Source organism: Micromonospora sp. NBS 11-29, from assembly GCF_002140155.1.
Taxonomy (GTDB): Bacteria; Actinomycetota; Actinomycetes; order Mycobacteriales; family Micromonosporaceae; genus Micromonospora.
The window spans coordinates 154,729-195,703 of sequence record NZ_NAPR01000006.1; the positions used below are offsets into that span (position 1 = coordinate 154,729).

At 73.4% G+C, this 40,975-nt stretch carries 30 protein-coding genes and 3 pseudogenes; 13 read left to right on the forward strand and 20 right to left on the reverse strand.

Annotated elements, in window-relative coordinates:
- Nucleotides 1-43: 43 nt before the first annotated feature.
- Nucleotides 44-3,028, reverse strand: coding sequence for a UPF0182 family protein (locus B1205_RS08405; protein WP_176308497.1), 2,985 nt, complete (start codon nt 3,026-3,028; stop codon nt 44-46).
- A 122-nt stretch (nt 3,029-3,150) separates the two neighbouring features.
- Nucleotides 3,151-4,164 carry a YlbL family protein gene (locus B1205_RS08410; protein ID WP_176308498.1) on the reverse strand — a complete coding sequence of 338 codons (1,014 nt, stop codon included), beginning with the start codon at nt 4,162-4,164 and terminating at the stop codon, nt 3,151-3,153.
- 184 nt (nt 4,165-4,348) lie between these two features.
- On the opposite strand from B1205_RS08410, the gene B1205_RS08415 reads away from it, so the two are divergent.
- Nucleotides 4,349-5,551: a zinc-dependent metalloprotease gene (locus B1205_RS08415; protein ID WP_441338462.1), complete on the forward strand. Its 1,203-nt coding sequence runs from the start codon at nt 4,349-4,351 to the stop codon at nt 5,549-5,551.
- A gap of 101 nt (nt 5,552-5,652) precedes the next feature.
- Here the strand turns inward: B1205_RS08415 and B1205_RS08420 are convergent, their stop codons facing one another.
- Both B1205_RS08420 and B1205_RS08425 read right to left on the reverse strand, forming a co-directional pair.
- Nucleotides 5,653-6,255, reverse strand: coding sequence for a hypothetical protein (locus B1205_RS08420; RefSeq protein WP_089155095.1), 603 nt, complete (start codon nt 6,253-6,255; stop codon nt 5,653-5,655).
- A gap of 380 nt (nt 6,256-6,635) precedes the next feature.
- Complete coding sequence (locus tag B1205_RS08425) at nt 6,636-7,157, reverse strand: M48 metallopeptidase family protein (RefSeq protein ID WP_089155096.1); 522 nt, start codon at nt 7,155-7,157, stop codon at nt 6,636-6,638.
- Nucleotides 7,158-7,631: 474 nt separating this feature from the next.
- On the opposite strand from B1205_RS08425, the gene B1205_RS29600 reads away from it, so the two are divergent.
- The 3 genes and pseudogenes from B1205_RS29600 to B1205_RS08435 all read left to right on the forward strand — a co-directional run bounded on the left by B1205_RS29600 (nt 7,632) and on the right by B1205_RS08435 (nt 10,391).
- On the forward strand, nt 7,632-7,799 hold the full coding sequence (locus B1205_RS29600) for a DUF5679 domain-containing protein (RefSeq protein WP_007464795.1): 168 nt from the start codon (nt 7,632-7,634) through the stop codon (nt 7,797-7,799).
- Between the two features lie 177 nt (nt 7,800-7,976).
- On the forward strand, nt 7,977-9,089 hold the full coding sequence (locus B1205_RS08430) for a hypothetical protein (RefSeq protein ID WP_089155097.1): 1,113 nt from the start codon (nt 7,977-7,979) through the stop codon (nt 9,087-9,089).
- 10 nt (nt 9,090-9,099) lie between these two features.
- A pseudogene (locus B1205_RS08435) lies at nt 9,100-10,391 on the forward strand (ABC1 kinase family protein).
- Nucleotides 10,392-10,709: 318 nt separating this feature from the next.
- Here B1205_RS08435 and B1205_RS08440 read toward each other — a convergent pair.
- From B1205_RS08440 to B1205_RS08450, 3 genes are all read right to left on the reverse strand, one after another.
- Nucleotides 10,710-11,075 carry a WhiB family transcriptional regulator gene (locus tag B1205_RS08440; protein ID WP_073828771.1) on the reverse strand — a complete coding sequence of 122 codons (366 nt, stop codon included), beginning with the start codon at nt 11,073-11,075 and terminating at the stop codon, nt 10,710-10,712.
- A gap of 140 nt (nt 11,076-11,215) precedes the next feature.
- A complete protein-coding gene (locus tag B1205_RS08445) occupies nt 11,216-11,467 on the reverse strand; it encodes a hypothetical protein (protein WP_089155380.1) in 252 nt (83 codons plus the stop codon).
- Nucleotides 11,468-11,596: 129 nt separating this feature from the next.
- Nucleotides 11,597-13,750, reverse strand: a complete 2,154-nt coding sequence (locus tag B1205_RS08450; protein ID WP_089155098.1) for an ATP-dependent DNA helicase UvrD2 — start codon at nt 13,748-13,750, stop codon at nt 11,597-11,599.
- Between the two features lie 91 nt (nt 13,751-13,841).
- On the opposite strand from B1205_RS08450, the gene B1205_RS08455 reads away from it, so the two are divergent.
- Entirely contained in the window at nt 13,842-14,084 is a 243-nt protein-coding gene (locus B1205_RS08455; RefSeq protein WP_089155099.1) for a mycoredoxin, read from the forward strand.
- Nucleotides 14,085-14,142: 58 nt separating this feature from the next.
- Here B1205_RS08455 and B1205_RS08460 read toward each other — a convergent pair whose 3' ends face one another.
- Nucleotides 14,143-15,408 carry an MFS transporter gene (locus B1205_RS08460; RefSeq protein WP_089155100.1) on the reverse strand — a complete coding sequence of 422 codons (1,266 nt, stop codon included), beginning with the start codon at nt 15,406-15,408 and terminating at the stop codon, nt 14,143-14,145.
- A gap of 201 nt (nt 15,409-15,609) precedes the next feature.
- On the opposite strand from B1205_RS08460, the gene B1205_RS08465 reads away from it, so the two are divergent.
- Nucleotides 15,610-16,581 carry a helix-turn-helix domain-containing protein gene (locus tag B1205_RS08465; RefSeq protein WP_089155101.1) on the forward strand — a complete coding sequence of 324 codons (972 nt, stop codon included), beginning with the start codon at nt 15,610-15,612 and terminating at the stop codon, nt 16,579-16,581.
- A gap of 72 nt (nt 16,582-16,653) precedes the next feature.
- Entirely contained in the window at nt 16,654-16,866 is a 213-nt protein-coding gene (locus tag B1205_RS08470; protein WP_089155102.1) for a DUF397 domain-containing protein, read from the forward strand.
- A 74-nt stretch (nt 16,867-16,940) separates the two neighbouring features.
- Here B1205_RS08470 and nudC read toward each other — a convergent pair whose 3' ends face one another.
- The 3 genes from nudC to B1205_RS08485 are packed head-to-tail and all read right to left on the reverse strand — an operon-like array spanning nt 16,941 to nt 20,579.
- Nucleotides 16,941-17,888, reverse strand: a complete 948-nt coding sequence (nudC, locus tag B1205_RS08475; RefSeq protein WP_089155103.1) for an NAD(+) diphosphatase — start codon at nt 17,886-17,888, stop codon at nt 16,941-16,943.
- Entirely contained in the window at nt 17,885-19,216 is a 1,332-nt protein-coding gene (locus tag B1205_RS08480) for a M16 family metallopeptidase (protein WP_089155104.1), read from the reverse strand. The genes nudC and B1205_RS08480 overlap by 4 nt, the downstream gene beginning before the upstream one ends.
- Nucleotides 19,217-19,271: 55 nt before the next feature.
- Nucleotides 19,272-20,579, reverse strand: a complete 1,308-nt coding sequence (locus tag B1205_RS08485) for a M16 family metallopeptidase (protein ID WP_089155105.1) — start codon at nt 20,577-20,579, stop codon at nt 19,272-19,274.
- 148 nt (nt 20,580-20,727) lie between these two features.
- Here B1205_RS08485 and B1205_RS08490 point away from each other — a divergent pair, with 148 nt between their 5' ends.
- The 4 genes from B1205_RS08490 to B1205_RS08505 all read left to right on the forward strand — a co-directional run bounded on the left by B1205_RS08490 (nt 20,728) and on the right by B1205_RS08505 (nt 23,875).
- Nucleotides 20,728-21,798 carry an ABC transporter substrate-binding protein gene (locus B1205_RS08490; protein ID WP_089155106.1) on the forward strand — a complete coding sequence of 357 codons (1,071 nt, stop codon included), beginning with the start codon at nt 20,728-20,730 and terminating at the stop codon, nt 21,796-21,798.
- Complete coding sequence (locus B1205_RS08495) at nt 21,795-22,541, forward strand: ABC transporter ATP-binding protein (RefSeq protein ID WP_089155107.1); 747 nt, start codon at nt 21,795-21,797, stop codon at nt 22,539-22,541. Before B1205_RS08490 ends, B1205_RS08495 begins: the two co-directional genes overlap by 4 nt.
- A complete protein-coding gene (locus B1205_RS08500) occupies nt 22,531-23,415 on the forward strand; it encodes an ABC transporter permease (protein ID WP_089155108.1) in 885 nt (294 codons plus the stop codon). The genes B1205_RS08495 and B1205_RS08500 overlap by 11 nt, the downstream gene beginning before the upstream one ends.
- Nucleotides 23,416-23,419: 4 nt before the next feature.
- On the forward strand, nt 23,420-23,875 hold the full coding sequence (locus B1205_RS08505) for an RrF2 family transcriptional regulator (protein ID WP_089155109.1): 456 nt from the start codon (nt 23,420-23,422) through the stop codon (nt 23,873-23,875).
- A 266-nt stretch (nt 23,876-24,141) separates the two neighbouring features.
- On the opposite strand, the gene B1205_RS08510 is transcribed toward B1205_RS08505, so the two are convergent.
- From B1205_RS08510 to B1205_RS08540, 7 genes and pseudogenes are all read right to left on the reverse strand, one after another.
- A complete protein-coding gene (locus B1205_RS08510) occupies nt 24,142-24,327 on the reverse strand; it encodes a hypothetical protein (protein ID WP_089155381.1) in 186 nt (61 codons plus the stop codon).
- A gap of 130 nt (nt 24,328-24,457) precedes the next feature.
- The gene (locus B1205_RS08515) at nt 24,458-25,714 is read right to left on the reverse strand and encodes a DEAD/DEAH box helicase (RefSeq protein ID WP_089155110.1); all 1,257 of its coding nucleotides are present in this window, start codon (nt 25,712-25,714) and stop codon (nt 24,458-24,460) included.
- A gap of 212 nt (nt 25,715-25,926) precedes the next feature.
- Entirely contained in the window at nt 25,927-26,130 is a 204-nt protein-coding gene (gene cspE, locus B1205_RS08520) for a transcription antiterminator/RNA stability regulator CspE (protein ID WP_013288421.1), read from the reverse strand.
- 227 nt (nt 26,131-26,357) lie between these two features.
- A pseudogene (locus B1205_RS08525) lies at nt 26,358-29,742 on the reverse strand (ATP-dependent helicase).
- 28 nt (nt 29,743-29,770) lie between these two features.
- The gene (locus tag B1205_RS08530; RefSeq protein WP_254909824.1) at nt 29,771-33,616 is read right to left on the reverse strand and encodes an ATP-dependent helicase; all 3,846 of its coding nucleotides are present in this window, start codon (nt 33,614-33,616) and stop codon (nt 29,771-29,773) included.
- Between the two features lie 534 nt (nt 33,617-34,150).
- Nucleotides 34,151-34,696: a TIGR00730 family Rossman fold protein gene (locus tag B1205_RS08535; RefSeq protein ID WP_089155111.1), complete on the reverse strand. Its 546-nt coding sequence runs from the start codon at nt 34,694-34,696 to the stop codon at nt 34,151-34,153.
- Nucleotide 34,697: 1 nt separating this feature from the next.
- On the reverse strand, nt 34,698-35,564 hold the full coding sequence (locus tag B1205_RS08540; RefSeq protein ID WP_089155112.1) for a TIGR00730 family Rossman fold protein: 867 nt from the start codon (nt 35,562-35,564) through the stop codon (nt 34,698-34,700).
- Nucleotides 35,565-35,687: 123 nt separating this feature from the next.
- On the opposite strand from B1205_RS08540, the gene B1205_RS29605 reads away from it, so the two are divergent.
- On the forward strand, nt 35,688-35,849 hold the full coding sequence (locus tag B1205_RS29605; protein ID WP_176308499.1) for a hypothetical protein: 162 nt from the start codon (nt 35,688-35,690) through the stop codon (nt 35,847-35,849).
- A 44-nt stretch (nt 35,850-35,893) separates the two neighbouring features.
- On the opposite strand, the gene dapE is transcribed toward B1205_RS29605, so the two are convergent.
- The gene (gene dapE / locus B1205_RS08545) at nt 35,894-36,967 is read right to left on the reverse strand and encodes a succinyl-diaminopimelate desuccinylase (RefSeq protein WP_176308517.1); all 1,074 of its coding nucleotides are present in this window, start codon (nt 36,965-36,967) and stop codon (nt 35,894-35,896) included.
- Between the two features lie 105 nt (nt 36,968-37,072).
- Between dapE and dapD the strand changes: the two genes are divergently transcribed.
- The gene (gene dapD / locus B1205_RS08550) at nt 37,073-38,032 is read left to right on the forward strand and encodes a 2,3,4,5-tetrahydropyridine-2,6-dicarboxylate N-succinyltransferase (protein WP_089155384.1); all 960 of its coding nucleotides are present in this window, start codon (nt 37,073-37,075) and stop codon (nt 38,030-38,032) included.
- 1,926 nt (nt 38,033-39,958) lie between these two features.
- On the opposite strand, the pseudogene B1205_RS31085 reads toward dapD, so the two are convergent.
- Nucleotides 39,959-40,948: pseudogene (locus B1205_RS31085) on the reverse strand (S8 family serine peptidase); the annotation flags it as partial.
- Nucleotides 40,949-40,975 lie beyond the last annotated feature (27 nt).

Below are 40,975 nucleotides of genomic sequence, written 5' to 3' on the forward strand. Positions count from 1 at the left end.
CGTTAACCGTAGCGCACACGCCCCACGGGGCGCAAAACGGGTGTCAGTTGCTCGGTGACGGTGCCGGCGAGGCCGGCGCGGACGGTGAGGTCGTACCGGCAGGAGTGGCCGATCCGTTCGCCGCCGCCTGGGCCCGCTGGAAGGCGGCCATCGCGTCGTCGAGCGCCTTGAGCGCCCGCCCGTATCGCTCGAAGTCGCCGGACGTCTGCGCCGCCTTGACCTCCGCGATGGCGCTCTGCACCTTGCCGGCCGCGTCGGCCAGTTCGCCGGTGAGCGGCGGCGGGGTGTTGTTCCCGCCGGTCGGCGGCGGAGTGTCGCCGTCGTCGGTCGCGGGCGGCGGAGTGCCCGAACCCGCCCGCTTGCCCTGCTCGACGAGTTGCTTGATGCCGTCGTTGAGGTTGTTGGCGAGCACCACGTACGAACCGCCGTCGCCGTAGGAGAGCAGCACCTTCTGCAACAGCGGGTACGCGTCCTGGCTGCTGCTCTTCACGTAGACCGGCTCGACGTAGAGCATCCCGTCGGCGAACGGCAACGAGAGCAGGTTGCCGTACTGCACCTGGGCCTGGTTCGAGGAGAGCAGGTTGAGCTGCTGCCGGATGTCGCCGTTGTTGGTCATCTGCTGGTGCACCTGGGTCGGCCCGGAGATCCGGGTCTGGTCCGGCAGCTCCAGCACCTCCAGGCGCGGCTGCCCATCGACGTACGAGCCGGAGACCAACGCGGCGAGGTTCTGCCGCCCGTTCGGGGTGACCGCGGAGGTCAACTGGAAGCGTGGCCCGTCCTGCCCCGGGAACTGGGTGAACAGGTAGTAGGGCGGCTGCTTCTGCCCGCTGTCCGGCGCGTCCGGCACGTTCGGCACCTGCCAGAAGTCCTGACCGGAGTAGAAGTCGCCGGGGTCGGTGACGTGGAACTTGGTCAGCAGGTTGCGCTGCACTTTGAACAGATCGGCCGGGTAGCGGAAGTGCTCGGCCAGCTCCGCCGGGATGTCCCCCTTGGGCAGCACGAGGTCGCCGCCGAATGCCTTGTTCCACGCCTTCAGCACCGGATCGGTGTCGTCGTACGAGTAGAGCTTGACCGTCCCGTCGTACGCGTCGACGGTCGCCTTGACCGAGTTTCGGATGTAGTTGACGTTCTCCCGGGCGAGCTGGAACGTGCCCCGGCCGGTCAGCTCGTCGGCGGTCTCCGACTGGAGGTTGACCCGCTCGGCGTACGGGTAGGTCGCCGCCGTGGTGTAGCCGTCGATGATCCACAGGACCCGGCCGTTGACCACCGCCGGGTACGGGTCCCCGTCGAGGGTGAGGAACGGCGCGACCTTCTCCACCCGGTCGCGCGGGTTACGCACGTAGAGCAGCTTCGAGTTCTCGTTGACCGCCTCGGAGAGCAGGAAGTTCGACTCCTGCTCCTTGATCGCGTAGAGCAGCCGCCGGGCGAACGAGCCGACCTCGACGCCGCCCTCGCCGGTGTAGGTGTAGTACTGCTCACCGCCGGTCGAGGTCGGGCGGTCGAACTCGACGTTACGGTCCCCGGTCTGCCCGACGATCGCGTAGTCGTTCGGCTCCATCCGCTCGCCGTAGTAGATCCGCGGCTGCTGGGCCGGGATCTCCTCGGTCGGCGAGGAGCACGCCTCCTGCGCCTTCTCGCCGAGGAAGCCGGAGACGAAGTACGGCTGGCCGCCGCAGACCACCTGGTTCGCCGGGGCGGCGACCAGGCCGTACCCGTGGGTGTAGACGGTGTGGCGGTTGATCCAGTTGCTCTGCTGGTCGGTCAGCTCGCCGTAGTTGATCTCGCGGACGCCGACCACGTAGTCGGAGGTCTTGTCCTTCACCGAGTACCGGTCGATGTCCAGCTTCGAGCCGAAGTCGTAGAAGCCACGCACCTGCTGGAGCTGGGTGTAGGTCTCGGAGACCAGTTGCGGGTCGAGCAGCCGGGCGTTGGACACCACCGAGGTGTCGGTGGCCAGGCTCGCCGGTGGCACGAGGTTGCTCGCCGCGTACGGCGTGGTCTTGGTGGTGGTGAGACCGAACGCGGACCTGGTCGCCTTGATGCTGCGTTCGATGTACGGCGCCTCCTTGTCCCGGGCGCTCGGCTTCACCTCGAACGTCTGCACGGCCCACGGGTAGATGCCGCCGATCGCCACCGCGGAGACGCCGAGCAGGGCGAGCGAGATGCCGGGCCACACCAGGTTCCGCATCACCGCGTTGGAGAACACGATGATCGCCACGGCCACCAGGACGGAGATCCAGGCGAGGATCTCCTTCGCCGGCAGCAGCGCGTTCACGTCGGCGTAGCCGGCGCCGTAGAGCTTGGCGCCCTCGTTGTACTCCAGCAGCATGGCCCGCCGGTCGAGCACGTAGGCGACGGCCTTGAGCAGGACGAAGACGGCGACCAGCGAGCTGAGGTGGGCGCGGGCGGCGTTGGTCATCCGGTCGCCGACGCCCTGCAACCGGACGCCGCCGAAGACGTAGTGCACGGCCAGCGCGCCGAGCAGGGCCAGCACCACCGCGGTGAAGCCGATGCCGAGCAGGTAGCGCCAGAACGGGAGCTGGAAGACGTAGAAGCCGACGTCGACGCCGAACTCGGGGTCCTTGACGCCGAAGTCGCCGCCGTTGCGGAACAGCAGCCACTGGCTCCACCGGCTCTGCGCGGAGAGCCCGGCGAAGAGCCCGACCACGGCGGAGGCCAGCGCGATCCAACTGCCGAGCCGAGGGCTCAGCAGGGCCCGGTAGCGCTCAAGCGTGGCCTGCTCGGCCGAGTGCGGGCGCAGCCGGGGCCGCAGCCGGTAGGCCAGCCAGAGGTTGCCGGCGACGATCAACGCCAGGCCGACACCGACCACCAGGAACAGCAGCAGCCGGGTGGCGAGCACGCCGGTGAAGACCTGCGTGTAGCGGACCTCGTCGAACCAGAGCCAGTCGGTCCAGGCGTTGACGCCCCATCCGAGCAGGGTGAACAACACGAACACCCCGATCAGTACCCCGATGGTGACGCGCCCGCGTCGGCTCATCCTCGGCAGGGGAGTGCTACGCATGACCACTGTTTGGCTCCGCACGCTCGATGTGATCGGCTCCGACCAGGCACCCAGAGTACGGGGTGTTCCTGTACACGTCGGGTCAAGGTCGCGTCACGATCTCCTCGGCGCTCGGTGACCGGTCCTGCTCAGCAGCGGGTCGGCTGCCTTCCGGCGCGCAACGCCTCCAGCGCCGTCAACGCGTCGTCCAGCGTCGCCACCCTCAGCAACGGCAGATCCGGCTGCGGGTTGCGGACCGCCTCGGCGCAGTTGTCGGCGGGCACCAGGAAGACCTTCGCGCCGGCCTGCTTCGCGCCGACCAGCTTCTGCGCGATGCCGCCGATCGGGCCGACCTGCCCCTCGTCGTCGATGGTCCCGGTGCCGGCGATGATCTTCCCGCCGGTCAGGTCGGCCGGCTCCAACTTGTCGATGATGCCGAGGGTGAACATCAGGCCGGCGCTCGGCCCGCCGATGTCCCCGAGGTCGATCTTGAGAGTGAACGGGTGCGGCTGCTGCTGGTCGATCTCGACGCCGATACGCGGTCGACCGTCCTGCTCGCGGCTCGTCACGGTGGCGGTGCCCGGCGTACCGCCCCGCGTGTAGCCGATCGTCAGCGCGGTGCCGGCCGGCTTGGCCCGGATCAGCTCGGTGAGCTTCGCCGCGCTGGTCACCGGCGTGCCGTCGACGGAGGTGACCACGTCGTCCGGCCGGAGCACGTCCACCGACGGCCCGCCCGCGGTGACCGCCTTCACCCGTACCCGGATCGGGTAGCCCAGCTCGCGCAGGGCCGCCGTCTCGGCGCTGGTCTGCGAGTTCTGGAAGTCCTCCGCGTTGCGCTTCTCGACCTCCTCCTGCGACTCCCCCGGCGGGTAGACCAACTCCCGCGGCACCACCGCCTCGTCCGAGGAGAACCAGCCGGCCAGCGCCGACCGGAGCCGGACGGTGGGCTGCACGCCGACCGTGGTGAGCCGGAGCTGCCCGGCGGAGGTGGACGTCGCGCGACCGGTGACCTGGATGATCTCCTTGCCGTCCTCGCTGCCCAGCGTGTTGACGGTCGGGCCCGGGCCGAGCACCACGTACGGCAGCGGCACGCTCAACACGCCGACGCTGAGCAGGGCGGTGAGCAGGGCACCGAGCAGGACGGTCACGCCGCGACGTCTCATGCGCCAGAGCGTACCGATCCGTCCCGCGCCGCCCGGCGCGGTGACCGGAGGACTTCGCCCTCAGCGCAACGCCGACGGGCACGACCTGCGGCGGGGCCCGCGTACCGTAGACGTCGTGCCTGATATTCCGTTCGGCTTCGCGCTCCCGGGTGGTCAACCACCAGACCCCAACGATCCCGCGCAGATGCAGCAGTTCATGTCGCAGTTGCAGCACCTGCTGTCCGCGCCGGGCAGCGGGCCGGTCAACTGGGACCTGGCCCGGCAGGTCGCCGCCAGTCAGCTCGCCGCCGCCGGCGACCCGGCGGTCTCGCCGTTCGAACGCAACGCGGTCGAGGAGGCGCTGCGCATCGCCGACCTCTGGCTGGAGCCCGCGACCTCGTGGCCGTCCGGCATCCGCTCGTCGGTCGCCTGGAACCGCAACGAGTGGATCTTCAAGACGCTCGACGTGTGGCGCAAGCTCTGCGACCCGGTGGCCAGCCGGATGGTCGGCGCGATGGGCGACCTGGTGCCGCCGGAGGCCCGCGCCCAGCTCGGCCCGATGCAGTCGATGGTCGCCACGCTCGGCGGCGCGCTCTTCGGCGGCCAGCTCGGCCAGGCGCTCGGCTCGCTCGCCGCCGAGGTGCTCTCCGCGGGCGACATCGGCCTGCCGCTGGGCCCCGCCGGCGCCGCCGCGCTCGTCCCCGCCAACATCAAGGCGTACGGCGAGGGCCTGGAGCTGCCGGAGGACGAGGTACGCCTCTACGTGGCCCTGCGCGAGGCCGCCCACCAGCGGCTCTTCCAACACGTCCCGTGGCTGCGCGGGCATGTGCTGACCGCGGTGGAGAACTACGCCGCCGGCATCCGGGTCAACCGGGAAGCGATCGAGGAGGCGATGGGCCGGGTCGACCCGACCGACCCGGAGTCGATGCAGGCGATCGCGCTGGAGGGCATCTTCACCCCCGAGGACACCCCGGCGCAGAAGGCCTCACTGGCCCGGCTGGAGACCGTCCTCGCCCTGGTCGAGGGCTGGGTGTGCCATGTGGTGGACAGCGCCGCCGGCGACCGCCTGCCCAACGTCGTACGCCTCGGCGAGGCGTTCCGCCGCCGCCGGGCCGCCGGCGGCCCGGCCGAGCAGACGTTCGCCGCCCTGGTCGGCCTCGAACTGCGGCCACGCCGCCTGCGGGAGGCGACGGTGCTCTGGGCGGCACTGACCGAGCAGCGCGGCATCGCCGGCCGGGACGCGATCTGGGGTCACCCCGACCTGCTCCCCTCGGACGACGACTTCGCCGCTCCGGAGGCGTTCGCCGCGGCCGGCAGCGACCTGGACGACGAGCTCGCCACCTTCGACTTCTCCGCACCGGGCGCACCGGAGGAGCCGACCCCCGGCGAGGGCGACGACAAGTCCTGACCCAGCGACGCGCTCGGGGCCCGCACGGATCCGCGTGCGGGCCCCGAGCGTGGGCCCGGCGTGCGGTGGATCGAAGGCGCGCGGGGCGGCGGGGCCAGCGGTCAGCCGGGCCGGCCGGAGAGCAGGGCGCGGGTTGCGTCCCAGCCCTCGAACGCCGGGTCGAGCGCGCCGAGGTCGGCCGGGCCACGTAGCCGACGCCAGCCGGCGGTCACGGCCACGTCGCCGGGCTGGGGTGCCGCGGCGCGCACCTCGGCCGGGGCGGCCGTGTCGAGATCCAGCGTCGGCAACCACCCCGGCACGGGCAACCGCGCGGCCACCCCGAGCAGACCCGGCCCGGTCCCCTCCACCGGGGCGACCGCCACCGGCCGGCTGGACAGCGGCCGGAGCAACTTGCCCAGCGTGAGTCCGGGCACGTCCGGCGCGTCGGCGGCCACCACGGCCGCCTGGTCGTAGCCGGCGAGCGCGGCGAAGACCGCGTTCGGGGTGGTCTCCGCCACCTCGTACACGGCCGTGCCCGGCCACACCACCGCGTCGGCCAGCCGCCGGTCGGCCGGCGTGACCGCCACCGCGGTCTCCACCTCGTTCAACGTGGCGAGCAGGTCCACCACGTCCTCGGCCAGGGCCGTCCGCCACCGTCCCGGATCGATCCCCGGCGGGGCCCAGCTCACCGGACCGAGCAACGCCACCACCACACGCCGAATCATCCGCCGACCCTAACCCGCCAACCGCCCCCACCCCTCCCCCGGCATCGGCGTCGGCGCCGGCGTCGGCATCGGCGTCGGCGTCGGCGCCATCCCCCACCCACGCCGCCCCACCCGCCCTCGGCCCGCCCCACCCCGGCTCGGCCCGACGAGGACCTGCCAACCGCAGGGCCGATCAAATCCCCACACCCGACTCATCCCGCACCGGATGCCGAGATCTTGGTACGAAGCGGCCCCCATAGGGGCGCTTCTATACCAAGATCTTTCGCGTCTCAGAGATCTGAACGCGAAGCCCGCCTAATGAGACGGGCACCCCTCCACCAACTCTTTTGCACAGCCAACTTCATGATCGACGATGCGAGCGGGGGTGCGGGGGTGCGGGGTCAGGGGACGGTGGTGGCGGCGGCTACGCCCTCCAGGTAGCCGCGGGCACGCTCCGACTTCGGGTAGCGGGCGACCAGGGCCCAGAACTGGGCGTTGTGGCTGGGCACGATCAGGTGCGCCAACTCGTGCAGCAGGACGTAGTCGATCACCCAGTCGGGCATGTCCTGGACCCGGTGGGAGATCCGGATGGTGCGGTCGGCGGGGGTGCAGGAGCCCCAGCGACCGTTCTGGTTGGTGACCCAGCGGACGCTCGCCGGCGCGGCGCCCGATCCGTGCTCGGCCAGGTAGAGCGCGATCAGCCGGGTGGCGCGGGCGAGCAGTTCGGTGTCGGAGCGGGCGAACCTGCCCTCCCGGGCGGCGAGCCGGGCCAGCATCCGGTCGACCCACTCGCTCTCCTCGGCCCGGGAGAACTGGTCGGGGATGAGCACGACGACGCGCTCCCCGTCCCGGTACGCGGACACCGTGCGCCGTCGGCGCTGGCTGCGCCGCACCTCGACGACGGGCTTCCGCGTGACGGCCATTATCGGCCCGCGCAGCCTCGGTTGACTGTCACGAGGGAAAGGTAATGCGTAGTGACCAGGGCTCCGCAAGAGTCAACACAACGACACGCGCCCGGAAAGTGACGGTTGGTTGACAGGAGTCCGGAAAAAATTCTTTGCGACCGTAGTTGACCATCACTCCCGGCCCGCCACCCAGGTTAGGTGATCTACGACGGGTCGTCAGCGGCGGGGCCGCGCGAAGGGGATCTGAGCGCATTTAACCGGCGTGTCCTCGCGAAACTCACTTATCCGACGTAACTCGGCGTGCACACTCTCGACGTCGACTTGCTCACAGAGTCGGCGTGCAGCTGACATGGAACCGCCCAGACCTGGGTAGGGTCCGCCAACCAGTGATCAGGAGACTGATCGCGAGAATCCCCGGGCGCCGGCGTCACGCGTGGCCCGACGCGGGGAGACCCGCCGGGCACCTCCGGCGGACGAGACGAGGAGGCTACCGTGGCCGACCAGGCCCAGACGTACAACGGTTACTGCGTGAAGTGCAAGGAGAAGCGGGACTTCGAGGGGCACGTGGAGGTCTCGAAGACCGGCATGAACATGGCCAAGGGCAAGTGCCCGGTGTGCGGCACAACAGTGAACCGCATCCTGGGCAAGGCCAAGGTCTGATCGTCCGGCGTACGGGGGAGGGATGGCTGCGGGCCGCCCCTCCCCCGTCGCGCATCCGACATGGTTACCCGCCAGTTGTGGAAAACCGGCGGAATGCTGTGGACAAGGCTGGCCAAGGGCCGCCGCACCTGTGGACAACGAATGACGCACCGATGAGGAGCGGTCACTCTTCGTGGCGTGACTCATCCCACTCCACTCAGCCGGCCGACCCTGTTGCCGGGCCTGCCCCGGCTCTGGCGCGACCGCCGCACGCTCCAACTCGGCGTCGACCCGGGTCGGGCACTGCTGCTCGAGGTCGCCACGCCGGGCACCACCAGCCTGCTCGACCTGCTCGACGGCACGCGTAGCGAGCGGGCGGTGCTGGCCGCCGCGGCCGCCGCCCGGGTGCCGTCCGACGAGGCTCGGGCCCTGCTCGACACGCTCCGGAACGCCGGCCTGCTGGTCTCGGCGCAGAGCCTGTTCCCTCGCGACCTCACCGGCCCCCTCCGGGCCAGGCTGACCGGCGAGGCCGAGGCGTTGGCCCTGGCCATGCCCGACCTGCCCGGCACGCCGGCCCGGCTGCTACGCCGCCGCCGGGCGGCCCGGGTGCTGGTCACCGGCGCGGGCCGGCTCGGTGCGGCGGTCGCCATCGCGCTGGCGCAGGCCGGGATCGGGCACGTCGTACCCGATCTGGCCGGCCCGGTCCGCCCCGGCGACCTGGTCGGGACCGGCCTGAGCGGCGCGGAACTGGGCCGGCCGTTGGCCCCGGCGGTACGCGCGGCGCTGAGCCGGTGCGCGCCCGGCACGAGCACCCGGCCGTTCCAGTCCGGCCGACCGGATCTGGTGGTGCAACTCGGCGCCGACCGGCCGGCCGATCTGCTCGCCACCGGGTACGCCCGCCGCCGGCAGCCGCACCTCCTGCTCGACCTGCGCGGTGGCGTACCCATGGTCGGGCCGCTGGTGCGCCCGCCCGCCGGTCCCTGCCTGCGCTGCCTCGACCTGCATCGCGGCGACCGCGACCCGGGCTGGCCGGCGCTCGCCGCCCAGCTCGCGGCCGACCCGGCCGAGCCGGCCTGCGCGGCGACCACCCGGCTCGCCGCGGTGGCCTTCGCGGCGGCCGAGGCGCTGGCCCACCTCGACGGCGGCACCCCGGAGACGCTCGGCTGCGCGGTGGAGATCCGGGGCGCCGGGCGTCTGCGCCGCCGACGGTGGTCGCCGCACCCCTCCTGCGGCTGTTCCGGGCGTCGCCCGATCCGGTCGCGCCCACCCGCTCCCGGCCGCACGGCAGCAGCAGGCCCCTCGCGTCGGTAACAATGGCCGGGTGACCGACATCCCGCGCCGGGCCGTGTCCCGCACCGCCAAACTCGCCGCCCTGCCGCTCGGATTCGCCGGTCGAACCGTCCTCGGCATGGGCAAGCGGGTCACCGGGCTCGCGTCCGACGTCATCTCCGCCGAGATCCAGCAGCGCACGGCCGAGCAGCTGTTCAGCGTCCTGGGGCAGCTCAAGGGCGGGGCGATGAAGTTCGGCCAGGCGCTGTCGGTCTTCGAAGCCGCCCTGCCGGAGGAGGTCGCCGCGCCCTACCGCCAGGCGCTCACCAAGCTCCAGGAGGCCGCGCCGCCGCTGCCCGCGGCGACCGTGCACAAGGTGCTCGCCGAGCAGCTCGGGCCGGACTGGCGGGACCGGTTCGTCTCCTTCGACGACTCCCCGGCCGCCGCGGCCAGCATCGGCCAGGTGCACCGCGCGGTCTGGCGCGACCCCGGGTACGGGCCGAACGGCGGCCCGCAGCACCGGGACGTGGCCGTGAAGATCCAGTACCCGGGCGCGGGCGACGCCCTGCTCGCCGACCTCAAGCAGCTCTCCCGGCNGAGCTGCGGGAGCGGATCACCGAGGAGCTGGACTACGAGCTGGAGGCGGAGTCGCAGCGGGCCTTCGCCGCCGCGTACGCCGACGACCCGGACATCTTCATCCCGGAGGTGCTCGACGCCGCACCCCGGGTCCTGATCACCGAGTGGATCGAGGGCATCCCGCTGTCCCAGATCATCCGGGAGGGCACCGAGGCACAGCGCGACCGGGCCGGACACCTGATGGCCGAGCTGCACCTCTCCGCACCGGAGCGGGCCGGGCTGCTGCACGCCGACCCGCACCCGGGCAACTTCCGGCTGCTGCCCGACGGCCGGCTCGGCGTGATCGACTTCGGAGCGGTGGCCCGGATGCCGGAGGGCACCCCCGAACCGATCGGCCGGATCGCCGCGCTCGCGCTGCGCGGGGATGCCGACGGCGTGGTGGACGGGCTGCGGGGCGAGGGCTTCGTCGGCCGGAACGAGCAGATCGACGCCCCGGCGGTGCTCGACTTCCTCCGCCCGATGCTGGAGCCGATCGCGGCCGACGAGTTCCGTTTCACCCGGGCCTGGCTGCGCGCCGAGGCGGCCCGGCTGGCCAGCCCCCGCTCCCCCGCCTACCAGCTCAGTCGGCAGCTCAACCTGCCGCCGTCGTACCTGATGATCCACCGGGTCACGCTGGGTTCGATCGGCGTGCTCTGCCAGTTGGAGGCGAAGGCGTCCTACCGGGCGATCCTGGAGCGCTGGCTGCCCGGTTTCGCCCCGGTGGCCTGAGGGGCCAGCCAGGGCCGCAGCATGCCGAAGGGGCGGCGACCAACCGGTCACCGCCCCTTCCATCGTTTGTCGATCTAGAGTACGCCCAGGTCACGGGCCGACTGGCCGCGGCTCCGCATGGCGACGGTACGGGCGGAACGGGTTGCCTCAGTGCTCGTGGTGGTGCGACCGGCCTGAGGCCGGGGCATTCGAGCCCTCGACAACGCTTCGTGGAGTAGTTGCATCTCGGTTCCGTTCGGCAGGTGCAGCATCGGTTTCTCTTCTCGTGTCGGCCGGTGGAGGGACACCGGCGTCGATCGGTTTCGGAACGTAGGTGTGTCAGGCTGCCAGTCGGACGGCGCTGCGCGACTCGGACAGCCCGCTGGCCGCCAGTCGCGCCTCCGCCTCGACCCGGAGCTGGGCGTCGCGGGCGAGGTCCTCCTTACGCGGACGGCCACGGGGCCGCTTGCGCGGGACGACCGCGCCACGCTCGAAGATCTCGCCGCCCCAGACGCCCCAGGGCTCAGCCCGCTCCACCGCCCCGGCCAGGCACTCGACGCGCAGCGGGCAGTCCCCGCAGAGCGACTTGGCCAGCTCGAGCTCGGCGGGCGAGTCGGAGAACCACAGGTCGGGGTCGAACTTCCGGCAGGGCAGGTTCGCCTCCACCTCGACGCTCACGTCGAGTGGGGCCAACGCCAGACTCATCCTCCGGTCACCTCTCTCTCACTTCGATCTCGTGGATCGCATTTCCGACGTTCGGCACTACGGCGGTGCACAAAAAACTGAGGCCGCGGATCCCGGTGAGCGGGTTCCGCGGCCTCGAGGTGAGCCGGTGGTCTGATGGATCAGACCGGTCTACCTCGAGGTGGAACACCGCGGACATCCGTGCGCTTCTTGGCGTCGATGCCCATGCCCGTGAAGCCACTGGTCCCCTCGACTCCGTGCCACGGCGCGACGGTCAGATTCAGCTCGGCCTGAATCTGGGCCTGGTGCACCTGCGGAGCCGACGGTCGAGCGGCAAGGGCCACCCGGACGGCCGACAGCGGGAAGCGGGCAGCTGGCATCGCCGCCGGACGCTCATAGGTGTAAGTCTCCATTGGGGCCACCCCCTGCCTTTCCTCGTGCCGACCATGGACTCATCCCCCGTGAGCAGCCAGAACAGCGCGGCTCGTGAGGTGTGTCCTGAGGCTATTCCTCGCCCGCAGGCGAGGGCAAACGATTTACGGCTAGTTCTCAGAAGTTTTCTGTGGGCAGACGTCGTCCACCGGAGCGCCCGCCACCAGGGCCAGCACCGTATCGCCGTATAGACCGACTTTTCGGGGCCCGATGCCGGCGATCGCCACCAGTTCCTCGGTGCGAACCGGCTTGCGTTCGGCCAATGCGGTGAGCGTCGCGTCGGTGAAGACCACGTACGCGGGCACCCGCTGCGCGCCGGCCACCCGCGCTCGCCAGTCATGCAGCCGCTCGTACAGTTCCTCGTCCAGGTCGGACGGGCAGGTCGGGCAGCGGCCCAGCTTCCGGTCCGCGCCGGCGAGCAGCGTGGCGCCGCAGATCCGGCAGGAGACCACCTGGGGACGACGCCGCTCGGCCCGCCGGGCCGGGTTCCCGCCGGCCCGCTCGCCGCCACCCGAACGGTCGAGCTGGGGCAGGAAACGGGACGGCCGCCGGGCCCGCCCGCCGGGTGAGCGGGCCGTCGCGTACGACAGCCACAGCCACTCCCGGGCCCGGGTGATCCCCACGTAGAGCAGCCGCCGCTCCTCCTCCACCTGCTCGGGCGTCCTCGCGTACGTGGTGGGCAGCGTGCCCTCGGCCAGCCCGACCAGGAACACCGCGTCCCACTCCAGCCCCTTGGCGGAGTGCAGCGAGGCCAGCGTCACCCCCTCCACGGTGGGTACGTGCTGCTGGGCGGCCCGCCGGGCCAACTCCTCGGTGAAGTCGGTCAGCGTCACCGGCCGTTCCACGGTGGCGGCCTCCCCGATCGGCAGGACCTGCGGCGTCGCCGCGTACTCCTCGGCGAGCTGGACCAGCGCGGCGAGCGCCTCCCAGCGCTCGCGCGCGGCGCCGCCGGCCGGGGGCGCGTCGGGCGACCAACCGACCGCGCCGAGCCCCTCCACCACGGCCGTCGGCAGCGGCGTCTCCCCGGGTAGGGACCGGGTGGCGGCGCGCAGGGCGATCATCGCCTGGCGCACCTCGGGCCGCTCGAAGAAGCGCTCCGCGCCCTGGAGCACGTACGGCACCTCGGCCTCGGTCAGCGCCTTCTCGTACGCCTCGGACTGCGCGTTGGTGCGGAACAGCACCGCGATCTCGCGTGCCGGGGTCCCGCCGGCCACCAGCGCCCGGCAGCGGGCGGCGACCGCGTTGGCCTCGGCCGGCTCGTCGGTGAAGATCCGCAGCTCCGGCTCGGGGCCGGGCCGGCGCTGGCCGTGCAGCTCCAGCCGCAGCCGGGCCTCGGCGCCCCGGGCCGCCGAGATCACCGCGTTGGCCAGCCCGACCACCTGCGGGGTGGACCGGTAGTCGCGGACCAGCCGGACCACGGTCGCGCCGCGGTGGTGGCGCGGGAAGTCGACCAGGTACGACGAGGTCGCGCCGGTGAACGAGTAGATGGTCTGGCTGGCGTCGCCGACCACGGTGAGGTCGTCCCGACCACCGAGCCAGGTGTCCAGCAGCCGCTGCTGGAGCGGGTTGACGTCCTGGTACTCGTCGACCACGAAGTGCCGGTACTGGTTGCGCACCTGCTCGGCGACGTCCGGGTGCTCCTCGATCCCCCACACCGCGGCGCGCAGCATGTCCTCGAAGTCGATCACCCCGTTGCCGCGCTTGAGCCGCTCGTACGCGGTGAACACCTCCGCCACCCGGGCCGGCTCGTACGGCGTCTCACGCAGCGCCTTGGCTGCGGCCACCACGTACTCCCCGGGCTCGACGAGGGAGGACTTCGCCCATTCGATCTCGGCGGCGAGGTCGCGGGCGGCGGCCCGGTCGGCGCGCAGGCCCACCTTCGCGGCGGCCAGCGTGACCACCCGCACCTTGCTGTCCAGCAGCTCCGGCATGGCCCGGCCGGCCAGCAGCCGGGGGGCGAAGTACCGGACCTGGCGCAGCGCCGCCGCGTGGAACGTGCGCGCCTGCACACCCCGCACGCCGAGCACGGTGAGACGGCTCCGCATCTCGGCCGCGGCGCGGGCGGTGAACGTGACCGCCAGTACGTGCCGGGCGGCGATGTCCCCGGTCAACGCCCGGTACGCGATCCGCGAGGTGACCGCCCGGGTCTTGCCGGTGCCGGCGCCGGCCAGGATGCAGACCGGCCCGGCCGGGGCGGTCACCGCGGCCCGCTGCTCCGGATCGAGCCCGGCCAGCACCTGTTCCGCCCCTGAGTGAACGCCCACAGCAGGGAATCATCCCAGCCCCATGTGATGTTGCAGCGGTTAGCCTGGCCGGAACGGACCGGGCGCCAGCCACCCTTGGGAGGACCAGACCATGTTGACGATGTATTCCACCCCGTGGTGCGGCTACTGCCACCGGCTGAAGTCGCAGCTCGACCGGGAGGGCATCGCGTACGAGGTGGTCGACATCGAGCAGGACCCGAAGGCCGCGGACTTCGTGATGAGCGTCAACGGCGGCAACCAGACCGTCCCGACGCTGCGCTTCGCCGACGGCAGCGCCCTGACCAACCCCTCGATCACCCAGGTCAAGCAGCACCTGGCCGCCCTTCCCGGCTGACCAGCCGCGACGCGCACGAACGGCCGTACCCGGCTTTCGGGTGCGGCCGTTCGCCGTCTCAGCGCGTCCGGTGCCGGCGGGTGGTGGCGAGCAGTTCCTCGTCGAGCGGCCGGCGGGGCTGCGGGACGCGGGCCGGTCCGGCGGCCGGCGGGGTGAGCCCACGGCCCCGCCAGAGGTAGAGCCCGGCGGCCGTGGTGACCACCCCGACCAGGGCGAACAGCAACCGGTAGTCGACCATGCCGACGAGCAGCGCGCCGGTGCCGATGGAAATCGCCTGCGGGCCGCTGACCAGCGCCTTCGACGCGGCGGTGACCCGACCCAGCAGCGCCGGCGGGGTCCGCCGCTGCACCAGCGTGTGCAGTCCCACCATGGTCAGCGGCAACGAGACGCCGGCCAGCAGCAGCGCCGCCACCCCGAGCCAGAACCGGGGGTACGCCAGCGCCAGCGCGGCCGGGCCGAAGAAGGTCACCCCGGCGGCCAGCGCGCCCACCTCGCCGAGGCGGCGGACCACGGCGGCCGAGAGCAGGCCGCCGACCAGACCACCGATCCCCTGGATCACGACCAGCACGCCGACGAACGCGGCGTCGCGGCGCAGGCCCAGATCGACGTACGCGAAGATCAGCGACTCGGTGAAGCCCATCACCAGCGAGCCGAGCCCGTAGCCGACCAGTGCCCGGCGTATCGCCGCCTCACCGGCCAGGTGGCGCAGCCCGGCGGCCGGTCCGGACGGCCGGCCGTGCCCGGACGGTGGTGGTGCGCTCTCGTCCACCCGCAGCGGGCCGACGACCGCCGCGGCGACCACGAACCCGGCCATGGCCAGGGTGGCCAGCAGCCAGCCGCCGACCGCGGCGTAGATGCCGGCGCCGGCGAGCGGCCCGACCAGTCGCAGCCCCTGCCGGACGGTCTGGAGCGCGCCGTTCGCGTCGGCCAGCAGCTCGGCCGGCACCAGGTGCCGGATCAGCCCGTGGTGCACGGCGGTCAACGTGATGGTGCAGAGGCCGTAGAGCGCGGCGACCACGTAGATCACCCACACGTCATCCCGGTCCCGCACGGTGAGCAGCGGACCGAGCAGCACCGCGGCGACCAGGTTGGCGGCGATGAAGAAGGGCCGGCGGCGGTGGCGGTCGACCACCCAGCCGACCAGCGGGGCGAGGACCATCGGCGCGACGACGGCGAAGACGGTCGCGCCGGCCAGGCTGTCCGAACCGGTGAGGTCCTTCACCCAGACGGCGAGCGCGAGCAGCAGGATCGACTCCGCCGCCGTGCTGGCCACCAGCGCGATGAAGAGGAGACGGAAGTCGGGGCGGCGCAGGACGATGCGCATCGGTTCCCTCCGGCAGGGGTGCGCCACCAGGCGCGTCGGGGTGGGCGACGGTGAAGACGCTCTTCACAGTCCTCTTTTTGTCTCGTGACACGCCCTCGCCGGACCCTCCGACACCGGTCGCGCCGTCCATACTGACCGTGGGGGGCGAATTCCATACAGTTACCGTCGCGTCCCGCGACGGTCGACGGAAAAGAGGACGCCGTGCCTCCTGCCGCACCAGGCCCGTTTCTGCGCCGTCGTCGACTCGGCACCGAGCTGCGTCGGCTCCGCGAACAGGCCAATCTCACCGGTGACCAGGTCATCGACCGGGTGGGCTGGGCCTCCGCATCCAAGTTGTCGCGGCTGGAGAACGGTCGCAGCCGCCCCGATCCGGAGGACGTCGACGCCCTGCTGACGCTCTACGGCGCCGACGACGACTTACGCGCGGAGCTGACCGGGATCACCCACGAGGCCGGCGACATGCGCGGCTGGCTGCGCAACTTCCCGGTGATGACGCAACAGCAACGCGCGTTCGCCGAGCTGGAGGCGGGCTGCGCGGAGATCTCCGAGTACAACCCGGTGCTGGTGCCGGGGCTGTTGCAGACCCCCGGGTACGCGCGGCACCGGATCCTGTCCGCGGCGAGGGTGGCCCAGGAGGCCGGCGACCCGGAGACCGAGGACCCGGAGACCCAGGTCGCCGCCCGGCAGGCCCGGCAGTCGCTGGTGAGTCACCTGACCCGCTACACCGCCGTGCTGGAGGAGACCGCGCTCGACCGGCGGGCCGGGCCGCCGGAGGTGCTGCACGATCAGCTCCTCCACCTGCGTGAGCTGGGCCGGCTGCCGAACGTGGAGCTGCGACTGCTGCTGCGGGACGCCCGCGTCGGTGACTGGTACCTGCCGCCGACCGCCTTCTCGGTCTACCGGTTCGCCGATCCCCTCGATCCGGAGACGTTGGCCATCGAAACCGGGTCCACCGACGTCATGTCGACCGCGGTAAACACCCTAAATCGCTATAAAGTGGTGTTCGAGTGGCTACGCTCGTCGGCACTCTCCGCATCGGACACCCTCTCCTGGTTGACCGAGGCGGCGGGACGGCCGACCGGCACGGCAGTCGAGTCCACCGCGACGTACGGGCCGGCAACGGCGCCGACCCAGCGTCGCCGCGACTCGGGGCGCCTCACGTCGGAACGGTGATCCCGCGCGGACACCGTCCGGGCTCCGGCGTCACTCGTTCCCATCGGAGCACCTCACCAGGAGCAGGACACCATGAACGAGATCTCGCTCACCGGCGCCGCCTGGCGCAAGAGCACCCGCAGCCAGACCTCCAACTGCGTGGAGGTCGCGCCGCTCGGCAGCGGGCCGGCGACCGTGGCGCTGCGCGACAGCAAGGACCCGAGCGGACCGGTGCTGCTGTTCAACCGGGCCGGTTGGGCCGGGTTCCTCGCCGGAACGAAGGACGGCCAGTTCGACCTGGGCTGATCCGGCGGATGCCGGGGGCCGTCGGCGTCACGCCGGCGGCCCCGCACCCGGGGGACGGCCGGCGCCGGACGCGGTCAGCAGTGGCCGTCGAGCCAGCGGTGCACCAGGAAGAGCGCGATCGACGAGGGCGGCGGCAGGAGCAGGCGGTCCCCGCCGTGCACCGGCACCGGCTCACCGGCCAACGCGGCGTCGATCTCCCGCCGGCTGAACCACCGCGCGTGTGCGATCTCGGTCGGGTCGACCCGGATCGGGGCGTCGGCGTCGGCCCGGGCCAGGTAGCCGAGCATCAGCGAGCCGGGGAACGGCCACGCCTGGCTGGACACGTACGCGATCTCCTCGACCGCGACGCCGACCTCCTCACGGACCTCACGCAGCACCGCCGCCTCGGCCGACTCGCCCGGCTCGACGTACCCCGCCAGGCACGAGTAGCGACGCACACCCGGCTGGCCCGGCCAGGCGGCGTTGTTGCCCAGCAGGCAGCGGCCCTCCGGGCCGTCCACCCCGTCGTGCACCAGCACGATCATGGCCGGGTCGGTACGCGGCCAGATCCGATGGCCGTCCAGGTCGATTCGGGACCAGCCGGCCTCGTCGACCCGGGTCGGCTGCCCGTTGGCCGGCGAGTAGCCGTGCCGCAGGTGCCAGTTCCGCAACGCCAGTGCGGTGGTGAACAGGCCCGCATCGCGATCCGTCATCAGGTGGCCGACCTCCCGCAGGTGGACCCGGCGGGTGTCCGGCAGCGCCGGCAGCGGCCCGTCCACCGCGAAGACCGGCACCCCGTCCGGCTCGACGCCGAGGAACGTCGGCACCTCGCGGGGCACCTCGGGCAGCTCACCGGCGCCGACCAGGACCAGCTCGGGCGGATTCGTCACGCCGCGGACCAGGGCACGCCCCTCGTCGGCCGAATCCAGCACCAGCACCCGGGCCCGCTCCCACGCCTGGGCCAGCCAGTCCGGGTCGGTACGCCGGTGGGCGGCCCGGTCCAGCGTGGACCGGGCCAACGGCGGCGTCATCTCCCCGCTCATGGGGTTTCCGTGCGCACCGGGGTCAGCGCGGCCAGCGAGTCGGCCACCCGGGCGGCGTCGCCGAGCACCACGGTCACCGCCTTCGCCGGGGCCAAATAGCGGGCGGCCGCCTCGGCGACGTCGTCCACGGTCGCGGCGGCCAGCCGGGCCGCGTGCTCGGCGAGGAAGTCCAGCCGCAGCCCGTTGCCGGCGTACGCGCTGGTCAACGACGCCAGCCCGGCCTGGGTGGACATTCCGAGCTGAAGCGTGCCGAGCGCGTACTGACGGGCCTGCTCCAACTCGTCCGGCTTCGGCGGCACGGTGGCCAGCCGACCCAGCTCGTAGGTGGTCTCCAGCAACGCCGGCGCGGTCACCTCGGTGGCCACGTCGGCGCCGGCGACCAGCACCGAACCGGCCACCGAGTGCTCGACCAGCGAGTGCGGGCCGTACGTGTAGCCCTTGTCCTCGCGGATGTTCTCCACCCAGCGGGAGGAGAAGTAGCCGCCGAAGACCAGGTTCGCGAGCTGCAACGCGGCGTGGTCGGGGTGGGTGCGGGGCACCGCGGGCAGGGCGATACGCAGCGAGGACTGCACCGAGCCGGGCCGGTCGAGCAGCAGCAGCGGCCCGGGCTCCAGCGGCGGCGCGGGCGGCAGCTCGGCGACGTGGCCGTCGCCCCGCCAGCCGCCGAGCGCCGCCTCGGCGGCGTCCAACGCCCGTTCCGGCTGCACGTCGCCGACCAGCACCAGCACCGCCCCGGCCGGGTGCACCCGCTCGGCGTGCAGCCGGCGCAGCGCGGCCGGGCGGACCGCCCGGACCTGGTCGGGCTCGGGGGTCTGCGCCGCGTACGGGTGGCGGCCGTAGACGCGCTTGAGCAACGCGGTCCGGGCCAGGTGGGAGGGCTGGCTCTGGGCTACCTGGATCCGGTCGACCAGACGGTCCCGTTCGGTCTCCACCCAGTCGCCGGGGTAGGTCGCGCCGGTGAGCACCTCGGCGAGCAGCTCCAGCATCCGGTCCAGCCCGGTCACCAGGCCCGCACCGGAGAGCATCAGCCGGTCCGGGTCGACCCCGGCGGAGAGCCCACCGCCCACGGCCTGGAGTTCGGCGGCGATCTCGGTGGCGCTGTGCGCCTCGGTGCCGGCCAGCACCGTCTGCGCCAGCATCGCGCCGCGCGCCAGGTGGGCACGGCCGAACGGCATCCAGAGCCGCAACTCCACCAGGGGTACGGCGGGGCGGCGTACCGCGATCACGGTGAGCCCGTTGCCGAGCGTGCGTTCCTCCTGCTTCGGCACCTTCAGCCGCCTGTTGGGGCCAAGCGCTGGCAGCGGCCGGACGGTGGTGGTCGTACTCACTGAGTCATCTCCGTTCGCGACTGCGGGGCTCGCAAAACCGGCTCACTCCTCGCACTCACCNACCTCCGGGGACGACCTCGACGGACGCGCGGCGCTCGGGCCGCAGGGTGGCGGCGGCGGCGCGGACCTGCTCCTCGGTCACCGCGCCCACCAGCCGGGGCAGGTCGTTGAGCAGGCCCGGCTCGCCGCGCTGCTGCTCCAGCACGGCCATCCGCAGGGCCCGGCCGAGCACCGCGTCGGTGTCCCGCAGCAGGTGGGTGGCCATTCGGGCCTGGGTGCGGGCCAGTTCGCCCTCGGTCAGCCCGTCGGTGGCCAGCCGGTCCAACTCCTCGTCGACGGTGCGCAGCACCTTGCCGACGTCGCCGCCGGGCGGCAGGTGGGCCTGGAGCAGCAACGCGGTGGGGTCACGCACGTCGAACGGGTCACCCATGAAGCCGAGGTACCCGCCGAGGCTGGTGACCGAGCGGTCCCGCTGCACCAGGCGCTCGACCAGCCGGGACGCGTCGCCGTCGGTGAGCACCTCGGCCAGCACCACGTAGGGCAGGTAGCCGGCGAAGTCGGTGGTCGGGTCGGGCACCCGCCAGGCGCTCGCCACGGCCGGCAGCGGGGCCAGCGCGTCGGTGTACGTGTCGCGGCGCTCGGCGGTCAGGTCCGGCTCGGCGAAGTCGGGGCGTTCCGGTGCGGGCCGGGCCGGCACGTCGCCGAAGTGCCGCTCGATCAGCTCGGTCGCCCCGGCCACGTCGATGTCGCCGCTGACCGCGAGCACGGCGTTGCCGCTGGCGTAGTAGCGGTGGAAGAAGTCTGCGGCGTCCGGCACCGTCGCCGACTCCAGGTCGTCGAAGGAGCCGTAGCCGTCGTGCGCGTTCGGGAAGGTGTCGAACATCACCGGTGGCAGCGTGAGCCAGGGAAAGCCGCCGTACGGCCGGTTGAGCACGTTGACCCGGATCTCCTCCTTGACCACGTCGACCTGGTTGCGCAGGTTCTCCTCGGTCAGCCGGGGGCCACGCATCCGGTCGGCCTCCAGGAAGAGCGCCCGTTCCAGCGCGTTGCTCGGCAGCGTCTCGAAGTAGTCGGTGTAGTCCAGGTGGGTGGAGCCGTTGAAGGTGCCGCCGGCACCCTGCACATGCCGGAAGTGGGCCAGTTTCTCCAGGTTCTCCGAGCCCTGGAACATCAGGTGCTCGAAGAGGTGGGCGAACCCGGTGCGGCCCTGCGGCTCGGAACGGATGCCGACGTCGTAGACCACCGCCACCCCGATCACCGGGGCGCTGCGGTCCGGGGTGAGCACCACCCGCAGGCCGTTGTCGAGCGTGAACCGCTCGACCGGGTACTTCGTCGCTGGGATCTTCGCTCTCCGCGTCGGCACGAGATGGACATTAGCGCCTCCGTACCGGCCGCACCGGCGGTGTGCCCTGGCCGAACGGTGGACAGATGCGGGACGGGTCTTGACGCCGGCCGTCGGCTGCCCCAGTCTTCCTACCAACTAAATAGGAATACTGCGGATTGGACATGTGATGAGACGGCTCCCCTTGCGCCGCCTGGCCACCCTGGCCGCCCTGGCCGCGGTCGGCGCGGCCACGCTCGGCACCACCGCCGCCTGCGGCGGCGACGAAGACGGCGATGCCGCCGCCGGCGGCTCCGGTCCGGTGACGTTGCGCCTGGGCTACTTCCCCAACATCACCCACGCCCCGGCCGTGGTCGGCGTGGAGAAGGGGATCTTCAAGGAGAAGCTGGGCGGCGACGTCACGCTGGAGACGAAGACCTTCAACGCCGGCCCGGCGGCCATCGAGGCGGTCTTCTCCGGCGCACTCGACGCCACGTACATCGGTCCGAACCCGACCGTGAACGCCTTCTCCAAGTCGAAGGGCGAGGCGGTCCGGGTCGTCTCCGGCGCCGCGTCCGGCGGCGTCGCCCTGGTGGTCAAGCCGACCATCACCTCGGTGGAGCAGCTGCGCGGCAAGAAGATCGCCACCCCGCAGCTCGGCAACACCCAGGACGTCGCGCTGCGCTACTGGCTCAAGGAGAAGGGCCTGACCACCACCAAGGAGGGCGGCGGCGACGTCAAGGTCGTCCCGCAGGAGAACGCGCAGACCGTCGAGACGTTCGGCAGCGGCGCCATCGACGGCGCCTGGGTGCCCGAGCCCTTCGTCTCCCGGCTGGTCAACGCCGGCGGCAAGGTGCTGGTCGACGAGCGCGACCTCTGGCCGGACAAGAAGTTCGTCATCACCAACCTGCTGGTCAGCACCAAGTTCCTCAAGGCGCACCCGGACGCGGTGAAGAAGCTGGTCGAGGGGCAGGTGGCGGCGAACGAGTTCGTCAACACCAAGCCGGACGAGGCGCAGCAGGCCATCTCCGACCACATCGGCAAGATCACCGGCAAGCCGCTGGACCTCAAGCTGATCAAGCAGGCATGGCCGACGTTGGAGTTCACCAACGACCCGATCGCGTCCTCGCTGAAGACCGGTCTGGACCATGCCGTCGCGGTCGAGCTGACCCAGCCGGTCGACCTGAAGGGCCTCTACGACCTGAAGTACCTGAACGAGGTGCTGAAGGCCAACGGCAAGCCCGAGGTCACCCAGCCGTGACGTCGACCCCGACGACCCCGCGCAGCGCGACCGGCTCGGTCGCGCTNCAGGCGGTCCTGGCGCTGGACGGAGTGTCGCTGGACGTCGCGCCGGGCGAATTCGTCTGCCTGGTCGGCGCGTCCGGCTGCGGCAAGAGCACGCTGCTCAACCTGGTCGCCGGCCTGGACCGGGTCAGCGGCGGCACGATCGAGCTGGGCGAGGGCGTCAACCCGGGGCTGATGTTCCAGGAGCCGGCGCTGTTCCCGTGGTCGACGGTCGAGGGCAACGTCGAGGTGCCGCTGAAGCTGCGCGGGCTCCCCCGGGACCAGCGCCGGGAGCGGGTGGCCGAACTGCTGCGTACGGTCCACCTGTCCGACTTCGGCCGCAAGCGTCCGCACCAGCTCTCCGGCGGTATGCGGCAGCGCGTCGCACTGGCCCGCACGCTCGCGCTGGACACGCCGGTGCTGCTGATGGACGAGCCGTTCGGCGCGCTCGACGCGATGACCCGGGACATCCTGCACGACGAGCTGGAACGGATCTGGACCGAGCGCAAGCTCACCGTCCTGTTCGTCACGCACAACGTTCGGGAGGCCGCCCGGCTCGCGGACCGGATCGTGCTGCTCTCCAGCCGGCCCGGCCGGATCATCTACTCCACCCGGGTCGACGTGCCGCGACCCCGGCGGATCGACTCGCCGGAGGTCTCGGCCATCGCCGCCGAGGTCACCGACCGGCTGCGCAAGGAGGTGGGTCGGCATGGCCAGTGACATCCTCGCCGGGTCGGCGCGTACCGACGCCGAGATCTCCGGCCTCGACGCGCTGGAGATCGCCGGCCGGGAGAAGGGCCCGTCCCGGCTGCGCCGGCTCTGGTCCGCCACCTGGCCCAAGTTGGCCGCGCTGGCGATGGCGATCGCCATCTGGCAGGTCGTCGTCTGGAGTGGCTGGAAGGAGCCGTGGGCGCTGCCCGGCCCGACGGTGGTCTTCGACGACCTCGGCCACTACCTGGTCAGCGCGTCACTCTGGGAGGGCCTGGCCACCACCGCCCGTCGGGCGGTCGTCGGCTTCGCCGCCGCGGTGGCGGTCGGTCTGCTGCTCGGCCTCGGGGTGGCCCGGGTGAAGGTGCTCCGCGCCGCGCTCGGCTCGATGATCACCGCGTTGCAGACCATGCCGTCGATCGCCTGGTTCCCGCTGGCCATCCTGCTGTTCCAGCTCAGCGAGCAGGCGATCTTCTTCGTGGTGGTGCTGGGCGCCGCGCCGTCGGTCGCCAACGGCGTCATCCACGGCGTCGACTACGTGCCGCCGCTGCTGGTCCGGGCCGGCCGCAACCTCGGCGCCCGCGGCCTCGGCCTCTACCGGTACGTGATCGCACCGGCCGCGCTGCCCGCCATCGTGGCCGGGCTCAAGCAGGGCTGGGCGTTCGCCTGGCGCAGCCTGATGGCCGGTGAGCTGCTGGTGGTCATCGCCACCCGCACCTCGATCGGCGCGCAGCTCACCTACGCCCGGGAGCTGAGCGAGGCGCCCCGGCTGATGGCCATCATGATCGTCATCCTGGTGGTCGGCCTGCTGGTGGACACCGCGTTCGGCGCGGCCGACAAGGCGATCCGCCGCCGCTGGGGCGTGCTGGACCAGGCCGGCAACTGACGTCGTGTACATCTCCGCGCGCGCTGACTACGCGCTCCGAGCCATGCTCGCCGTCGCCGACGCCGGGACCGCCGACAGCTCCGGCGGTCCCGCTGGCAGCTCCGGCGGCGGCGAGCTGGTCAAGGCGGCGAGCCTGGCCGAGAGCCAGGACATCCCGCTCAGCTTCCTCCAGGGGATCCTGCTCGACCTGCGCCGGGCCGGGCTACTGCACAGCCACCGCGGCAACGAGGGCGGGTACGCGTTGACCCGGCCCCCGGCCGAGATCAGCGTCGGCGACGTGCTGCGCGCGGTCGGCGGCGCACTCACCAGCGTCCGGGGTGTGCCCGCCGACCGCGCCGGCTACCACGGGATCGCCACCGGGCTGCGGGACGTCTGGCTGGCGGTGGACGGCGCGATCGCCCTGGTGGTCGACCGGACCACGCTCGCCGACCTGCTGGCGGACCGCGCACCGGCACCCTGAGCCGCCGAACGAGGCGGCCCGGCGACGCGGGAGCGGCGCAGCGTAGCCGGCGACGGCAGCAGCGCAACACGGCTCGGCGGCGCAACGGCCCGGACGCCGGGCGGGGCCCGGTGCCGGGGCCCCGCCCGGCTGCTCACGCGCCCGACGGCGGCGGTAGCCGTGCCATACCCGCGCCGGTGGAACGGCCGGTGCGGGTCATTGGTCCGCAAAGGATATCGCCCCGAGGCGATACGACTGCGCGGCACCGAGTCATCTGTCAGCAGGCGTCACGTAGCGTGACGACTGTTCTCACCCGGGTGGAAGGTGCGGGCCGCACCCCGATCCTGCCGGCCGCCCGAAGCCGGATGCCAGGGACCGAACGCGGCCACCACGGCGAGCGCCAGGCCGGCACCCGCGACCGCGAGCACCAGCAGCATCTCCCGGGTTCCGCCCGGGCCGGCGTCGCCCGCCATGGTCGCCCCTCCCGTGCCCGGCCGGTCGCCGACCGGTCCCGCCGCCCAGCATCGTCGGCCGGACGGCGGCGGACAGTCGGCCACCCGACTGAACATCCGCTGATCCCCGACTCAACGAGGTGGCGGTCGGTCAGCGGCGACGCGGGCGGCGGCGGGGCCGGGTCGCGGGAGCGGGGTGCGCGGCGGCCGGCGGCGGGGCGATGGTCACCGGCACACCGGAGGGCTCCCGCGCCCCGGTCAACCGACTCAGTTCCGCGTCGCCGGGGCGTACCCGGGTGGTCTTCGGATCGATGCCCGCGGTGCTCATCAGCCGGGCGACGTCCCGGCGCTGCTCCGGCAGGACCAGCGTGACGACCGTGCCCGACTCCCCCGCCCGCGCGGTCCGACCACCCCGGTGCAGGTAGTCCTTCGCCTCGGCCGGCGGGTCGGCGTTGACCACCAGGTCCAGCCCGTCCACGTGGATGCCCCGCGCCGCCACGTCGGTGGCCACCAGCGCGGTCACCTGTCCGGTGCGGAACTGCTCCAGGATCCGGGTGCGCTGCGGCTGCGACTTGCCGCCGTGCAGCGCGGCCGCGCGTACCCCCTTGGCCAGCAACTGGCGGGCCACCCGGTCGGCACGGTGCTTCGTGGCGATGAAGACGATGGTCCGGCCCTCGCGGGCGGCGATGTGGGCCAGCGCGGCCGGCTTGTCCTCCGGCTCCAGGTGCAGCACATGGTGGGTCATCGCGGTGACCGTGGCGGTGCCCGGGTCGACGGAGTGCGTCACCGGGTCGGTGAGGAACCGGCGGACCAGCCGGTCGACGCCCCGGTCCAGGGTGGCCGAGAAGAGCATCCGCTGACCACCCGGCGCGACCTGCTCCAGCAGCTTCGTCACCTGCGGCAGGAAACCCATGTCGGCCATCTGGTCCGCCTCGTCGAGCACCGTGACGGCCACCTGGTCGAGCCGGGCGTCCCCCCGGTCGATCAGGTCGTGCAGCCGGCCCGGCGTGGCCACCAGCACCTCGGCGCCGGCACGCAGCGCGTCCGCCTGACGGACCAGGGAGAGCCCACCGACCACGGTGGCGCAGCGCAGGCCGAGCGCGCCCGCGTACGGGGTGAGCGCGGCGGTCACCTGCTGGGCCAGTTCCCGGGTGGGCACCAGCACCAGCGCGAGCGGGCGGCCGGGGCGGGCCCGGCGGCCGGACGTGCGGTGCAGCAGCGGCAGCCCGAACGCCAGCGTCTTGCCCGAGCCGGTCCGGCCGCGGCCGAGCACGTCCCGGCCGGCCAGCGAGTCGGGCAGGGTGGCCGCCTGGATGGGGAACGGCGCGGTGATGCCCTGGGCGACCAGTTCGGAGACGAGCGCCGGGGCCAGGCCGGTGGCGGCGAAGGTGGGCAGGGTCGTGGTCATGGGAAAGCCTTCCTCGACAGGCGGCACGTGTCGAGGAAGGGCGCCGGGCAGCGGCGCGTCACCGGCAGGGCCGGTGATCACAAGCACGAACCGAAGGGTACGGGCCGACCCGCCTCGGCGCGCCACGTCCCGGTTACGGGAGGGCGGCGCGGCGGGTCGGCCCGTGCACCACGCCCGGCGGGGCGTGGGGTGGTGCCGGTTGATCTGAAAGATCAGAGCGGGCGGATGTTCTCCGCCTGCGGGCCCTTCTGACCCTGGGTCACCTCGAACTCCACCCGCTGGTTCTCGTCCAGGCTCCGGTAACCGGAGGTCTGGATCGCCGAGAAGTGGGCGAAGACGTCAGCGCCGCCGTCGTCCGGGGTGATGAAGCCGAAGCCCTTGTCAGCGTTGAACCACTTCACGGTGCCAATTGCCATGTGTTTCGTCTCCTTGACGGAACGGTCGACCCGCACGTGTTGCGAGCCGGAGGGAGCACCCCACGCATTGCTGCGCGGTGTGCCTGTCGCTGCTGGTCGCCCCGCCCGGAGAACTCCGGACACAACAAAGCGCGCCTGGGGCCACAATCCGCCAGGCGCACACAGAGTCTCTGGAAACCAAAACTGCAACGGAGAGAACGTACCACGGATCTCCCCGGGAGGGGAAGTCACGCCGAAATTTCCGGCACGGCGGCCACCAGCGCGGTCAGCCCGTCGGCGTCGAGCAGGTCGGTGGGCCGGACGGTCACCGAGTCCCGGACATAGTGGAACGCCGCGCCGACCCGGTCCACCGGCACACCCGCCAGCTCCGCCCACGCCAGCCGGTAGACCGCCAGTTGCACCGCCGCCGCGTCGGCCTCCCGGCCGGTGGGCTGCCGGCCGGTCTTCCAGTCGACCACGTCGTAGCGCCCGCCAGGGCGGGCGAAGACGGCATCCATCCGGCCCCGGACCACCACGCCGGCGATCACCGTGGCGAACGGCACCTCCACCTCCACCGGCACCCGCTCGGCCCACTCGCTGGCCAGGAACCGCTCCTGCAACTCGGTGAGCGCCTCGTCCGGCGCGGCGTCGTCGTCGGCCGCCCCGGGCAACTCGTCGACGTCCAGCAGCCGGTCGGCGCCGAAACGCTGCTCCAGCCAGGCGTGGAAGGCGGTGCCCCGCCGGGCGTACGGGCTGGGCTCGCTCGGCATCGGACGGCGCAGCGTACGCGCCAGCGCCTCGGGGTCGCGGCGCAACGCCACCAACTGGGTCACCGAGAGCTGACCCGGCAACTCGACCTCGACCGCCTCGGCCCGGCGGGCCAGCTCCGCCCGCTCGGCGAGGAGCAGGTCCGCCTCCCGCCGCCAGCGGGCCACCTCCGGATCCTCACCCGCCCCGCCCGGTGAGTCGGCCCCACCCGGCACCCCGGCACCGGTCAGCGCAGCCGCCGGGTCGACCGTGGCCAGCAGGGCCGCCTCCCGGCGGGCCGCATCCGGGTCGGCCAGGTGCCGACGGACCAACACCGCCGCCTCCGTCAGCGCCGGCCGGCGGGCGCCCAGCGGGTCGGCCGGCCACTCGGCGCGCAGCACCGTCTCGGTGGTCGGGTTCACCGCGTCCCCGGCCGGCTCCGGCGCCCACGCGTCGACCACGTACCCGTCCGCGCCGGTCAGGCCGACGTCGTGCACCTCACGCAGGAACACCGACGGACCGCGGAACCGCTTCGTCCCCTCCCCCCACCAGTAGCCGGAGCAGAGCAGCAACCGCCGGGGCCGGGTCACCGCCACGTACGCCAGCCGGCGCTCCTCCCGCTCGTCGTGCGCCCGCCAGGCGTCGGCGAACTCGGTCACCGTCCGGGCCACCCCGCGCTGGTCCGCCGCCTCCGACAGGGTCAGCTCGGGCAGGCCGTCCGCGTCGCCGCGCAGCGGGAACGGCAGCACGCCGAGCCCGCCCAACCAGTGATCCGAGTTGCGTACCGGCCCCGGCCACACGCCCCGGGTCAACCCGGCCACCGCCACCACGTCCCACTCCAGGCCCTTCGCCCNCCAGCCCGCGCTCCTCGTCCTCGGCCGCCGTCAGGTACGAGAGGAAACCGGCCAGCGTCGCGCCGGGCGTCTCGCCGCTGAACCGGGCCGCGACGTCGCCGAGCGCGTCCAGGTGGGCACGGGCCAACCCGGCGTCGCCCGCGCCGTCCCGGCCGGCCCGGACCGCCACCTCCACGTCCAGCCCGATGGTCCGCTCGATGTCCGCGATCAGCTCCGGCAGGGACTGGTCCAGCCGGTAGCGCAGCAACGCCAGCTCCATCCCGTACGACCGCAGCCGCGCGAACCCCTCCGCCGAGTACGCCTGCGCCGGCCCGAGATCGGCCAGCGCCTCGACCAGCGTCGCCTCGTCCAACGCGTCCACGACGATCTCCGGCCCGTCCTCGCCGGTCAGCTCCCGACGACTGCGGGCGATCGCGCGGGCCCGACGGTGCAGGGCCACCAGGTCACGCGGCCCGATCCGCCAACGCGCGCCGGTGAGCAGCCGCAACAGCGCCGCCCCGTCCGTCGGGTCGGCGAGCACCCGCAGGGTGCACACCACGTCCCGTACCTCCGGGGTGTCCAGCAGGCCGCCGAGCCCGACCACGTCCACCGGCAGCCCCCGGGCCCGCAGCGCCGCCTCGATCGCCGGGATCTGGCTGCGCAACCGCACCAGCACCGCCGTGGTGGGCCGCCGGTCGGCCGGAATGTGCTCGGGCAACGCCCCCGGCATCCCGGCCCCGCCCCGCCAGGCCGCCAGCACGCTGTCCGCGATCCAGTCGGCCTCGTCGGCGTACGTCGGAAGGAGCGCGCAGTGCACGGTGCCGCCGGCCTGCCCGCGCGGCGTGCGGTGCGGGATCGGATCGCGGACGCTGAGCGCGGCGTGCAGCTCCGGCACCCGGGCGCCGGCGGCCCGCAGCGGCACCGAGAGCGCGTTGGCGACGCCGAGGATCTCCGGCCGGTTGCGCCAGCTCGTGGTCAGGCTGAGCACGTCGGCGGGGCTGCCGTCGGCGCGGGCGAACTCGCCGGGGAACCGGTCGAGCGTGCCGGCGCTGGCCCCACGCCAGCCGTAGATGGACTGGCAGGGGTCGCCGACGGCGGTGACCGGGTGGCCGTCGCCGAACAGCGCGTTGAGCAGCACCACCTGCGCGTGGCTGGTGTCCTGGTACTCGTCGAGCAGCACCACCCGGAACCGGTCCCGCTCGATCACGCCGACGCCCGGATGGTCGCGGGCCACCCGGGCCGCCCGGGCGAGCTGGTCGGCGAAGTCCATCGCCTCGAAGTCGTCCTTACGCCGGGCGTACGCGCGGACCAGCGGCAGCAGCTTCAGCCGGGTCCGCTGGAGCTGGAGCGCCTTGCGCACGTCGGCGTAGACCCGGCCGGGACGGGACTGCACCTCGGCGAAGAAGCGACCGGTCCAGCCGGCCAACCGGTCCGGGTCGACCAGGTGTTCGTCCAGCTCACCGGCGAGCGCGAGGACGGCGTCGGTGATCGTGGACGGCATCCGGTCCACCTCGGACATGTCCCCGTCGTAGTTGCGCACCAGCAGGTCGACCAACTGCCAGCGGGACGCCTCAGTGAGCAGCCGGGTGGTCGGCTCGTACCCGGCGCGCAGCCCATGCTCGGTGACGATCCGCCCGGCGTACGAGTGGTACGTGGACACCGTCGGCTCGCCGGCGAACGGGTCGTCGAGCGGATCCCGGTGCGCGCGGCCGAGCCGCCGGACGAGCTGGTCGAGCCGGCTGCGCACCCGGTGCGCCAACTCACCGGCCGCCTTGCGGGTGAAGGTCAGCCCGAGGATGTGCTCCGGCCGCACGTACGCGTTGGCGACCAGCCAGACCACCCGGGCGGCCATCGTCTCGGTCTTGCCCGACCCGGCGCCGGCGACCACCAGCAGCGGCTCCACCGGCGCCGCGATGATCGCGGCCTGCTCGCGGGTGGGCGCCGGCAGCCGCAGCAGCCGGGCCAGCTCGACGGGCGTGTAGCGGGGTCCGGCATCGGCGGTCCGGGGCGCGGGCGTGCCGGTGGCGCCGAACAGCGCCGGCTGGGTCGTCATCGTCCGGTCCTCGTTCGGCTCCGCGCGCTCACGGTCGGCTCTCCGGGGGCGGCTCGACCACCTGGCGGCCCTGGCCGGAGACCGGGCAGCTCGTGCGGACCGGACAGACCCGGCACTTGGCGTTGGCCACGGCGGCGAACGTCGAGGCCGCCATCGTGTCGGCGGTCCGGCGGACCAGCGCGGTGGCCCAGCCGGCCTCCGGGCCCGCGCCGGCCGCGGGCTGGGCCTGCTCCCGGGCGTCCCGGGCGCCGGTGCCGAGCTGCACCAACGCCGCCCCGCCGGACTCCCCGCCGAACTCCGCGAAGCCGCCCGCCTCCACCGCCGCCTGGTACGCGCCGAGCTGCGGATGCTCGGCGACCTCCCGCTCGGCGACCGCGGTGGACTTGCCGGTCTTCAGGTCGATCACCACGAGCCGCCCCTCGGCGTCGACCTCCAGCCGGTCCACCCGGCCGGTCAGCTCGACCGGCCGGGCCGGGTCGTCGAGGCGGACCGCGAACTCGTGCTCGATGGCGAGCAGCCGGCGCGGGTTGCCGGCCAGCCAGCGCAGCAACTTGTCGACCATCGCCTCGGCACGCTGCCGCTCCGGCCCGACCATCCACCGGGCGGCCAACTCGATCGCGTCGAACCGGGCGGCCACGTACTCCAGCAGCGCCTCCCGGTCGGCGCTCGCGTCCTCGGCCAGCATCGCGGCGGCGTGCACCAGGTTGCCGACGCCCTGCGCGGCGCTCGCCGGCCCGCTGCCGCCGTGCCGCTCCAGCAGCCAGCGCAGGCTGCACCGCAACGCGCTCTCCATCGCCGACGGGGTGACCCGCACCGGCTCACCCTCGTCGACCAGCGGCCGGTCGTCGGAAAGCCCGCGCAACCCCCACCAGTCGTCCGGGTGCGCGCCGGGCACCCCGGCGGCGGCCAGCCGGGCCAGCTCACCCGCCGCCGCGCGCCGCCGGCCGACCGACACCGCCGGGTCGGTGACCGCGGTACGCAGCTCCGCCACCAACGCGGACAGGGTGAGCCCGCGCGGCGGCAGGGTCACCGGGAGTACGCCGGGCGCCCCGTCCTGCGGATGCTCGTCCCCGTGCGGCACCGGCCCGTCCGACGGCTGTCCCGCGCCGCGCCCGCCGTCGCTGTTCGACCCGTCGGCGTTCTTCCGGCCGTCGCCGCCGTTCGGGCCATCGCCGCTGTTCGACCCGTCGCCGCCGTTCGGGCCGTCGCCGCCGTTCGGGCCGTCGCCGTTCGGGGCGTCGCCGCCGTTCGGGCCGTCGCCGTTCGGGTTCGGCGGGGTGGTGCCGCGCGCGCCGACGGCGGGCGGGTCGCCGGCGACCAGCTCGTGCAGGAAGCGGCTGGGCTGCTCCTCGTGGTCGTCCCCGCCGACCGCAGCGGAGGCGACCGCGGTGACCAGCAGCCGGCGGCGGGCTCGACTGACCGCGACGTGGAACAGCCGCCGCTCCTCGTCCAGCAGCGCCGACGTCTGCCCGACCAGGCTGGCCCGCAGCCCGGCGCCGTCGGCCCGGCCGGCGAGCACGTCCACCAGCCGTTCCGAGCCGAGCAGGCTGCCGCGTAGTCGCAGGTCCGGCCAGACGCCCTCCTGCACCCCGGCCACGGCGACCAGGTCCCACTCCAGGCCCTTGGCGGCGTGCGCGGTGAGCAGGCGTACCGCATCGCCCCGGTCGGCGGCGGCGGCGAGCGTGTCGGCCGGCAACTCCTGCCCGAGCACGTGGTCCAGGAAGACCTCGGTCCGCGCACCCGGCAACCGGTCGGTGAACCGGGCCGCCGCGTCGAAGAGCACCAGCACGGCGTCCAGGTCACGGTCGGCGGCCTCGGCACGCCAGCGCTGGGCCGTCTCGTGCTCGCCGGTGGCCGACCGCCCCCGCGTGATCACCCCGGCCCAGCGCTCGGCCAGCCCGCTCTCCCGCCACACCGCCCAGAGCACGTCCTCCACCGTGCCGCCGGGCGTGCCGGCGGCCTGCCGGGCGGTCGCCAGCAGGTGCGCCACGGCCTGCGCGGGCGCCGCCCAACGACGCTCGATCGTGGCCAGCTCGGCCGGATCCCGCAGCGCCTCGACCAGCAACTCACCGGAGGGGCGGCGGTCGCCGCCGGCCAGCGCGAGCGCCCGCAGCCCCTGACGCAGCCGCCGTTCGGCCAACGGATCCGCGCCGCCCAACGGCGAGTGCAGCAGCGCGACCGCCGACTCCTCGTCGAGCCGGTCGGCTTCGAGCGCGCAGCGGAGCAACAGCAGCAGCGGCGCCACCGCCGGCTGGAGATGCAGCGGCAGATCCTCGCCGTGCACCACCGTGGGTACGCCGGCGGTGTGCAGCGCACGCCGCAGCGACGGCAGTTGTCGACCGGTGGACCGCACCAGCACCGCCATCCGCGACCAGGGCACACCGTCGAGCAGGTGCGCCTCGCGCAGCGCGTGGGCCAGCCAGGCCGACTCGCTGGTCGCCGAGCGGAAGGTGCGCACCTCCACCGCACCGGCCGGCGCGTCGGGCAGCGGGCGCAGCCGCCGGTGCGCCGCCGGACCCCGCAGCCGGCGGGCCAGCCGGGCGGTGGCCGCCAGCAGCTCCGGCCCGGCCCGGTAGGACGTGGTCAGTGTGACCTGGGCGGCGGGCGCGCCGGAGGCGGTCCGGAAGCGGTGCGGGAACGAGGTGACCCCGGCCGGGTCGGCGCCGCGGAACGCGTACGTGGAGGAGTCCGGGTCGGCGAAGACGACCAGGGACTTGCCGCCACCGGCCACCACGGCGAGCAGGTCGAGCTGGGCCGGGTCCGTGTCGGCCAACTCGTCGACGTACACATGGGTCAGCCGGCGACGCTCGGCGGCGAGCAGCTCGGGGTCGTCGCGCAGCATGCCGGTGGCGGCCCGCACCAGCTCCGCCGGGTCGTACGCGACCGAACCCCGGTTGCTGACGTCGCGCAGCGCGAGGACGGCGACGTACTCCCGCAGGAAGCGGGCGGCGGCCGGCCAGTCGTCGCGGCCCAGCTTCTCACCCAGCCGGGCCAGCTCGACCGGGCCGACGCCCCGCTCCGCGGCCCGCATCAGCAGGTCCCGGAGCTGTTGCGCGAACGCCCGGGTGCGCAACGCGGGCCGCAGGTCCTCCGGCCAGCCGACCGGATCGTCGTCCGGCTCCTCGCCGACCACGTCCAGCAGCTCGCGGATGACGAGATCCTGCTCCGGCCCGGTGAGCAGCCGCGGCGACGGCTCACCACGCTCGGCGGCGGCCCGCCGCAGCAGCCCGAAGGCGTACGCCGGGAACGTGCGGACCAGCGGCTCGCGGATGACCCGATGCCCGGCCCCGGCGATCCGCGCCTCGATCCGGTGACGCAGCTCGGTGGCCCCGCGCCGACTGAACGTGAGCACCAGGACGCGCTCCGGGTCGACGCCCTCGGCCACCCGGGCGGCGACCGCCTCGACCAGGGTGGCCGTCTTTCCGGTGCCGGGGCCGCCCACGACCAGCATCGGCCCGCCGGTGTGCGCCACCACCTCGGCCTGCACCGCGTCGGCCCGCCACCGCCCGCCCCCGGCCGGCCCCACCTCGACCGGCGACGACGGCTCCCCCGCCTCCCCGTGCCCCGCCTCCCCGTCCTTCGGCTTCCCGGCCCCCGGGCCCCAGGTTCTTGGCTCGGTCGACCCGCCTCCGGAGCGTGCGGGACCGGCCTCGTCGCCTCGCCGGGAACCGGCTCCGTCGGGGCGCGCGGAGCCAGTGGCCGAATTGGACGGTGCCTCGCCCGGAAGGTGCGCGGCATCGCCCGCCGACCCCCCGGATCGCGGCTCCGTCACGGCCGGCCCGTCGGGCCGGCCCACCCCCTGCCCCGCCCCGGCGTCGTGGGTGACCCCCGCCCCCGCACCGCCGGGCCGGCGCACCAACCGGTACGCCTGCATCACCGACATCCCACCACGCCGGTACGACACCCGGAAACCGACACCGCTGCACGCGCCGCAGCTCACCCGGGCGCCGGGATCGGTCCGCCACCCGGAAGCCGCCCCGGCCCGCGGCAACGCCCGCCATGCCCCGGCGCCGATCGGCGTCGAGCACACTCGCGGCCTCCCGTCCCCGAGTGCTTCCACCGGAACACGCGGAGACACCCATGGCGTTCCACCCACCCGCCCTACGCCCGGCGAGTGGAACAGCATGGGTGTCAAACACACGCCGAGACACCCATGGCGTTCCACCCACCCGGCCTACGCCCGGTGACTGGAACGGTATGGGTGTCGGACGGGGCGGGGCGGAACGGCCGGGGCGAGGGCAGCGCGACAAACGGGGCCGGGAGCAGCGCGGGGCGAGGGCAGCGCGAGGCACAGGCCGGGAGCAGCGCGGGCGAGGGCAGCGCGANACAGCGCGAGGCAGAGGCTAGGGGCGGGTCAGGGGTCGGTCGACCGGGGCCCGGACCGGCGCTGCACCGGCGGACCGGGGGGTCAGGTGAGGCGGGCGTCGATGAGGTCGAGGGCGGCGGGCACGCTGTCGGCGACCATCAGCAGGTCCAGACCGGCCGGCTTGAGGAAGTTGCGCTCGGCCAGGGTGGCGAGCCAGTCGAGCAGCGGCCGGTAGAACCCGTCGGCGTCGATCAGCACCATCGGCTTGGTGTGCAGGGTCAGGGTGGCGGTGGTCCAGACCTCGAACAGTTCGTCGAGCGTGCCCAGCCCGCCCGGCAGCGTGAGGAACGCGTCCGACTTGTCGATCATCAGCGTCTTGCGGCTGGCCATTCCGTCGGTGACCAGCAGTTCGTCGGCGGCCAGGTCGGCGACCTCCAGGTCGACCAGCACCTGCGGGATGACACCGATCGTGCGACCTCCGGCCGCCCGCGCTCCGTCCGTCACCGCGCCCATCATCCCGACGCAGCCGCCGCCACTGACCAGCGTGTGCCCGCGCCGGGCCAGCTCCGCGCCGGTCTCCGTGGCCAACGCCAGCCAGCGGTCGTCGAGGGTACGCGAGGACGCGCAGAACACGCAGACGTTTGCCATGTCAGCGTTCTCCCGCCGGACCCTCGGGGGCGGCCTCGGCTGCGGCCTGCTGGTCGGCGGCCACCCGGGCGACCGCCTCCTCGCGGACCGCCTCCTGCTCGGCGGAGAGCACCGCCTCGGCCTCCACGATGTGTCGGACCGCCTCGTTGACGTCGTCGGTGACGCAGATCAGGTCTAGGTCACCCGGCCCGATCTTGCCCTCGGCGGCCATGCTGTCGCGCAGCCAGTCGAGCAGGCCACCCCAGTAGTCGATGCCCATGAGCACGACCGGGAACCGGGTCACCTTGCCGGTCTGCACCAGGGTGAGCGCCTCGAACAGTTCGTCCATGGTGCCGAAGCCGCCGGGCAGCACCACGAACGCCTGGGCGTACTTGACGAACATGGTCTTGCGGGCGAAGAAGTAGCGGAAGTCGATGGCGAGGTCGACCCAGTCGTTGAGGCCCTGCTCGAACGGCAGCTCGATGCCGAGCCCGACGGAGAGGCCGCCCGCCTCCCCGGCGCCCCGGTTGGCGGCCTCCATCACGCCGGGGCCGCCGCCGGTGATCACCGCGTAGCCGGCCCGGGCCAGGGCGCCGCCCAGTTCCTCGGCCAGTCGGCACTCCGGGCTGTCCGGCTTGCTGCGGGCCGAGCCGAACACGCTGACCGCGGGCGGCAGGTCGGCGAGGGTGTCGAAGCCCTCGACGAACTCGGACAGGATGCGCAGGGCACGCCAGGCGTCCTTGGTCTTCCAGTCGCCTCGGCCCCGGGAGTCGAGCAGCCGTTGGTCCGCGGTGCTGCTCGGGATCGCCTGGTTGCGCAGCGTGACCGCACCCCGGTGCCGCTCGGCCCGTGGCCCCTGCTCAGCCGGCCTCCCGCTGGTCTCACTCATGGGGTCACCGTAGTGGAGCGGGAAAATCTTTGCGATCAAGGCAACTAATTCCCTGGCGCGTACGTCTTACTATTCACATACCCGGTATGCCCGGGCGACGCGCCTTCGGGGGAGGAGCCAGCGTTGATCAGCAACAGCGAGATGATCCGGATCCGCCGGCAGATGCAGCGGCGGATCCGGGACGTGGTGGCCGAGCGCCGCCGCGCCCGGATGATGGAGGCCCACCGTCCCGACCTCGCCGCCGAGACCGGCGAGGCGGACGCGCCGGTGACCACGACCGTCTGACTTCCCCCGGGGCCCGCGTCGACGCGGGCCCCGGTTCGGGTACGTCAGGCCGGGGCGAGCCAGCGGTGCAGGGTGGCCGCACCGTCACGGATCTTGGTCAGCTCGACGTGCTCGTCCTTGTGATGGGCCAGGTTCGGGTCGCCGGGGCCGAAGTTCAGCGCGGGGATGCCCATGGCCGCGAACCGGGCCACGTCCGTCCAGCCGAGCTTGCCGATGGGCGCGGCGCCGACCGCCGCCAGGAACTCCCGTGCCGCCGGGTTGTCCAGCCCCGGGGCCGCGCCGGCCGCCGCGTCGGTGACCGTGAGGTCGAAGCCGGCGAAGACCTCGCGCAGGTGGGCCTCGGCCGCCGCCGGGTCACGGTCCGGGGCGTACCGGTAGTTGATCTCGATTTCGCAGTGGTCGGGGATGACGTTGCCGGCGACCCCGCCGGTGATCCGCACCGCGTTGAGGCCCTCGCGGTAGTCGCAGCCCTCGATGGTCACCCGACGGCCCTCGTACGTGCCCAACCGGCGCAGCACCTCCCCGGCGCCGTGGATGGCGTTCACCCCGTGCCAGGAGCGTGCCGCGTGGGCCCGCTCGCCGCGCGTGGTGACGACCGCCCGCATCGTGCCCTGGCAGCCCGCCTCGACGATCCCGTACGTGGGCTCCAGCAGCACCGCGAAGTCGGCCTCCAGCCACTCGGGGTGGTGCTGCGCGACCAGAGTGAGGCCGTTGTACCGGGACTCGATCTCCTCCGCCTCGTAGAAGAAGTAGGTGACGTCGTAGCGCGGGTCGGGCAGCGTCACCGCCAGATGCAGCGCGAAGGCCACCCCGGACTTCATGTCGGAGGTGCCGCAGCCGTACATCAGGTCGCCGCGCATGGTCGACGGGAAGTTGCCGTTCAACGGGACGGTGTCCAGGTGGCCGGCGAGCACCACGCGCTGCGCCCGACCCAGGTCGGTGCGGGCCATCACCGTGTTCGAGTGACGGGAGGTGCGCAGGTGTGGTACGCCGCGCAGCACCTCCTCGACGCAGTCGGTGATCGCCTTCTCGTTGAGGGAGACCGACTCGATGTCGACCAGGGCGCGGGTCAGCGCCACCGGATCGGCCAGGACCTCGGGGGTCAACGGGTTCTGCATGTCTCGCACGGTACCGTCATCCTCGGTGGGCATGCGGGACACGTTCCGCGCCCACGGCCGCGAGCGGCGGCGGACGTCGCCGCCGCTGGAACGAGAGGTGACACCGTGACGTCCGCACCATCCGCCTGGGGCATCGGCCTGGCCACCGTGACCGCCGACGACCAGGTGCTCGACACCTGGTACCCGACCGGCAAGCTGGGCCTCGGCGAGTTGCCCCTGGTGCCCGGCGAGGACCAGGCCGACGTGCTCGACCTGCCGGCGGGCGCGATCGGTGAGCGGGCGCTGCCCGGCCTGCGCACGGTCGAGGTGACCACGGTGATCGGCTCGCTGGACGACCCGATCAAGGACGCGACCGACGCGTACCTGCGGTTGCACCTGCTCTCCCACCGCCTGGTGCGGCCCAACGAGCTGAACCTCGACGGCATCTTCGGCCAGCTTGCCAACGTGGCCTGGACCTCGGCCGGGCCGTGCCCGCCGGAGCGGGTGGACGAGCTGCGCGTGATCGAGCGGGCCGCCGGCCGGCACCTGGCCGTGTACGGGGTGGACAAGTTCCCCCGGATGACCGACTACGTGGTGCCCGCCGGGGTGCGGATCGCCGACGCGGACCGGGTCCGCCTCGGCGCGCACCTGGCCGCCGGCACCACCGTGATGCACGAGGGCTTCGTCAACTTCAACGCCGGCACGCTGGGCACCTCGATGGTCGAGGGGCGGATCGTGCAGGGCGTGGTGGTCGGGGACGGCTCCGACATCGGCGGCGGCGCCTCGATCATGGGCACGCTCTCCGGTGGCGGCACCGAGCGGGTGCGGATCGGCGAGCGCAGCCTGATCGGCGCGAACGCGGGCGTCGGGATCACGCTCGGCGACGACTGCGTGGTGGAGGCCGGCTGCTACGTCACCGCCGCCTCGAAGATCACGCTGCCGGACGGCCGGGTGGTCAAGGGCCGCGAGCTGTCCGGCGTCGACGGCCTGCTCTTCTGGCGCAACTCGGTGACCGGCGCGCTGGAGGCCAGGCCGCGCACCGGGCGGGGCATCGAGCTGAACGCCGCCCTGCACGCCAACGACTGACCACCCGTCCGGGCCCGCGACGCGCGCGTCGCGGGNGCCGCCGTCGTCACGGGCCGAGGCCCGCAGCGACACGTAGCCCGGGCCGGCCGGGTGCACGACGGTCGCCGCCCAGCCCGCGCCCCGCTTCTTCAGCGCTGCCTTCCGCCACGTCTTCCCGCCGTCGTAGGAGACGTCGACGGTGAGCGCCGCGACCGTGCCGGACGGCGCGCCGGGCTGGCGCTGCACCGCCACCGGAACGGTGAACGTCCGGCCGGCCGGCGCGGTGCCGTCCACCGACAGCGACGGGGTGAACCGGACCGCCATCGCCGGCAGCCGCGCCGGCTTCTCGCCCGGCACCCGCTTGGAGCGGAATGTCCAGCTCGTCGAGACCTCGGTGCTCAGGTCGGTGAAGGAACGCTTCGCCGTGGTGTCCACCCGGTAGTTCGCCGCGCCCGGTGGCACCTCGAACTCGCCGTACCCGGCGTAGGGCACCTCGCCGACCAGCTTGCCGTTGCGGTAGAGCGCGGTGTGCTCGGTGTCGTTGATCGAGCCGCCGGGGTGTCCGTCCGCGTCGCTGTGCGTCGGCAGCCAGACCACGACGGTGTCACCGGTGCGGGTGATGCCCTGCTCGGGCAGACGCGGCTGCGGGAAGGACGGGCCGAACGGGGCGTTGTTCCAGTCCTCCCGGTAGGTCCGGCCGGCCTGGTAACGGGTCGGGCCGGACTCCAGCACCGCCTGCACCTGGAGCCAGCCGTCGGGGTCCCGCTCGCCGAAGCCCAGTTGGGAGCTCCAGCGCGTCCGGGCGGTGGTGACGTACTCGATGCGCTTCCCCGGCACCGGGACCGGCAGGCCGACCGCCGAACCGCCCATCTTGTAGTCGGGCTCCGGGAAGATGGCCCGTTCGGTCCCCCCGGTGTAGCCGCCCGCGAACCGGTTCGTGACGGTGGCCAGGTCGGCCGGCTGGTAGTGCCGGACGAAGCCGGTCGGGTAGCGGCCGGGGAACAGCTCGTTCAACCCGTAGAGGTACGGGCTGCGTTCCGGCGCCTTCGCGTCGGTCCACTGGCTGGCCAACGCGCCGACGAAGACCTTGTCGGAGACGGCGCGACCGATCTGCGCCGAGTAGAGGCCGTCGAAGGTGTCCGTCCAGAGCCCGAAGCTGGCGTAGTAGTCGCCGAAGCCCCAGGCGGCCGAGAAGTCGATCAGCAGCGGGATCGCGCCGCGCTGCGGCACGGTGGTGCGGACCGGCTTCGCCCGTCGGGCGTCCAGGGTGAGCCGCTGGTTCCCGGTCACCACCAGCTCCGGCTGGGTCAGCATGGAGATCTCCGTCCAGCGCTGGCCGTCGTCCACGAAGAGCAGGCTCTGGACGCCGTAGCGGCCCTTGGGCAGCCGGGTCTTGATCTCGCCGGCACCGAACACGTCGCGGGCGGCGCCGTCGGCGAGCCCGACCAGGGTGGTGAAGTAGTCCGCGGTGGGAGCGCCGGCCCGGTTCCGGTGGTCCAGGGTCAGGTCGTAGCTCTCCACCTCACGGTTGACCGCCAGCGGGGTCACCGCCACGGCGTCGCCGGACCGGGCCACGAGCCGGCCGGTCCAGTGCCCGTCGACGCCGAGTCGGGTGTCCACCACGACGGTGGCCTGGGCGGTACCGCCCGCCGGGACGGTGAGCCGGGAGGCGCTGAGGGTGATCATCCCGGCCGGCGCGGACCGCCCGCCCGGACCGGTGAACTCGACGCCCAGGTCGAGCACGAGCGGGGCGCTGCCGTCGTTGCGGTAGGTGACGGTCCGGCTGATCGGCTGGTCGTCGCCGTGCGGCCAGAGCGCGACGCCGAACGACACCGAGGCCGGTTCGCTGGTGATCTGCTCGGTGATCGCGTGGGCCAGGTCGACCCGGCCGGCGCCCTGCTGGAAGACGGTCTGCTCCGGGTGCGGGCGGGCCGAGGCCATCAGCGTCGCCTTGTAGCGGCTCGCGTTCCAGCCGGGGTGCTGCTGGGCGATCAGCGCCACCGCGCCGGCGACGTGGGGCGTGGCCATCGAGGTGCCGGAGAGGGCGACGTACCGGTCCCCCACCGGGTCGCCGATCTGACCGTTGGCGGCCCGGGCGGCCACGATCTCGACGCCCGGCGCGGTGATGTCCGGCTTGATCGCCCCGTCGCCGACCCTCGGCCCACGACTGGAGAACTCGGCCAGCTCGTCGTCGCGGTCGACCGCGCCGACCGCCAGCGCGGCGTCGGCGGTGGCCGGTGAGCCGACCGAACCGTCGGCGCCGTCGTTGCCGGCGGCGATCACGAAGAGCGAGCCGGTCTGCGCGGTGAGCGTCTCGACCGCCTGCTCCAGCGGGTCGACCTCCGGGGTGTCGTAGCCGCCCAGGCTCAGGTTGATCACGGTGGCGTGCTGCTCGGCCGCCGCCCACTGCATGCCCGCCAGGATCGCCGACTCGGTGCAGCCGTACGTCTCGCAGACCTTGCCGGAGAGCAGCGTGGCGTCCGGGGCCACGCCGCGGTACCTCCCGCCGGAGGCGGCGCCGCTGCCGGCGATGATCGAGGCGACGTGGGTGCCGTGCCCGACGATGTCGTCGGGGTCCGTCTCCTCGCTGAAGTTACGCGACTCGGCGACCTTGCCGGCCAGGTCCGGGTGGGTGAGGTCGACGCCGGTGTCGAGCACCGCGACCTTGACGCCCTTGCCGGTGTACCCGGCGGACCAGGCCGCCGGCGCGCCGATCTGCGGCACGCTGTGGTCCAACGTCAGCGCGCGGCGGCCGTCCAGCCAGATCCGGTCGACGCCTCCCGCCGCGTCGAGCCGGGCACCGGACCGGTCCGCGCCGACCGCGTGCCAGAACGTGGCGGCGTCGCCCTTGGCCGCGACGACCGCCGCGCCGCCGATCGCCGGCAGGTCGCGGATCACCCGGGTGCCGGCCGGCGGGGCCACCGCGCGACGGGCCACCCCCGGACGGTACGACAGCAGCAGCGG

What these genes read in the sequence shown, in the direction of transcription:
- nudC (WP_089155103.1), bottom strand. Translation starts at nt 17,888, where the DNA reads ATGAGCGGGGAGATGACGCCGCCGTTGGCCCGGTCCACGCTGGACCGG.
- B1205_RS08490 (WP_089155106.1), top strand. Translation starts at nt 20,728, where the DNA reads ATGAGACGGCTCCCCTTGCGCCGCCTGGCCACCCTGGCCGCCCTGGCC.
- B1205_RS08420 (WP_089155095.1), bottom strand. Translation starts at nt 6,255, where the DNA reads ATGATTCGGCGTGTGGTGGTGGCGTTGCTCGGTCCGGTGAGCTGGGCC.
- B1205_RS08530 (WP_254909824.1), bottom strand. Translation starts at nt 33,616, where the DNA reads ATGCAGGCGTACCGGTTGGTGCGCCGGCCCGGCGGTGCGGGGGCGGGG.
- B1205_RS08470 (WP_089155102.1), top strand. Translation starts at nt 16,654, where the DNA reads ATGAACGAGATCTCGCTCACCGGCGCCGCCTGGCGCAAGAGCACCCGC.
- B1205_RS08540 (WP_089155112.1), bottom strand. Translation starts at nt 35,564, where the DNA reads ATGAGTGAGACCAGCGGGAGGCCGGCTGAGCAGGGGCCACGGGCCGAG.
- B1205_RS08460 (WP_089155100.1), bottom strand. Translation starts at nt 15,408, where the DNA reads ATGCGCATCGTCCTGCGCCGCCCCGACTTCCGTCTCCTCTTCATCGCG.
- B1205_RS08410 (WP_176308498.1), bottom strand. Translation starts at nt 4,164, where the DNA reads ATGAGACGTCGCGGCGTGACCGTCCTGCTCGGTGCCCTGCTCACCGCC.
- B1205_RS08500 (WP_089155108.1), top strand. Translation starts at nt 22,531, where the DNA reads ATGGCCAGTGACATCCTCGCCGGGTCGGCGCGTACCGACGCCGAGATC.
- B1205_RS08445 (WP_089155380.1), bottom strand. Translation starts at nt 11,467, where the DNA reads ATGGAGACTTACACCTATGAGCGTCCGGCGGCGATGCCAGCTGCCCGC.
- B1205_RS08515 (WP_089155110.1), bottom strand. Translation starts at nt 25,714, where the DNA reads ATGACCACGACCCTGCCCACCTTCGCCGCCACCGGCCTGGCCCCGGCG.
- B1205_RS08535 (WP_089155111.1), bottom strand. Translation starts at nt 34,696, where the DNA reads ATGGCAAACGTCTGCGTGTTCTGCGCGTCCTCGCGTACCCTCGACGAC.
- B1205_RS08415 (WP_441338462.1), top strand. Translation starts at nt 4,349, where the DNA reads ATGCAGCAGTTCATGTCGCAGTTGCAGCACCTGCTGTCCGCGCCGGGC.
- B1205_RS08455 (WP_089155099.1), top strand. Translation starts at nt 13,842, where the DNA reads ATGTTGACGATGTATTCCACCCCGTGGTGCGGCTACTGCCACCGGCTG.
- B1205_RS08425 (WP_089155096.1), bottom strand. Translation starts at nt 7,157, where the DNA reads ATGGCCGTCACGCGGAAGCCCGTCGTCGAGGTGCGGCGCAGCCAGCGC.
- cspE (WP_013288421.1), bottom strand. Translation starts at nt 26,130, where the DNA reads ATGGCAATTGGCACCGTGAAGTGGTTCAACGCTGACAAGGGCTTCGGC.
- B1205_RS08510 (WP_089155381.1), bottom strand. Translation starts at nt 24,327, where the DNA reads ATGGCGGGCGACGCCGGCCCGGGCGGAACCCGGGAGATGCTGCTGGTG.
- B1205_RS08440 (WP_073828771.1), bottom strand. Translation starts at nt 11,075, where the DNA reads ATGAGTCTGGCGTTGGCCCCACTCGACGTGAGCGTCGAGGTGGAGGCG.
- dapE (WP_176308517.1), bottom strand. Translation starts at nt 36,967, where the DNA reads ATGCAGAACCCGTTGACCCCCGAGGTCCTGGCCGATCCGGTGGCGCTG.